Source organism: Pseudomonas sp. B1(2018), from assembly GCF_003097365.1.
GTDB classification, from domain to species: domain Bacteria; phylum Pseudomonadota; class Gammaproteobacteria; order Pseudomonadales; family Pseudomonadaceae; genus Aquipseudomonas; species Aquipseudomonas laurylsulfatiphila.
This window is the reverse complement of sequence record NZ_PYUK01000008.1, coordinates 1-57,671: the sequence shown is the minus strand read 5'-3', so window position 1 is coordinate 57,671 and position 57,671 is coordinate 1. Positions and strand designations below refer to the sequence as shown.

Sequence of the window (57,671 nt, the reverse complement as noted above, 5' to 3'; positions counted from 1 at the left end):
AACAGCGCCCCGGTCAGGCCGGTCAGGAAGCCGATCGGCGCGTACACCGCCGCCAGGGTGATGGTCATCGAGATCACTGGCATGGCGATTTCCCGGGCGCCTTCAATGGCGGCGTCCAGCGGTGTCTTGCCTTCCTCGATGTGGCGATGAATGTTTTCCACCACCACGATGGCGTCATCCACCACCAGGCCGATGGCCAATACCATCGCCAGCAGGGTGAGCAGATTGATCGAGTACCCCATCATCTGCATGAAGAACATGACGCCGATCATCGACAGCGGGATGGTCACCACCGGGATCACCACCGAGCGCAGGGCACCAAGGAACAGGAACACCACCACGATCACGATCAGCACCGCTTCGAACAGCGTTTTCACCACTTCGTCGATCGAGGCCTGGATGAACAGCGTGGCGTCGTAGGCGATTTCACCCTTGAGGTTCGGCGGTAGCTGGGCCTCAAGTTCCGGCATGATCTTGCGCACTTCCTTGATCACATCCAGCGGGTTGGCGGCAGGTGTCGCCTTGATGCCGATGTACACCGAAGGGGTGCCACCGAAGGAGCTGATGGAGTCGTAGTTTTCCGCACCCATTTCCACGCGCGCCACATCCCGCAGCAGCACACGGCTGTCGCCATCGACCTTGAGCGGAATCGCCCCGAAGGCCTCGGCGGACTTGAGTTCGGTATTGGCGTTGATGCTGGTGACCACGTATTCGCCTTTCACCTCGCCGGCGGCCGAGAGGAAGTTGTACTGGCGCACCGCGTTGGTCACATCGCTGGCACTGAGGCCGAAACCCGCGAGCTTCACCGGATCCAGCCACAGGCGCATGGCAAATACCTGGTTGCCGAGGATTTCGGCCTCGGCCATGCCGGGCAAGGTCGCCAGTTTGGGCTGGATCACCCGCGACAGGTAATCGGTAATCTGCGGGTTGCTCAATTCCTTGCTGAAGAAACTCATGTACATCAGCACTGACGCATTGGCAGATTCTTTGCTCAGCACCGGGTCTTCTGCGTCCTGGGGCAGCTGGTTCTTGACCTCGTTGGCCTTGGCCAGCAGTTCGGTAAACAGACGGTCGCTGTTGGAGCCGACGCGCGCGTAGATCGATATCACCGAAAAGTTCTGGCGACTCACCGAGGTCATGTAGTCGATACCCTCGGCGCTGGCGAGGCTTTGCTGCATCGGTTGGGTGATGTAGCCCTGGATGGTCTCGGCGTTGGCTCCGGGGTAGGCGGTGGTCACCGTGATCAGGGCGTTTTCCATTTGCGGGTACTGGCGCAGCGGCAGCTTGCTCCAGGCCTGAAAGCCCAGCAGCACAATCAGCAGGCTGACCACGGTAGCGAGAACCGGACGGCGGATGAACGGGTCGGTAAAAGCCATGGAAATTCCTTGATCAGTCCGCGCGTGGCGGGCTGTTCTGCCCGGCCTGGGTCTTGTCGTCGCTGATGGCAATGTGTGAGCCGTTATCCAGTTTGAGCTGGCCGGCGGTCACCACGTTCTCGCCGCTCTGCACGCCTTTGATGATCATCACTTGCCCATCACGGCGTTCGCCGGTCTCGACAAAACGCCGTTCGGCGATCAGCACCGGTTGGCCCTTGTCATCCTTTACCGGGCTGCCGTCTTCGGCCTTCTTTTGCGCGGCCACATACACCGAGTTGCCGTAGAGCGTGTAGGTAATCGCGCTTTCCGGCACCACGATGCGCGGTTGCGGGTCGGGCAGGAGCACCTGGAGGTTGGCGAACATGCCTGGCATCAACTTGCCATCGGGGTTGGCCAGGGTGGCGCGGACCTGCACGTTACGGGTGCTGTTCTCGACTTTCGGGTTGATTGCACTGATGGTGCCCGGGTACTCCTGGTTCGGATACGCCGCGACTATGACCTGCACTGGCTGGCCGAGTGCAATCTTCGGCACCGACTGCTCGGGCACAAAAAAGTCGACATACAGGCTGCTGAGGTCTTGCAGGGTGGCGATCATGGTGCCGCTGGCAAGATAGTCGCCAACGTCTACGTGACGAATGCCGATGGTCCCGCTGAAGGGCGCGACGATGCTTTTTTTGCCGAGCGCAGCCTTGAGTTGATTGACCGTGGCCCGGCTCTTTTTCAGCACCGCCGAAAGCCGGTCGAACTCGCCTTTGGAAATGGCCTGGCTGCCGACCAGTTGGCTACCGCGACCGTAATCGAGCTGGGCCAGCCCGAGGTCGGCCAGAGCCGTTTCCAGCAGGGCGCTTTCAACGGCGCTGTCGAGGCGCAGGAGTGGTTGACCGGCCTTGACCTTTTGCCCTGACTCGAACTGCAAATCGATGACGGTGCCATCGGTCTCCAGGCTCAGGTCCACGCCCTGCAATGCCTTGAGCGTGCCAACGGTAGGCAGGCGGGCTTGCCACGGACGCTCGGTGGCGGTTGCCACGGCAACGCTGATGGCCGGTCTGGGCGCAGAGAAGCCTTGAACCATCGTGTAGATCGAGAAGGCTTTGTAGGCGGCCAGGACCAGCACAATCAGTAGTACCACACCCAACATGATCAGCATGCGGCGACGCAGCATATTCCAGTTCCTTGGAGAAAATCAGGTGAGACAGCAGGGCACATTACCGGGAGTGTAGAGGTAATCCAACTGCCGTTTTTACAGGTTGTGAGGTATTAGAGGGGGGAAAGCCTGAAAAGATTCGCCGTCTCGGGTCGCGCCTGCGGGGTGTACGAAAGGCGGCGATCTTTTCAATGATTCAGGCCATCAGATGCAGATGGTTGTCCCAGAGCCCTGCGGGTAGCTCCAGCGGTTTGGCGACCAGGTTTGTCTGGCGGCAGTCGTAGTAACGGCAGCGCCCCTGGCCCGAGGTCACGACAAAACCATCGGCCACGGCGCCGACCCCGGCGCAGTCGGGCAGGGGGGCATCCAGGCGTACTTCACCGCTGTCCAGGTCCCAGATGAAGAAACGATTGCCCCGCGGCGCAGTCAACGCCACCAGGCGCAAGTCGTTGTGCACCGCGACGCTGGCGGTGTAGTGCCCCATGGCCTGCAACTGGTGCTCGGGCACCGGGAACGCCACGAAAGGCTGGCCGGGACGCTTGATCGCCAACAGCTCCGACGACTCGTGGGCCGCGCCCATGAACTGTTGGCTGGCGACGATGGTGCCATCGCTGGCGATGGCCAGATGGCGCACGCTGTTCATCTGCTGGGCGAGGGTTTCCTTGCTCAGCAGGGTGCCGTCACGTTGCATCAGGACCAGGCTCGGTTCCATGGCGTTGAGGTTCATCTCCACCCGGCTTTCGGCCTCGGTGCGAATCCCGCCGTTGGCCACCACCAGGGTTTCGCCATCGGGCATCCACGACACCTGGTGCGGACCCAGGCCGTGGGTGGAAATCTCGCCGCTGTGCACCAGCCTTTCGCCTTCGAACTTATACACGCCGAGCAGGCCGCGGCCCGGGTCGGTGGTGTCATTTTCGGTGGCGTACAGCCAGTCGCCGCTGTGGTGAATGACCGCGTGTCCGTAGAAGTGCCGGTTGGGCTGCGACACCACGGTTTGCAGGAGCGCGCCTTCGCGCAGGTCGATCAGGTAACTCTCGGTACCCGGACGGCGGGCGACGAACAGCGCAATGGGCAGTGTCGGGTGGTTGATGATGTCGTGGCAACGCTGGTCGACCCGGGTGGCGAACGCTTGGGTGCCATCGAGCCGATAACCGACGGCGTAATGCTGGCCATCGGTATCGTCCCGTGCCGAAAGCAACAACGGACTCTTGTCCTTTTGCTTGAACAGCGTCCAGCCGCCCAGCGTCACCGCACCCAGCAGCAAACTCCCTAATGTCAGAACCTGGCGTCGCAACATGGAACTGGCCCTCATCAGTCACCGTCGTTGGCATTGAAGCCCAGCTGGATGCCCAATGCCTTGGCCAGATCGGCCTCGTGCAGGCGATGGACGACGTTGAGGCTGTCATACAGCTCGTTGAGTTGCTGGCGGCCGGCCTCGTCATTGAGCATGTCGGTCAGCGTGCGCTGGTTGCCGGCAAACAGTTTCAGCGAGGCGGCATAGGCGGCATCGATCTTGTCGGCCAACGGCTTCTGCTCGCTCGGCAACAGACCGCGCAGGCCTTTGTTATCCACACCTTCCCAGACCGTTTTGGCAGCCGCGAGGCTGGCTTCGAGGCTGGTCAGGGACGACTGGCTGCGCCAGGCATCGGCCTGGAACGGTTGCGGCACGCCCTTGCTCTGGCGACCCATCGGCGTGCCGAGTTTTTTCTTCAGGGTGTCGATGGCGGTGACTTGAACCCGCAGCAGATCGGCGATCGCTTCGTGGGAGTCGGCGTAACGCTGGTTCGGGAATTTGCTCATCTGCGCGAGCATGCCGTCAGTGTTGTTCCAGGTTTGCAGAATCTCTTCGGCCAACTGTTTCTGGCGTTCGCCGATGGCAATCAGCAGTGGGCAGTATTTGCTCTTCTGCTCAGCGTTGGCCACGTCAGGCTTGCTGTCGAACAGAATGTATTCGTAGGCCGAGAGGCCTTGCACCACGACACTGGACTTGGCCAGGGCGGCGGCATCGATCTGCGGCTGGGCGCTGACCAGTTGCTCGACCTGACGGCCGACCAGGTTTTTCTTGTCCGGCCAGAACTGCACTTGCCACGAACGGTTGCCTTCGGCCAACGGCCCGATCAGCAGCGGTTGCAGCTCGGCCCAGGCTTTTTGCGCATGCAGGAAGTCGGCACGGGCGGTTTCCAGGGTTTCCTTGCCTTCGCAGTAGGCGAGGGCGCTGACTGCCAATTGACGGTCGGCTTCAACCCAGCGGGTGTAGGTCGGCAGGATCACCGACTTGGCGATGGCCGCCGACGTGACCGCCTGCGGATCCTGAGGCGAGCAGGCGCCCAGGGCGAGGGCGGCAAGGCTGGTGAACAACAGTTTGGGACGGAACATGTCGGGCTCCCGCGAGTGGAATGCGTGTTAAAGGGAATTCAGGAACGCCAGCAGCGCGGCGCGCTGCTCGGCATTGAAAGACAAAACCTGTTGCTGCGCCGCTGTCGCCTCGCCGCCATGCCAGAGCACGGCTTCGAGCAGGTTGCGGGCGCGGCCGTCGTGCAGGAACTGGGTGTGGCCGCTGACCGCCTGTGTCAGGCCGATGCCCCACAACGGCGGGGTGCGCCATTCGCGGCCACTGGCCTGGAATTCGCTACGGTTGTCGGCCAGGCCGTCGCCCATGTCATGCAGCAGCAGGTCGCTGTAGGGGCGAATCACTTGATTGGCCAGCTCAGGTTCGGCGGCGTTGGCGGCGGTGGTGTACTTCGGTGTGTGACAGGACTGGCAACCGGCCTGATAGAACAAGGTTTTGCCGGCCAGCACTTCAGGTGCGTTGACGTCACGACGGGCCGGTACGGCGAGGTTACGGCTGTAGAACAGCACCAGGCGCAGGATGTTATCGCTGACTTCCGGCTCGCCATCGGGGCCGTTGCCACTGGGTGCCTGTTTGCAGGCCGTTTGCGCGTCCGTGCAGTCATCAAAGGGCCGCAGGCTGGTCGTGAGGCCCATATCGCCCGAAAACGCGTGAACATTCTGTTGATTGAGGTTCGGTTGTCCGGCTTTCCAGCCAAACCTTCCCAAAACCGTCTTTTGCCCGGCGTCATCCCAGACCCGGTTCGGTCGTCCGCTGATGCCGTTGTTCGCCTTGGCCTGTGCCTCGGCGTTGGCCAGGATCGCCTCGTCAGGGATCGCCTCGAGCAAGCCCAGGCCAATCATCGGCGGGGCAACCCGTGCCGAGAAGCGGGTGTCGGGGTGCATCGGGCCGTAGCCCAGCTGGGTGATGTTCAGGCTCGGTTTGCGCAACTCGACTTCGGTGCCGTCCTTGAAGCGAACCGGCACGGCGGTGTAATCGACCCGCACTTTGCCTTCGGGGGCCACGCCGGGTACGGCCATGTCCTGGAACTGACCGCCGTAGACGGGCTCCGGCACTACGCCGATCTGTTCGATGACCTTGGCATACGCCGGGGTGTCGGGAATCGACAGGCGTACCAGCATCGACACGGCGTTCACATCGTCCGCAGTCGGTGGATGGCCGCGGCCGTCCTTGATGTGACAGCCCTGGCAGGCATTGGTGTTGAACAACGGGCCGAGACCATCGCGCGCGGTCGTCGTCGAAGGAGCGATCACCCAAGGGCTGCGGAAGAAACTGTTGCCGACGCTGAAATCCACACGCCGGGACGGCGGCAGGTTCGCCGAGGGCATGGAAAACGCGTTCTGATCGGTCTTGCGCACCGTGGCACTGCCGCCGGAGCGGGCTTCACCGGGTTCTGCCTGGGTGAATTTCGGGGCGTCATCGCAGGCACTCAGGCCCAGGGCCAGAAACAGTGCGGACAAGCGAAGAGGCAGCGAGGGCATCAGGGATCCTGCAAGACGAGCAAAACAAGGGCGCAAAGTCTAACAGGGGATAGGAATTTGAATAAGAGGAATTATCGTTTGCTTTGATTTGCCGCAGTTTTGCGGGGCAAACCATGCAATCGCGTTTTCCTGTAGGAGCTGTCGAGTACAACGAGGCTGCGATCTTTTGATCTTGCTTTTAAAAATCAAAAGATCGCAGCCTCGTTGTACTCGGCAGCTCCTACAAGATGAATTGTGTTGCGGCAAAAAAAAGGCGACCCGAAGGTCGCCTTTTTCATTCAGTCAGCGTTGATCAGAATTCGTGATCAGCGTTGTCCGGGTTCAGGTCGTTGATGCCCAGTTTGCCAGCGGCGGCTTCGATCGAACCGGTCTGCTTGACCAGGGCGGCGATGGCGTCACGGACGATCTGGTTGCCTGCGGTGTTGCCGGCAGCGATCAGTTGGTCGTAGTGCTCACCCTTGTTGGCGTGATCAACCATGATCTGGATCTTGGCTTCGGTAGCGGCCAGGTCGTCTTTGAGCGCTGTGTCGGCAGCCGGGTCGGCCTTGGCCACCAGGGACGACAGGCTGGCGCCGGTCATTTTGGTGCCGTCGACACGGGTGTATTCACCCAGGTACACGTTACGAATGCCCTTGGCATCGTAGAAGTGCGAGTTGTGGGTGTTGTCGCTGAAGCAATCCTGCTCGTCTTCAGGGGAGTTGGCTTCCAGGGAAACCTTCATGCGCTCGCCCGCCAGTTCGCCCAGGGACAGGCTGCCCATGCCGAACAGCATTTTGCGCAGGCCGGTTTCAGCCGGTTCCGCTTCCAGGGTGGCGCGGTAGTTGTCGGCCACGTTCGGCTTCCAGTTGCCGACCATTTCTTCCAGGTCGCTGACCAGCAACTGAGTCACGGACTTCAGGTAGGCACGACGACGATCGTTGTGACCGCCGGTAGCCCCTTTGCCCTCCAGGTAGTCGGAAGCCGGACGGTTGCCGGCGCCAGGGCCGGTGCCGTTCAGGTCCTGGCCCCAGAGCAGGAATTCGATGGCGTGGTAACCGGTGGCGACGTTGGCCTCGGAACCGCCCAGCTCGTTCAGGCTGGCGAGTTTTTCCGGGGTGATGTCTTTGACGTCGACCTTGTCTTCGCCGATCTGCACTTCAGTGTTGGCGATGATGTTGGCGGTGGCACCCGGGTTGCCCAGGGCGTGCTCGTAGGACTTGTCGACGTAGTCGATCAGGCCTTCGTCCAGGGGCCAGGAGTTCAACTGACCTTCCCAGTCGTCAACGATGGTGTTGCCGAAGCGGAACACTTCGCTCTGCAGGTAAGGCACGCGAGCGGCAACCCAGGCAGCCTTGGCGGCTTTCAGGGTGTCGTCGTTCGGCTTGGCGAGGAAGGCGTCTACGGCGGTTTGCAGGGTCTTCGCGGTGGATTCGGCATCGCTGTAAACGGCGAAAACGATGTCGGCGTAGTGAGCGACAACGGCTTTGGCGGCGGCTTCGTCGACTTTACCGGCAGCGGCAGGTGCAGCAGCCGGGGCGGCCGCGGTGCTGGCGGCTGGCGCAGGCGCGGCAGCTTTTTCTTTGTCACCTTCGCCACAACCGGCGAGGGAAATAGCGATGGCCAACAGACTGGCGGTAGCCAGAGGCATACGAATCATGGCGAACATCCTGCTTGGATAGGGGTGGAGTGGCGCTATGCGCACGCAAAACTGCGACATAATGCAAATCTTTCGCATTATGTGTAAAGGGTTGTAGGTGGAAATATTTCTTATTCAGGTGGGGTTGTGTCTTGGATCAAAAGATCGCAGCCTCGTTTCACTCGACAGCTCCTACACAAGCGTGCGGTTCATGTAGGAGCTGTCGAGTGAAACGAGGCTGCGATCTTTTTATGTTCTACAAAATAGCCGCGTTACTGCGTTGGGCCTGCTTGAGGTAAACGCCCAGTTCCCGCGCCGGCAATGGCTTGCTGTAGTGATAACCCTGACCTTCGTGGCAGCCTTCGGAAATGATGTAGGCCTCCTGTTCGGCGGTTTCCACACCTTCGGCAATCACCTGCATGCCCAGGCTCTTGCCCAGCTGGATGATGGCGCGAACGATGGTCGCATCGTCGTCGTCATCGAGCAGGTCCTGAACGAAGCTCTTGTCGATCTTGATCTTGTCCAGCGGCAGGCTCTTGAGATAGCTCAAGGATGAATAGCCGGTTCCAAAGTCATCGATGGCGATCAGCGCACCGGAGCGGCGCAGGCTGAGCAGATGCTGGGCTGCGGTGCTGATGTCTTCCATCAGGCCGGTCTCGGTGACTTCCAGTTCCAGGCTGCGTGGCGGCAGGCGGTACATTTGCAGCAGGTTGTTGACCACCCGTGGCAGTTCGGCGTGGTGCAATTGCACCGTGGACAGGTTGACCGCCATGCGCAGGTCACTGAAGCCCTGGTCATGCCACTCGCGTAATTGTTTGCAGGCCTGGTCCAGCACCCATTCGCCGATGGCAATGATGGTGCCGTTCTGTTCGGCCAGCGGGATGAACAAGTCTGGCGGTACCAGGCCGTGCTCGGGGTGCTGCCAGCGAATCAGGGCTTCGACGCCCACTACGCGGTTGTCTCGGTAACTGATCTGCGGCTGGTAGACGAGGTAGAACTGATTGCGGACCAGCGCATCGCGCAGGTCTTTTTCCAGCTCGCGGCGGCGGCGCATTTCGGTGTCGACGCTGGCGATATAGAACTGATAGCGGTTGCGCGAGCGGGTCTTGGCCAGCGTCATGGTCTGCTCGGCCTTTTGCAGCAACTTCTCGGTGCTGTCGCCATCCTCGGGGAACAGGGTGATGCCGATGGTGGCGCGCAGGCGGATTTCCTGATGGTCGAGGGCAAACGCCGCTTCCAGATCATCGAGAATGCTTTGTGCCAGCTCGGCGGCTTCGTAGGGTTGTTCGATATCGGCCTGGACCAGGGCGAACTGGTCGCCACCGAGGCGGGCGAGGGCACCCAGGCGACCGCTATGGCCGCGCAGGCGATCGGCCAGGGCCAGCAGCAACTGGTCGCCGGTCTGGTAGCTGAACTGCTCGTTGATGCCCTTGAAATCGTCGAGGCCGACACACAACACCGCGACCCGGCGCTGCAACCTGCCGGCGTCGATGAGGATCTTGTCCAGTTGCTGCTGCAATTGCTGCCGGTTCGGCAGTCCCGTCAGGAAATCGTATTGGGACATGCGCAACAGGCTGTTTTCCGCCTCGTGGCGCAGGTGGGTATTGCGTTCGATGGACTCGAGCAACTGGTTGGCAGTGTTGATCCAGATGCCCAGTTCGTTTTTCTCGTGGCCCTTGAGCAGCGGAATCTTGTGTTCGCTGGGACGATCCGGATTGATTTCCGTGAGGTGCTCGATGATTCGCGACAGTGGCTTGGTCAGCAGCCAGTGATAGACCAGATACAACACCAGCCCCATGGCGAGCGCGCGCAGTACGCCGGAAATGAAGATGATCACCGAGCTGACAATGAACCCTTGGCCGTAGGTGGCGGTATCGAGGGTGATGCTCAGGTCGCCGTAATACTCGCTGTAAGGCCCGCGACCGACCAGTTGGGTGGTGAAGGTGCGTTCCTGGCCGAGAATCAGGTCGGTCAGCCAGCGGCTGTGGGAGTGCTGCAATTCGCGGGTTTTTTGCGCGAGCATGGCTTCGTTGGGATGGCCGATGGAGGCCTTGCGCACGGCGGCGTCCTGAAACAGGCCTTCGATCACCTGCATGCCCATTTCCCGGTCCAGGCTATAGACGGCCTGGGTCGAGGGGTCGCGAAACATGTCGAGGATGCGTTCGGCATCGCTGGCGACGGCCTGGCGTGTTTTATAGGCATCGAACACAATCTGCGCGCAGCTCAAGACCACGCCGACGATCAATGCCGACAGGAGCACGACCCGGAGCAACTTCACCGACAAGCTGTTCTTGAGTTCCAGCTTCAAAGGGATATTCCTTGTTCCGTGCGGGTAGTATCAAGTTGCCATGAGTATTGGCAATCCCGTGATGGCAGTCAAAGGGACAATCATCCTTGGGGGATTTTGCCTGCAGCTTGGCTGATTTGCAGTTGTCTTGATGAGTTAGCCTATTAGCACTGTGTCGGTTGTCGAGTCCTTCAACTTTAGGGGTGAGGGTGGGGATATTTTCCTTTTGTTTGATGTTAGCCGTCTGTGGCGGGGGGGCAAGGGGCTTGAGGCTTGTTTCGTTGTTGGGTTTTTAACCGGGTACATATCCATTTCTTTGGTAACGGCGGCTTACGGTTCCGCTCTTACAGCGGGTCACTTTTGGCAAACGCCCCAAAAGTAACCAAAAGGTCTCGCCCCTTACGTACGGCCCCTCGCTGAGGCTCGGGGTTCCTTCGCTCCGGCATTCATCCGGGGGCATTGCCCTCCGGTCGGCTTCGCTTCGACCTACATGCAATGAGTTCGACTGCGTCGAACGGCGCTGCGCGCCCATCCCCGGATGAACACCTCCACTCAGCCTGCCGAGGGGGCGGGTGGATCAAGATCAAAAGCGGCAGGCGAGCTAACGCTCGGCCTGTTGAGTGGTGAAGAGCCTCTGTGTACGCCGCTCTGCCTTTGCTCTTCTGTGGGAGCGAGCCTGCTCGCGAAGGCGGCCTGACAGCCGACCTGGTTTTTGCAGATGTCCCCAATCCCTGTGGGAGCTGGCTTGCCAGCGAAGGCGGCCTGCCAGCCGACCTGAATCTGGCGGATGTACTTTGACCCTGTGGGAGCTGGCTTGCCTGCGATGGCGGCCTGACAGCCGACCTGAATCTGGCGGATGTACTTTGACCCTGTGGGAGCTGGCTTGCCAGCGATGGCGGCCTGCCAGCCGACCTGAATCTGGCGGATGTACTTTGACCCTGTGGGAGCTGGCTTGCCAGCGATGGCGGCCTGCCAGCCGACCTGAATCTGGCGGATGTACTTTGACCCTGTGGGAGCTGGCTTGCCTGCGATGACGGCCTGTCAGCCGACCAATCTCCCACGCCTACAAGCTGATCAATCCCACACGCCCGCGTGGGAGTACTGCCAGGGACGCTCCGCGTTACGTTTCTGCGAGATGGCGCGGTGTAGGAAAGCGCCAGAAGTTTCCCACGCAGTTTTCAGGTTGTCCGTCGGAAGCGGGCTGAATAACCTTTGGTGATCGCTGAAATGCTTCAGCGATCGGGTGTGAGAACCCGCAAGAGAGTGTTAATCCAGCGCCAGTACCACCATAATTGCCGCCAGCTTATCCGCTGCCAGCAATGCTTTATGGCGGCTGTGTGCGGGCAGACCTCGGTCTGGCCGGATTGCTCTCTTGCCGGTTTCTCACTCCGCACATAGCTGCCACCTCTTCGCTCGCGTGAGAAACGGCGAGAGATGGCTCCAATCGATAAGGAGCATATTTTGGATAAGTTAATCCCCGATCCCCCCAGCAGCACCACCAAACCCTACAGCCCCCACACCATGTTCATGATCGTTCCCGACATGGACACTGAAACCCTTCTTGCCCACGCCTGTGAATCACTGGCTTCAGCCAATGTCCTGGCGAGTGATTTCGCCACCTACCTGAGTGGCCCGCAGCGCAACACAGCGTTGGCCATTTCGCAGATTGTCATGTTGGCGGAGCTGGCGGTGAGTCGCGCGTTGGATAACCTCGATCCGCAGTAGTTGGCAGGCTAACCGCGTCATCGTTCTTCGCGAGCAAGCCCGCTCCCACACTGGATCGGGTCGTGTACAGATCAAATGTGGGAGCGAGCCTGCTCGCGAAGGGGCCCTGCCGAACGCTGAAAAATCCCGGGCAATAAAAAACCCGGCTAAAAAGCCGGGTTTTTTGACTGGCGTCGAGCTTAAGCGGTGAAGGTTTTGCCTTCGAACTGCTCAGCCACGAATTTCCAGTTGACCAGGTTCCAGAACGCTTCGACGTACTTCGGACGCAGGTTGCGGTAGTCGATGTAGTAAGCGTGTTCCCAGACGTCGCAGGTCAGCAGCGGGGTGTCGCCGTTGGTCAGCGGGTTGCCGGCGCCGATGGTGCTGGCCAGGGCCAGGGAACCGTCAGCCTTCTTCACCAGCCAGCCCCAGCCGGAACCGAAGGTGCCGATGGAAGTCTTGCTGAACTCTTCCTTGAACTTGTCGAACGAACCGAAAGCTGCGTTGATGGCTTCAGCCAGTGCGCCGGTTGGTTGACCGCCGGCGTTTGGCGCCAGGCAGTTCCAGTAGAAAGTGTGGTTCCAGACCTGTGCGGCGTTGTTGAAGATACCGCCCGAGGAAGTCTTGACGATTTCTTCCAGGGTCTTGCCTTCGAACTCGGTGCCTGGCACCAGGTTGTTCAGGTTCACGACGTAGGTGTTGTGGTGCTTGTCGTGGTGGAATTCCAGAGTTTCCTTGGAAATGTGCGGCTGCAGGGCATCGTGTGCGTACGGCAGTGGCGGCAATTCGAAAGCCATGATGATTCTCCTAATCAGGTCAGTTGCGGTGAGCGCAAGGCCGATCACGGGCGGCCAGACAAGCGCCGGGGAGTTTGTACTCTTTGCGGCGCAGGGAGTCGGATCATAGCACCGGGGGGGCGGCATAACCACGCAACAACTGTGTGGAATAGAGGTTCCGCGAATCAGATGGCCGCGATCAACTGCAGCGCTACGGCAAACATCATCACCGCCACCAACAGATCGAGAATTCGCCAGGTAGCGGGGCGGGCGAGCCAGGGTGCCAGCCATGCCGCACCCAGCGCCAGGGTGAAGAACCACAGCAGCGAGGCACTGGCCGCGCCGACCACATAAGCGCCGGGCTCGGTTTGTTGTGCGCCCAGGGAGCCGATCAGCAAGACGGTGTCCAGGTAGACGTGCGGGTTGAGCAAGGTCACCGCCAGTGCGCTGAGCATGACTGCCCGCAGCGAGCGTACGGTCTGACCCTCGCCCTGCTCAAGGCTCTGTTTCGAAAAGGCCCGGCGCAGTGCCTGGGTGCCGTACCACAACAGAAACGCTGCACCGCCCCAGCGGGCGATGGCCAGCAAGGTCGGGTTCTGTGCCAATACCGTCGCCAGACCGAACACCCCGGCCGCCACCAACAGGGCGTCGCAGGCCACGCAGAGTGCCGCGACCGGCAGGTGATGTTCACGCCGCAGGCTTTGCGCCAGGACAAACGCATTCTGGGTGCCGATCGCCATGATCAAGCCAAAGGCCACCAACAGGCCGTTCATATAACTTTGCCACATGATTTTTTACTCCGCGTTGGCTGCCAGATCCCGCAGCACCTGCAGGGCACGGTCGGCGTCGGCCTGGCCGACAAACAAATGGTCGTGGTAGTAGCCGGCAATCACGTTGCAACTGATGCCGGCCTTGCCCAATGCCGTGGCGAAGGCGGCGGTCAGGCCAACCGCTTCGAGTGCCGAATGCACGTTCAGGGTGATCCAGGCGGCGACGTAGTCGAAGCTGAACCCGGCTTTTTCGGCGTGGGAGCGTTCGAGGATCACGGTCAGGCCTTCCTGCTCGCGGAAGCTGCCGACAATCTCCAGGCCCGCAGGCAACTGGCCGTCGCGCAGGGTGCAGAACACGTATTCGCCAGCATTGAGTTGCGGACTCATGCTGCGCAGCAGTGTTGCCAATGAAGTTTCGCCAGCCATGGGGTGATCCTTGTTCAAGAGTTCTTGCTGGTCATTGTCCCTGTGAAGGCTGTATAAGAAAAACCAATCTTGCTGATCGCTCATTAGGAAAACTGATGTTCGACTATAAATTGCTTTCTGCCCTGGCCGCCGTGGTCGAACAGGCCGGCTTTGAACGGGCAGCTCAGGTGCTGGGCTTATCGCAGTCGGCGATATCCCAGCGCATCAAGCTGCTGGAAGCGCGCGTTGGCCAGCCGGTGCTGGTGCGGGCCACACCGCCGACGCCGACGGAAATCGGTCGGCGGTTGCTCAACCACGTGCAGCAGGTGCGCTTGCTTGAGCGGGATTTACAAAGCCTGGTGCCGGCACTGGATGAAGAGGGCCTGCCGGAACGCCTGCGGATCGCCCTGAACGCTGACAGCCTGGCCACCTGGTGGGCGCAGGCGGTGGGGGAGTTTTGCGCGCAACAGCATCTGTTGATGGATCTGGTGGTTGAAGACCAGACCGTCGGCCTCAAGCGCATGCGCGCCGGCGAGGTGGCAGCGTGTGTCTGCGCCAGCGAGCGCCCGGTGGCGGGCGCGCGCAGCGTGTTGTTGGGGGCGATGCGTTACCGTGCGCTGGCCAGCCCGGCCTTTATTGCCCGGCATTTTCCGCAAGGCGTACGCGCCGATCAGTTGGCCCGCACCCCGGCGCTGGTGTTTGGCCCGGACGATTTCCTGCAGCATCGGTACCTTGCGTCCCTCGGCGTCGAGGGTGGTTTCGAGCACCATTTATGCCCGTCCTCGGAAGGCTTCATTCGATTGACCGAAGCCGGTCTGGGCTGGGGCCTGGTTCCGGAACTGCAGGTACGCGAGCAGCTTGAAAGGGGCGTATTGCGGGAGTTATTGCCAGATAAGCCGATCGATGTGCCGCTGTACTGGCATCATTGGCGTAATGGCGGTCAGTTGCTGGGGCTACTCACCGATCAATTGGTCAGCGCATCGAAGCAATGGCTGGTGCCTTGGAAGCAGCCTTAAGCGTCAAGCTGCAAGCTGCAAGTGAAGCGCTTGCGGACCGTTTTTAACTTGCAGCTTGCCGCTTGAAGCTCGTGGCTGCATTTGTTGGAGCAATTCATGAAAATTCTGGTTACCGGCGCAAGCGGCTTCATCGGCGGACGCTTTGCGCGTTTTGCCCTGGAGCAGGGCCTGGACGTGCGGGTCAACGGTCGCCGGGCCGAAAGTGTGGAGCATCTGGTTCGCCGCGGAGCCGAGTTCATCCAGGGGGATTTGAGCGACCCGGAGCTGGCGCGCGAACTGTGTTCGGACGTCGAGGCCGTGGTGCATTGCGCCGGTGCCGTCGGTTTGTGGGGACGTTATCAGGACTTCCATCAAGGCAACGTCCAGGTCACCGAGAACGTGGTCGAGGCCTGCCTGAAGCAACGGGTACGGCGACTGGTGCATTTGTCGTCGCCGTCGATCTATTTCGATGGTCGAGATCACCTGGGCCTGACCGAAGAGCAGGTGCCCAAGCGCTTTAAACACCCTTACGCCGCCACCAAGTACCTGGCCGAGCAAAAAGTCTTTGGCGCCCAGGAGTTCGGTCTCGAAACCCTGGCCCTGCGCCCGCGTTTCGTGACCGGGGCCGGCGACATGAGCATCTTCCCGCGCCTTTTGAACATGCAGCGCAAGGGGCGCCTGGCAATCATCGGCAACGGTCTGAACAAAGTTGACTTCACCAGCGTGCAAAACCTCAACGAGGCGTTGCTCAGCAGTTTGCTGGCCAGCGGTTCCGCGCTGGGCAAGGCTTACAACATCAGTAACGGCACGCCGATTCCGTTGTGGGACGTGGTCAATTACGTCATGCGCAAAATGGACGTCCCACAGGTCACCCGCTACCGCTCCTACGGCCTGGGCTACAGCGTGGCAGCGCTCAACGAGGGCGTGTGCAAGTTGTGGCCGGGGCGTCCCGAACCGACGCTGTCGCGCCTGGGCATGCAAGTTATGAACAAAAATTTCACCCTGGACATCAGCCGCGCCCGGCATTATCTGGATTACGATCCCAAAGTCAGCCTCTGGGCGGCGCTCGATGAATTCTGTGGCTGGTGGAAGGCGCAGGATATTCGCTGAGGCTCGAACAACGCGCCATTTCTGAACCGGATACGGGCTTGGGGGTCAATGGTTGCGGCTGTGGGGTTTATACTGCGCGGCATAAAGCCATTATGTGATTCACTAAGGTTGATTCAATGTCCATGCGAAACGATGCCAACGACGACTTCGACGATGTACCGAGCCTGCGTGCAGACGTTCTCGATGACGATTATCCGCCGACTGTTCGTACGGTCGTGCATTCGCGCACGGCACCGGTGGTGAAGGTCAAGGCGGCGAGTACCGGTCCTCTGTGGGCGTTGGTCGGGGCGTTGTTCTTTGCGTTCGCGGGCCTGGCCTGGTGGAGCTTTCAGCAGATCTCCCTGATGGAACAGCAACTGGTGGCGACCCAGGAAAGTTTCGCCCGGATCAGCGAGGAAGCGGCGGGGCGCCTGCAGGATATTTCCGGAAAGGTTGTGGCCAGCCAGACCAGTGTCACCAGCGACAGCGAGGCCTTGAAGCTGCAGATCCGCCAGCTGGAAGGCAAGCTCCAGGACCAGAGCACCCAGCAGCAGGGTGTGGCCGGCCAGGCCTCGGAACTGGACAAGCGACTGGCGCAAATGACCGCGCAAACCACCGAAGTGGACAAGCGCCTTGCACTGCTGACTGCCCAGGACACTGAGCATCAGGCGGTCAATGCGCAGTTGCAGGCCGAGGTCAAAGCCTTGAGTGCTGAAGTGGCCGCCCTGAAAAGTGCTCCGTCCGAATCGGAAAAATTCGATGCACAGTTGAAAAGCCTGGGTGCCGACATCGTCGCCCTGAAGAAGCAAGGCAATCCGAGCGCTGCCATCGAACGTCTCGAGCAAGACATCGTCGTGCTCAAGAGCGTGCAGGACAACCGTCCGGCCGCCGCACCGGGCGCGACCAATACCGCCGAGTTCGATGCCTTCCGCAGCCAGGTCACCCGCAACATCAATACCCTTCAGGCGCAGATCCAGAACCTGCAACAGCAACTGCGCGCCCGGCAGTAATACGAACACTTGTGGCGAGGGGGCTTGCCCCCGCTGGGTGGCGAAGCCGCCCCAAATCCATTCGCCGCGGTTTGCCAGATAAATCCCGGCACCTGATTTACGACTGCTGCGCAGCCGAACGGGGGCAAGCCCCCTCGCCACAAAAGCCCATCGCACCACAGCACTCAGTGTTTTCCCGAATCTCCATGCCTCCCCCATTGCCGTCTACGCTCTTGAAACACCATCAGGAACGAGGGATGCGCAATGGGGTTTCTGCATAAGTCCGCCTTGCTATGCGGCATGTTTTTACTGTGCCTGGGCCAGGCACAAGCCGCCGGGACGGAAAAGGACGACAGCAAGGCGGCCATCGCCCTGCTGGAAAAAGCCTTGGCCTACTACCACCAGAACGGCGACAAGGCCTTTGCGGCGTTCAGTCGCCAGGGCGAGTTTGTCGACAAGGACCGTTACGTCTTTGTGCTCGACACCAAGGGCGTGATGCTTGCCAGCGGCGGACCGTCGTCGGCGTTGATTGGCCGGGACGTATCGGAAGTGCTTGGGCCGGACTTGCAGAAAACCTTCAAGGACGCCCTGAAAGTACCGGAGGGTAATGGCATTCAGCAGGCGGAGTATCGCTGGCAGAACTGGAGCGACGGGAAGGTCGAGCGCAAGCATGTCTACTACCAGCGCATCGGCCAGCGGATTCTGGCTGTCGGTTATTACCTGCCCCGGGCATCCGCTGAACAGGCCATGGCCTTGCTGAACAAAGCGGCAACCGATCTGGCCAAGGACGAAAAGGGCACCCTGACGGCGATCAATTCCCTCAAGGGCGGCTACCTGCAGGATGACCTGTATGTGTTTGTCGTCGACCTGGACACCCGGCGTTATGTGGCCCACGGCACCAACCTGCGGCTGATCAATACCGACTTCAGCAGGATCGAAGACCCGGAAGGCAAGCCGGTGGGCGAGCCGATCCTGGCGTTGATGGCCAAACAGGATTACGGCGAATACGAATACCGCTGGAAAAACCCGGTGACCGGCAAGGTCGAGAACAAGCATGCCTACCTGAAGAAGGTCGGGCATTTTCTGGTGGCTGTGGGGTATTACAGCCCTTGATTTTAGGGTTTCAATGAGGACGCCATCGCGGGCAAGCCCGCTCCCACAGGTTTGAGTGTTGACCACAGATTTTGTGAACGACATCAATACTTGTGGGAGCGGGCTTGCCCGCGATGAAGGCAACACGGTCTACCTATCGAACCTTGTCCTCACGCCCGCGCAACAACATGTTCGGCATGGCAATCGCCGCCGCCAGCCCCAGCAACGACACCACCGCACTGACCGTCAACAAGTGCCGGAACGTCAGCAACAATTCAGCACGCAAGGCGTTCTGCGCCTCACCCGGTGCGGCGTTCAACCCGTCGAGCAGCACATTCCCCGAACTGCCTTCGGCAATCAGCGACGAGCCGGCCAGGTGCGCGAAACTCGAATCCTGCAACAAGGCCAGCAGCAGCGCCGACATCAACGCCACACCCACGGCACCCCCCAGCGAACGGAACAGGTTGGTGGTGCTGGTAGCGACACCTATGTCCCGCTGGTCCACCGAGTTCTGCGTGCCGACCAATGACGTAGGGAACTGCATGCCGGAGGAAATCCCGCAGAGCAGCATGAACAAGCTGCTCACGACGAACGCCTGCGGCGGGCTGAACGCCATGCCGATAATCGCGATGGGCATCAGCGCGGCGCCGGTGAGGATCATAGGTTTGTAGCGTCCGGTCACCGAGGTGCGGCGGCCGGCGAAATACGCGCCAATCGGCAAGCCCATGGCCAGCGGCAGCAGATGCAGGGCGGCGCTGTCGGCCCCGGCGCCGGTGACGCTCTGGAAGCGCAATGGCATCAATACGATCAACGAGATGGCCTGGAAACTGGTGAAGAAAATCGTGCACCAGCACAGGATCGCGTTGCGGTTGGCGAACAGATGCATGGGCAGCAACGGCTCCCGTGCCCGCCGTTCGTGAACGACGAACAGCCCCAGCACCAGTACCGCACAAGCGAGCAGCGCCAGCACTTCGGCACTGCGCCAGGAATGACCCTGACCGACCTGCGTGATGCCCAGCAACAATGCCGTCAGCCCGATGATCATCAACACGGTGCCCAGGTAATCGATGACCGGTTTGCGTTGCGGAACCGGCAGGCCCACCAGCGTGCGATGGGCCACCAGCCAGGCACCCAGGCCCAGCGGCAGGTTGATCAGGAATACCCAGCGCCAGGACAGGTATTCGGTCATGTAGCCGCCGAGCACCGGGCCGGCCACGCTGGCCACGGCATACATGCTGCTGAAATAACCCTGATAACGACCGCGTTCCCGTGGCGGCACGATGTCACCGATGATCGCCTGGCTCACCGAAATCATCCCGCCGGCCCCGATGCCCTGGATGATCCGCGCCAGAACCAGTTGCTCCATGCTCTGGGCCATGCCGCAGAACACCGACGCCAGGGTGAACAGGCCCATGCCGAACAGCATCAACTTGCGCCGCCCGTACAGGTCGCCCAGTTTGCCGTAGATCGGCACCGCCACGGTCATGGCCACCATGTAGCCGGAAATCACCCAGGCCAGCAGGCTGACGTCCTTGAACTGTGCGGAGATGGCCGGCATCGAAACGGCGACGATGGTCTGGTCCAGCGCCCCGAGAAAGATCGCCAGCATCAGCGCGATCAGCACGCTGCGGATGGCGGGTTTGGGCGTTTCAGGCTGATGGAGATTGGTCACGGGAAAACCTGCGGGCATTGATTGACCCGCACGAGGCAAGGCGAGCGGGGATGCTCGCCAGTGTAAGTCGATAGCAGGCTATTCGATAGCCTCATAAGGAAGCCCGACGTAGTTTTCCGCAATGGTTTTTCGACCCGCCTCGGAGCCGATGAAATACTCCAGTTCCGACTCGGCAATGCGCTGGCTGAAGGCATCGTGGTCCTCGAAACGGTGCAGCATCGAGGTCATCCACCAGGAAAACCGCTCGGCCTTCCATACCCGGCGCAGGCAGATTTGCGAGTATTTCTCCAGCAGATCAAGGCGGTTTTCACGGTAAACCTTGAGCAGGATATTGAACAGCGTACTCACATCGCTGGCTGCCAGGTTCAGGCCCTTGGCGCCGGTGGGCGGAACGATGTGCGCGGCATCGCCGACCAGGAACATGCGCCCGTATTGCATCGGTTCGACCACGAAGCTGCGCAGCGGTGCGATGCTTTTTTCGATGGACGGGCCGGTCACCAGTTTGTCTGCCAACGCTTGTGGCAACCGCGTCTTGAGTTCATCCCAGAAGCGTTGATCCGACCAGTTATCGACATGATCGCTGGTGGGCACTTGAAGGTAGTAACGGGTGCGTGTTGGCGAACGCATGCTGCACAGGGCAAAACCGCGCTCATGGCGGGCGTAGACCAGTTCGTCGTGGACCGGCGGGGTATCGGCCAGGATCCCGAGCCAGCCGAAGGGGTAGATCCGTTCGAAGACTTTCAGGCTGTCGGCGGGAATCGATTGCCGCGCCACGCCATGGAAGCCGTCACAACCGGCGATGTAGTCGCAATCGAGTCGCCAGGTCTCGCCATCCTTCTCAAAAGTGACAAAGGCTTCGTCGGTTTTCATTCCGTGGGGAACGACGTTGGCTGCCTGGTAAATCGTCTGCGCGCCGGCCTCCCGACGGGCGGCCATCAGGTCGCGGGTGACCTCGGTCTGGCCGTAGATCATCACGGTTTTGCCACCGGTGAGGGCGTGCAGATCGATGTGCACCTGGCGCCCGTCGAGGGCCAGTTCGAAGCCGCCATGCACCAGTCCCTCGGCGTCCATGCGCTGACTCACACCGGCCTGGCGCAACAGCTCTACCATGCCTTGTTCAAGCACGCCGGCGCGGATTCGGCCGAGTACATAGTCCGGGGTCTGACGTTCGAGAATGAGGGTGTCGATACCGGCGTTGTGCAGCAATTGGCCGAGCAGCAAGCCAGAGGGGCCGGCGCCAATGATGGCGACCTGGGTTTTCAGCGTTTTCATTGTTTTTATGACTCGCAAGCTTCACGCGACCAGGGGCGGTGAATGATTTTTATGGATCGAGTGCTTGCATTTTTCCCTTGCGAGTCTGTCAATTGAAGGTGAAAACTGAGCCGAAAGCTGTACATTCTGCCAATCGGTGCGATTATCGCCCGCCATCAAACTCCGAGGCCTGGATTGAAGTGATGAACAAGCCTGACCTGCCTTCGATTCCGGTGTTCAAGCTCTACGGTGAAAGCCTGGATTGGCCGACCCCGGACTTGCTGCACTGTGAGACCATTTCCAAACGCAGCCGCGAACATCATTGGGAAATCAAACCCCACCGCCACGCTGATTTATGCCAACTGCTCTTCGTATTCAAAGGTCAGGCAGAGCTTGAAATCGAAGGCAAACGTACGCAACTGGTGGAACCGGGAATCCAGATCCTGCCACCGCTGTCGGTGCATGGCTTTCGCTTTTCCGAAGACGTGGAAGGCTTTGTCGTGACCCTGGCCGCGCCGCTGATCGCCCATCTGCAGATGCAGTTGGGCCACTCGGTCAATGCCCTGGCCCAGGCCGAAAGTTACCCGGCAGGCACGGACGCCGAGTACCTCAACAGCCTTTTCAGTGCCTTGCAGAGTGAATACAACAGCCATCAACCGGCGCGGGAAATGCTCATGCATTCGCTGGTCAGCGTGATCGTGGTGTGGGTCAGCCGCCAGGTGATCCAGCGTCGCACCGCCATGGCGCGACCGCAGCGGGCCCGGGAATACCTCAACGGCTTTATTCAACTGGTGGAAGAGACTTATCGCCAGCACGTCAAGGTCGAGGATCTGGCGCACCGGTTGGGGATTTCCGTGTCGCACCTCAACGGCACCTGCCGTGAGCTGGCGGGGCAACCGGCGTTGCAGATCATGCACGAGCGGCAATTGCTGGAGGCCAAGCGCTTGCTGACCTACACCAGCATGACCATTTATGAAATGTCCGACGTGTTGGGGTTTTCCGATCCGACCAACTTCACGCGCCTGTTCCGGCGTCGTGTGGGGATTTCGCCCAAGGCCTTCCGCGACCGCTTGAAGGCCGATCAGGACAACGAAGCCTGACCCCCTTCGTTACCGGAGGGCGTTGAGGGTAGCGTTGTGGGGAATGCAGCGCTCGAAATTGCAGCTCGCGTATTCACGGGGCAGGTTGCGCAGTTGCTCGACGCGCCAGGCGGCAGCGCCATACAGCCCGAGTGTGACCGCGCAGGTGATGAAGATCGCGAGGTATCTTCTTGTTCTGATGTTCATGGCGTTGACCTCTGAACGAATACCTTTCGGTATTACATTGAGCATAGGTCAGTGTGTAGGAGCTGCCAAAGGCTGCGATCTTTTGATCTTGCTTTTAAAAGATCAAGATCAAAAGATCGCAGCCTTTGGCAGCTCCTACACGGGCGGGGTTACAGGCCGATGTCCCATTCCGGCTCCTGTGGAAATCTGAGCACCAGAAAATCCAGCAAGCTGCGCAGCGCCGCCGGCATGTGCTTGCGCGAGGCATACACCGCATACACGTTCATTTGCCGGGGTTCGGCCGCCGGCAGCAGACGAATCAATTCGCCGCTGTGAATGTGCACGCCGGCCTGGTAGGTGGGCAGCATCGCCACCCCGGCGCCGGCGATCGTGGCGCGCAACAGCGTGCTGGCCTCGTTGGCGCTGATGTTGCCCTGCACCGGTACTGAAACCTGCTCGCCGTCCTGCTCGAAATGCCAGAGGCTTTTGCCGAAGTAGGAGTGGGTCAGGCAGTTGTGCAGGCTCAGGTCCTCGACCCGTTGCGGCGCCGGATGTTCGCGCAAGTAGGCCGGGGAAGCGCAGATCACCGAACGGCAAACCGTCAGGCGGCGGGCGATGAGGTTCGGGTCCAGGTCGTTGCTGGTGCGGATCGCCAGGTCGATGCGCTCGTCCACCAGGTTCACGGTGCGATCGAGCATCTGCATGTCGACGCTGACGCCGGGGTAGCGCTTGACGTACGCGGCCATGGCATCGGCCAGTTGCGCCTGGCCGAACGAGGTGCTGACGCTGATCCGCAGCAGGCCGCGCGGTGCATCATCCGGTTCGCTGACGGCGGCTTGCATGTCGCTGGACAAGTCGAGCATCTGCCGGCAGCGGGGCAGGATTTCGTTGCCGGCGGCGGTCAGGCTCAACTTGCGTGTGGTGCGGTGCATCAGACGCGCGCCGACCCAATCTTCCAGTTCCGCCAGATACCGCGACACCACCGGCCGTGACAGCTCCAGGTGATCGGCGGCGGCCGACTGGCTGCCGAGGTCGACCACCGTGACGAACACACGCATTGCTTGAAGACGATCCATGATTTGCCCGCTTTCAGAAACAAACTATGTTCAAGCATCGCATTTTTTGTACCGAGTCAGGCAACTAAGCTCTGTTCCATCACCAAACAAGGCACGGAGCAACAAATGATCGGTTTCACCACCCTCAAGCGCGTTTTACTGGCCAGTGCCGCCTTCGGTTTCGCCGCCCATGCAGCCGCCTCGACCCTGACGCTGGATGTCTACAACCCTGGCGAAAAAGCCATCTTCCCGGTGACTTCGGTGCTGGTCAGCGGCGAAAAGGAAGCGATTCTGGTGGATGCCCAATTCGGCAAATCCCAGGCCGAGCAGGTGGTGGAAAAAATCCGCGCCAGCGGCAAGCAACTGACCACCATCTACATCAGTCACGGCGACCCGGACTACTACTTCGGCCTCGACACCCTGACGGCCGCGTTCCCCAAGGCCAAGGTCCTGGCCTCGCAGCCGACCGTCGACCACATCAAGCAAACCGTCGACGGCAAACTGGCCTTCTGGGGGCCGAAAATGGGCGCCGATGTGCCGGCCAAAACCATCGTGCCGGACGTGCTCAAGGGCGACAGCCTGATCCTCGAAGGGCAGAAGTTGCAGGTGCTTGGACTTGAGGGGCCGCAACCGGATCGCAGCTTTGTGTGGATTCCGTCGATCAAGGCGGTCGTCGGTGGTGTCGTGGTGGCGCAAAACATCCATGTGTGGATGGCTGACACGCAAACGCCGCAGTCCCATGCCGATTGGTTGGCTACGCTGCATTCCATTGAAACCCTGAAACCGCAGGTCGTGGTGCCGGGTCATTACCTTGGCGAGAGCGGTCGCTCCCTGGCTGCCGTGCAGTTCACCGCCGCTTACATCAAGGCCTTCGACGAAGAAACCGTCAAGGCCAGGGACGCTGCTGAACTGATTGCGGCAATGAAGAAACGCTTCCCGGCACTGGGCGATGAAAGCTCCCTGGAACTGAGCGCCAAAGTCGCCAAGGGCGAGATGAAGTGGGGTGAATAAATTTAAGGGTTAATGGGAGTTACTGTGGCGAGGGAGCTTGCTCCCGCTGGAGTGCGAAGCACTCCCCCGCATCCCTTCAGGCTCTCCATAGACACAGGTTTTACGACTGCTGCGCAGCCGAGCGGGAGCAAGCTCCCTCGCCACAAAAGCTCCTATGCAACATACCGATACTTTCAAGCCAACTGGAGTACCTCATGAGCAACATCGCAATCATCGGTGCCACCGGTCGTGCCGGTAGCCAACTGCTGGAAGAAGCCCTGCGTCGCGGTCACAGCGTTACCGCGATCGCCCGCAACACGGCGAAAATCGGCCAGCGTGCCGGAGTGGTCACGCGCGACATCGACGCTTTGGATGCCAATGCTTTGCAAGCAGCCATCGAAGGGCATGACGCAGTCATCAGCGCCGCACATTTCGCAACGCTACCTGCCAGCGCCGTCATCGGGCCGGTGAAGCAGGCCGGGGTCAAACGCTTGCTGGTAGTGGGTGGCGCCGGGTCGCTCTTGTTGCCCGATGGCACTCGGGTGATCGATAGCGAGGGTTTCCCTGAGGCTTACAAGGCAGAGGCCAGCGCCGGTGCCGAGTTCCTCGCAAACTTGCGTGAAGAGTGGGATCTGGACTGGACCTTCCTGTCGCCTTCGGCCGAATTTGTCGAAGGCGAGCGCACCGGGACATTCCGCCTCGGCCAGGATAATTTGTTGGTGAGCAGCGAAGGGCGTAGCTGGATAACCTTTGCCGATTATGCGATTGCGATGCTCGACGAAGTCGAAGCGCCAAAGCATTCACGACAGCGCTTTACAGTCGGCTACTGACACCGCAACCCCTGTAGGAGCTGCCGAAGGCTGCGATCTTTTGATTTTGCTTTTTTAAAAACAAGATCAAAAGATCGCAGCCTGCGGCAGCTCCTACAGGTGGCGGTTCAGCGAGACTGCGCCTGCTCCACCAGCCACCCCATCAATTCACGCAACTTCGGCGAAGGTCCGGGTTTTTCGGGGAATACCAGGTAATACGCCAGTCCTGTTGTGACCTTCAATTCGAATGGCATGACCAGTCGTCCGGCATTCAGGTCATCGCCGATCAGCGACCAGTCGCCAATCGCCACCCCCGTTCCCTGGGACGCCATCGACATCGCCAGGTCCAGTGTTTCGAAATGCTGGCCCTTGCCGACATTGGTCAAATTCACATCCGCGGCCTTCAACCAGGCCTTCCAGTCCCGTTCATCGCGGGTCGGGTGCAGCAGCAGGTGTTGTTGCAGATCGGCAGGTGTCTGCAGGGGCATGGGGCCTTCGAGCATCGGTCTGGAACACACCGGCGTGAGTTGCTCGTCGAAGAGTTTTTGCGACATCAATGAATTGTCCGGCGGTGCGCCGTACATCACCGCCGCATCGAACTGCTCGAGATGAAAATCCACGCCGTGCTTGACTGTGGTGGTCAGTTCCACCGGCACGTCCGGGCGTTCCCTTTGCCATTGCAGCAGGCGCGGCAGCAACCAGCGCATGACGCAGGTCGGTGCCTTGAGTTGCAGGGTTTCGCGCTTCTCGCCGATCTGCTCCACGGCCTCGTCGATCAGGCCGAAAATCTGCTGCACCCGTGGCAGCCACTCCCGTCCTTCGGCGGTCAGGTCCAGGCCTCGGGCCTGGCGGATGAACAGCTCATAACCCAGGTGATCTTCCAGCCCGGCGATCTGCCGGCTGACCGCGCCCTGGGTGATGTGCAGTTGTTCGGCAGCCCGGGTGAAATTGCAGCACTGCGCGGTAATCAGAAAAGTGTGCAGCGCCGGCAGGGGAGGCAGTCGTTTCATTGGGATCCAAGGTATGACGTGAGGACATGGCTAGTATGACTTTTTATCCATTGTTGCGGCTACGTGTCGCCCGTTCCAATGAGGCCATTCCCGGGCCTGCCAATCCATCATAAACACAGCGCATGCCCGGCGTCTCAAACGAACAAAAAGGGCAAAGACATGGCGACGTGCGGCGAAGTATTGGTCAAGTTACTCGAAAACTACGGAGTCGAGCAGGTGTTCGGCATTCCGGGGGTTCATACCGTGGAGCTGTATCGCGGGCTGGCCCGTTCGAGCATCAACCACGTGACGCCTCGCCATGAGCAGGGCGCCGGCTTCATGGCCGACGGCTACGCCCGCACCAGCGGCAAACCGGGCGTGTGCTTCATCATCACAGGCCCTGGCATGACCAATATCACCACCGCCATGGGCCAGGCCTACGCCGATTCGATCCCGATGCTGGTGATCTCCAGCGTGCAATCGCGCAGCCAGTTGGGCGGCGGTCGCGGCAAGCTGCATGAACTGCCGAACCAGGGCGCACTGTGCGCCGGTGTCGCGGCGTTCTCCCACACCCTGATGTCGGCTTCGGAATTACCGGTTGTGCTGGCTCGCGCCTTTGCGCTGTTCCAGGCAGGCCGTCCGCGTCCGGTGCACATTGAAATTCCATTGGACGTGTTGGTCGAAGACGCTGACGAGCTGCTCAGCAGCCTGCCGGTCAACATCGACCGCGCCGGTGCTTCGCCGAGTGCCGTGTCGCGCATGACCGAATTGCTGGCCAACGCCAAGCGTCCGCTGATTCTCGCTGGTGGCGGTGCCATCGACGCGGCGCCCGAGCTGACCGAACTGGCCGAACTGCTGGACGCACCGGTCGCACTGACCATCAATGCCAAGGGCATGCTCGCCTCCGGCCACCCGTTGCTGATCGGCTCGACCCAGAGCCTGGTCGCCACCCGTGCGCTGGTCGCCGAGGCCGACGTGGTCCTGGCCATCGGCACCGAACTGGCCGAGACCGACTACGACGTGACCTTCGCCGGTGGCTTCGAAATTCCTGGCAAGTTGCTGCGCGTGGACATCGACCCGGACCAGACCGTGCGCAACTATCCGCCGCACGTGGCGCTGGTGGCCGACTCGCGCAACGCTGCCCAGGCTTTGCTCAGCGCCTTGTCGCACAAATCCCTGGCCGAGCGCCGCAACGATTGGGGCCAGGTACGGGCCGCCCGTCTGCGTGAAGACCTGTCCGCGACCTGGGACGCACCGACCCTGGCCCAGACCCGTTTCCTCGAAACTGTCCTGCACGAACTGCCGGACGCGGTGTTCGTCGGTGATTCGACCCAACCGGTCTACACCGGCAACCTGACGTTCAACCCGGAGCGCCCGCGTCGCTGGTTCAACTCGTCCACCGGTTACGGCACCCTCGGTTACGCCTTGCCGGCGGCGATTGGCGCCTGGCTTGGCGGCAGCACTGAAAGCGGCAGCCGCCCACCCGTGGTATGCCTGATCGGTGACGGCGGCCTGCAGTTCACCCTGCCGGAACTGGCCAGCGCCGTTGAAGCGCGCACTCCGGTCATCGTGCTGCTGTGGAATAACCAGGGCTACGAAGAGATCAAGAAATACATGGTCAACCGTGCCATCGAGCCGGTCGGCGTGGACATCTACACCCCGGACTTCATCGGTGTGGCCAAGGCCTTGGGTTGCGCGGCCGAAGCCGTCAGCAGTGTCGAGCAATTGCGCGGCGCATTGCGTGTGGCCCACGATCGCCAGGGCCCGACCCTGATTGAAATCGACCAGACCGAGTGGATGAAGGCGGTGTCGAAATGACTTTCCCGACTACCCTGGATGGCCTGTACATCAATGGCCAATGGTCGGCCGGCAATGAACACCTGCGCGTCATCAACCCGGCGACCGAGGCCCTGTTGACCACGGTCAATGGCGGCGATGAGCGTGCGGTTGATCAAGCGGTGAGCGCGGCGACCCAGGCGTTCGCCGGCTGGTCGAAAACCACCGGCGCCGAACGCGCTGCCATCCTGCGCAAAATCGCCGCGGGCGTGCAGACCAACCGTGAAAAACTGATGCACTTGCAGTCGAGCAACAACGGCAAGCCGCAATTCGAAGCCGCGATCGACGTCGATGACGTGATCGCCACGTTCGAGTATTACGCCGGTCTGGCCGAAGGGCTGGACGCCAAGCAGGACAACGCCATCGAACTGCCGAGCGACGACTTCAGTGCGCGCCTGCGCCGTGAGCCGTGCGGCGTAGTCGGCCTGATCGTGCCGTGGAACTTCCCGATGGTCACCACCGCCTGGAAACTCGCCCCAGCCCTGGCCGCCGGTTGCTGTGTGGTGCTCAAGCCTTCGGAAGTGACGCCGCTGCCAGAACTGGAGCTGGCAACGATCATCGCTGAGGCCGGCTTGCCGGCAGGCGTGTTCAACCTGGTGTGTGGCACCGGCCTGGCTGTTGGCGCGCCATTGTCGGCGGATCCGCGTATCGCGAAAATTTCCTTCACAGGCAGTAATGCCGTTGGTGTGCAGGTCATGCAGCGGGCGGCGGAAACCGTCAAAGGCGTGAGCCTGGAACTGGGCGGCAAATCATCGCTGCTGGTGCTGGCCGATGCCGATCTCGACCTGGCGGTGGAAGTGGCTTGCGGCGGTGGTTTCTTCAACGCCGGGCAGATGTGCTCCGCCACCAGCCGCGTGCTGGTCGCCGATGAACTGGCCGATGAATTCCTCAGCCGCGTGAAGGCCCGTGCCGAAGCGATTCGCGTGGCCGACCCGTTCGACCCGAACGTGGAAATGGGCGCGCTGGTCAATCAGGCGCAATACCAGCGTGTCCTGGGTCACATCGATCGTGGTTTGAGCGCTGGCGCCAAACTGGTTTGCGGTGGCAATCGCCCGGCGGACCTGCCGCGCGGATATTTTTTGCAGCCGACGGTTTTCACCGAAGTGCCCCTCGACAGTGCGCTGTGGTGTGAAGAGATTTTCGGCCCGGTGATCTGCGTGCGCAGTTTCGCCTCTGAAGCCGAGGCGATTGCCCTGGCCAACGACAGCCAGTTCGGCCTGGTCGCCAGTGTGGTCACGCGCAATGCCGAGGCAGCCGACCGCGTCGCCAACGCTTTGCAGGCGGGGCTTGTGTGGATCAACGCACCGCAGGTGATCTTCCCGCAGACCGCCTGGGGCGGCTACAAGCAGAGCAGCATCGGCCGCGAATTGGGGCCCTGGGGCTTGCAGGCTTTCCAGGAAATCAAACACGTGATCCGGGCCGTCTGACACCGATCACTGTGTAGGAGCGAGCCTGCTCGCGATGGACGTCAACGATGACGTGGGGCGCCTGAATGTACGCGGCGCCAGTGCACCCATCGCGAGCAAGCTCGCTCCTACATGAGGCATGCACTGGCGTCATGGCTTCAATGAATTTTTATCGATAGTCAGGTGTTTTACACAACCTCAGGATGAACTCACTGGTTCAGCCAACCCCCCGAAAATAGAGGGGCCAACGCTAATCCAGTCGCGCGGATGCAACAGTTTCGACCTGCCTTATACCTACAAAAACAAAGGGAGTCCGTAATGGGCGAGCATGATCTGAACAGACGTCAATTTATCAAGACTGTGGGCGTAGCCTCGGTTGCAGCAGCGGCCATGAGCATGCCGTTCATCAAGGCCAATGCCAGCGACACACGTTTTGCCGGCAAGACCCTGCGTTTGCTGACCTGGTCCGATGACACCGGCCTGGCTGCACTGCGCAACATCGCCGCGACTTTCGAAGACAAGTACGGCTGCAAGGTCATCGCTGACCGCACCGGCAGTACCTCGGAAATGGTCGCCAAACTCAAGGCCGGCGGTGATCGTCCTCAGTACGACATCATCACCCTGGCAGGCGTTGGCGCCGAAGGTCTGGCCGCCGCCAACCTGCTGGAAAAACCCGACCTCAACCGCATTCCCAACCTGGTCGATGTACCGGAGAAGTACCGCACCGGCGCCAATGGCCACGGTATCGGTTACCTGCTGTGGTGCAACAGCCTGGTCTACAGCACCCGCACCCAGAAAGAAGCTCCGACCAGCTATGCGGCCCTGTGGGACCCGGAACTGGCCCCGAACATCTTCCTGCCGCCGCCGAACTGGACCGAGGCCATGGACCTGATCATCATCGCCGCCAAACTGGCCGGTGGTGACGAGCACAACATTGAACCGGGCTTCAAGAAACTCGCCGAGCTGAAAGATCGTGTGGTGACCCTGGGTGAAAACCCGAACCAGATCGCCGAACTGTTCCGCACCGGCTCCCTGGACATGGGTGGCCTGTACGCACCGGCGTTCTTCCCGAAACAGATCCGCGATCCGAACTACGGTCTGGGCGCGACCTTTGGCATGAAGGAAGGTTTCTACACCGACCTGATGCTGTCGGTGATGCCGAAGAACCGTCCGGGCGATACCGACATGGCCTATGCCTTCATCAACCACTCCCTGGACCCATTGGTGCAGGGCAAGATGGCTGAAGACATTTACAACGGCCCGGTCAACGCCAAGGCGATCATCTCCGCCGAAGCGCGCAAGAGCCCATACATCCTCACGCCGGAGCAGATTGCCGAGAAGGCGATCATGCACGACAACGCCTTCCTGGCGACTGTGCATGACCAATGGATTCGTCGTTACACGGAAATCTTTTCTTCCTGATCTGAATAGCGGGGAGGTTCTTCGAACCTCATCGCGGCACAGGTCTGAAGGTTGACCGGATACCCCTGTAGGAGCTGCCGAAGGCTGCGATCTTTTGATCTTGATCTTTGAAAATCAAAAGATCGCAGCCTTCGGCAGCTCCTACAGGGACCGGCTACCACACCCGCATTCCTGCGCTTGATCTTCCATTGACGAGACCCTTTGCTATGGAACACCAACCTCTGACCCATCCGGTGAGTGCCGCCCCCGTGCGCGCTGCTCGGGGTGTTTCGCCAACGACGCGCGCCTGGTTTTTCCTCACGCCGTCGATGCTGTTTCTTGGCGTACTGATTGCCGCGAGCCTCTTGGTACTGCGCATGAGCGTGGGCACCAAAGGCGCGGAATGGTCCGGGTTCAGCCTGGCCAGCTACGCCCAGTTGCTGGAACCCTATTATCTCAAGTCGCTGATGCTGACCCTGCGCCTGGCGCTGATCAGCGCGGTGATCGCAGTGATTCTGGCGATCCCGGTGGCCTACACCATGTCGCGCCTGACCTCGCCATTCGTGCGACGGATCTTCCTGGCGGCGGTGTTGCTGCCGTTGCTGGTCAACCTGCTGCTGCAAAGCTACGGCTGGCTGGTGATCCTCGGCCCAGGCGGCATGCTCAACCAGACCCTGATGGGCCTGGGCCTGATCAAGCGCCCGATCATGCTGTTGTACAACCAGAACGGCGTGTTGATGGGCCTGGTGCAAACCGCCTTCCCGCTGGCTGTGTTGCCGATCGCCAGCGCCATGCGCGGCGTCGCCCGCAGCTACGAAGAAGCCGCTGCCACCCTCGGCGCCAGCCGCTTCCAGGTGTTCCGCCAGGTGGTCTTGCCGATGAGTCTGCCGGGGATCATTACCGGTGCGACCCTGGTGTTCGCCTACAACGCCAGCAGTTTCGTGGTGCCCTTGTTGCTCGGTGGCCGGCGCGTGCCGATGCTGGCGGTGATGGTGCATGACCAGATCGCCCCCTTGATGAACTGGCCCGCCGCGTCCGCTGCCGGTGTGGTGCTGATCGTCACCACCCTCGCGATCATGACCTTGTCCGAATACATCACTGGCCGTCGTCGGCGCATGCTGGAGGCTTCCCAATGAGCACCCTGACCAAGAAACGTTATGGGCTGTTGCCCGGCGAGACCGGCAAGTTCGCCGGCATCCTTTCCGGCTTCATCCTGCTGCTGGCGGTGCTGCCGATCCTGACCATGATCGTCATGTCGTTCAGCGGCGCGTCGAACCTCGACTTCCCGCCGAGCAGCTACAGCCTGCAATGGTACAAGGCCGCCTGGCATACCTTCGTGTCGCCGGACGCCAGCGATGTGCTGAGCCTGGGCAAAGCCATGACCACCAGCCTGATGGTGTCCTGCCTGACCATGGTGTTCGCGACCATCATCGCCGTACCGGCGGCGTATGCCCTGACCCGTTGCGAGTTCCGTGGCAAGGCCGTGGCCCTGCAACTGATGTCGTTGCCACTGGTGTTCCCGATGGTGGTATTGGGGCTGGCGTTGCTGCTGGTGTTCGACAGCCTGCCATTCCAGATGACCACCTCACGCCTGGTGATTGCCCACGTGATCCTGGCGCTGCCATTCGTGGTGAAGAACTGCACGGCCGCGATGCTCTCCATCGGCAGCGAAGTCGAGGAGGCCGCGCAGATGCTCGGCGCCTCACCGTTGCGGGCGATTGTCGATGTGGTGGTGCCGTTGATGAAGTCGGGGATCCTGGCGGGCATGCTGCTGGCGTTCATCGTCTCGTTCAACGAATTCACCGTGACCTATTTCCTCTACACCATCGATGTGATGACCGTGCCGATCTGGATGTACAGCCGCACCGTGTCCTCGCTCGACCCAACCGTATTTTCGTTCGCCGTGCTGATCGTGCTGATCGACTTCGTCCTGATCTGGGCGCTGGAGAAGCTGGTTGGTGAAGGTGGCGTTTCGTTCTGATTTCTTGAGGTACTTCAAATGTCTGGTCTGATTCTGGAAAACGTCGAGAAACATTACGGCTCGGCCTGCGCGGTAACCGATGTGAACCTGCACTTGCCCGAGGGCAAACTGGTGTGTTTCCTCGGCCCTTCGGGCTGTGGCAAAACCACGCTGCTGCGCATGATTGCCGGCCTTGAAACCCTGACCGGCGGCGAGATCCGCCTGGACGGTGAAGACATCGGCCACACCCCGGCGCACCTGCGCAACTTCGGCATGGTGTTCCAGTCCCTGGCGCTGTTCCCGCACATGACCGTGGGCGAGAACATCGCCTATCCGCTGAAACTGCGCGGAGTCAGCAAGGCTGACCAGCAGGCGCGGGTGGTGGAGTTGCTGGAACTGATCCAGTTGCAAGCGATGATCGATCGTCCGGTGGCCAAGCTCTCCGGCGGACAACGCCAGCGTGTGGCGATTGCCCGGGCGATTGCCAACCACCCGAAAATCCTCCTGCTCGACGAACCGTTGTCGGCGCTGGACGCCAAGCTGCGCGAGTCGATGCAGGTGGAAATCCGTCAACTGCAACAGCGCCTGAACATCACCACCATCATGGTGACCCACGACCAGCGTGAAGCCATGACCATGGCCGATATCGTGGTCGTGCTGGGTGAGCATCGGGTGCAGCAGGTCGGCACGCCGATTGAAATCTACCGGCACCCGGCCAACGAGTTCGTCGCGGACTTCATCGGTTCGGGCAACATCTTCCCGGCCACGGCGCTGGGCAACGGCAAGGTCAGCCTGCCGGGTGGCGATGCGCTGCAAGTGCCGATCTGCACGAGCGTTGCGGCAGGGGAAAAGGTGAAGATGCTGATTCGTCCGGAAGACCTGCAACTGTCGGCGCCGCAGGCGACGGCGGGCAACCGCTTGCTGGGCAAGGTGACCTTCGTGCGCGATATCGGCGCGACCATCGAGACCACGGTCGAGTGTTCCGGGGTGTCGTTTACCGCGCTGAGCACGCCGTGCCAGGGCTTTGGCCTGAGCGTCGGTCACCCGGTGTCGGTGACCTTGCCGGCGGAGGCTTGCCGGGTACTTGGGGCCTGATCCCGGTTTGATGCTGTTTGTACTGGCCTCATCGCGAGCAAGCTCGCTCCCACATTGGACGGTGTACGCTGGACCCTGTGGGAGCGAGCTTGCTCGCGATGAGGCCAGTACTGCTTGCAAAGAAACAAGTTCAGACTGACAACCGCAACCGCGCCAGATCCCGCAACGGCGGCGCCCCGAACAACCGGCTGTATTCCCGGCTGAACTGCGACGGACTTTCATACCCTACGCGATACCCCGCCGCCGAAGCTTCCAGCCCTTCGGCCAGCATCAACCGTCGTGCTTCCTGCAGGCGCAACTGCTTCTGATACTGTAACGGACTCATCGCCGTCATCGCCTTGAAGCGGTGATGCAGGGTCGACACGCTCAGGTTCACTTCCTTCGCCAGATCATCGATGCGCAACGGCTGTTCGAAATTGCCATTGAGCCATTTGATCGCCTGACTGACGCGATGGCTCTGACTGTTGGCGATGGCGATTTCGTACAGTCGATGCCCCTGTTTGCTGCGCAACAGTCGATAGAGGATCTCCCGGCGAATCAGCGGCGCGAGCATGGCGATGTCTTTCGGCGTGTCCAGTAGCCGTGCCAGGCGCAGCACGGCATCCAGCATGGCCGTGTCGAGCCGCTCGACATACAGCCCGCGCCCGGTCGGCCGGGAGGGCACGCCGAGGGGGCCGGCGTCGGCGATCAGCGCGGTGATTTCCGCCGGATCGATGTCCAGGCGCAGGGCCAGGATCGGTTCTTCGGCCGAGACATCCACCACCCGTCCACTGAGCGGCATCGAGACCGAGACCACCAGGTAGTTCAACGGGTCGTAGTTAAAGTACTCGTTGGCCAACTGAACTTCCTTGCGCCCCTGGGCCATGATGCACAGTGCCGGTTGCGCCAGCACCGGGGCAAACTCGTGGGACTGGCTGTGGCGGGACATGAACAGCGAGCCGATGGCCGTGGCATAACTGCCATCTTCGGCGGTGTTGCGGCGGATGATCGCCGCCAGTTCCGCGCGCTGCTTTTCCATGTCGGTGTCCAGCGGGGCTTGAAAGTGATCGAGCGACGTCATGCGCGGCATCCTCGGCAGGCATGGAGGGAATGGAGCAGAGCATAAGTTTGTGCAAGTGGCAGCGGTAGACACATCCTGCCGGATGCTTGCCTGATTCTGCCTGGGGTGACTTCCAGCCAGCGCATCACAGGCAGTGCCTGCCCCCCACCACCCCCTGTAGGAGCTGCCGAAGGCTGCGATCTTTTGATTTTGTTTTCAAGATCAAAAGATCGCAGCCTTCGGCAGCTCCTACAGGAAGTTTCGCAGGATCGTGCAATGCACCGGCAGGAATCGACTAACGGCACCCGGGCCGTGGCCCTTAACCTTTGATCCTGTCGCAGCCCGTCCCACGGCTGCCACGCGACTCCCCGGGAGGGTTGAACATGTCCAAGCAGATCCCCGTCAGTCATATGGCCTTCGTTCGGGCGCGCGCCGGGCGCTCGGCGGAACTCGGTGTGCGCCTCAGCGCCCTGATCGAACCGTCCCGCACAGCGCCAGGCTGCCTGAGCTTCGCCTTGCAGCATTCGCAGTGCGATCCGGAACTGTGGCTGGTGTCCGGTTTCTGGAGCGATCAGCAGGCCATGACCGCCTACTTCAGCACGCCGGCGATGGAGATTTTTGCCGAGCTGGTGCAGGAACTGGTGGTCAACAGTCTGGATTTCCACACCTTCAAGGAGGTGTCGGCGGCGCAGGCCCTCGGTCAGTCCGGACTGACGGTACACAAACTGGCCGGTTGAGGGTTTAATGACGGCATTCTCAACCAGCCAGGATTCGCGACATGGCACGTAAAGCCTTTGATCACTTCGAAGCTGTTTCCGCTGTAGTACCGGGCGAGGGCGGCTACCACGCCGCTATCGCCGTCAAAGCGCTGGGTGGTGCCGGCGCCCCGCGGTTTCACAAAGTGCTGGAAGGCCAGACCTTCAAGACGGCCCACGAGGCCGATGATGCGGCCGCCAGGGAGCTGACCCGCCTCAAGGACGTCAAGGAAAACACCGACCTGCTCTGGTGATCACTTCACCGCCCCCGGGCGGTACATCTTGAACAGCGCCTCAGGCCCCAGCTGGAAATAATCCGCCGGCCCGCCGCCGCGCAGAATCGGTTCTGCCGCGGCGGTGTCGTATACCCCGTCCTTCAACAGCCATTTGGCGATATGCACGGCGACCACTTCGCCGAGGATCAGCCAGCTCGGCACCACATTGCCGTCCGCCCGCTGCAACTGGATGATCTGCGTTACCTTGCACTCGAAGGACACCGGGCTTTCGGCCACCCGTGGCACCTGAATGACCTTCGAGGCAACGGTCGTCAGGCCGGCCAGTTCGAACTCGTTGACCTCAGGCCTGACCATGGCGCTGCACTGGTTCATCTGCTCGGCCAGTGGACGGGTGGCCAGGTTCCAGGCGAATTCGCCGGTCTGTTCGATGTTGTTCAGGCTGTCTTTGCGTCCGACGCTGGAAAAACCAATGATCGGCGGGATGTAGTTGAAAGCGTTGAAGAAGCTGTAGGGCGCCAGGTTCAAGCGGCCCTCGGCATCCTGTGAAGAGATCCAGCCGATGGGGCGCGGGCCGACGATGGCGTTGAACGGATCGTGGGGCAGGCCGTGGCCGTTGGCGGGTTCGTAGAAGTGGATGTCGTCGGGCATTGGGTGGGATTTCCAGAGCTTTCGGGGAGACGTGCATGGTGCAAGCACGCGCCGCAGATTTCCAGTCGGTTTCAGTACCTGAAATGATGAGGTCCAATGTGGGAGCGAGCTTGCTCGCGATTGCGGACCGACATTCAGCATAAATGTTGACTGAATAGTCATCGCGAGCAAGCTCGCTCCCACAGGTTTTATGTGAATGCCAGACTTTGTGTTCCCCCCAAAAAAGACTAAGCCCGGCCGAAGCCGGGCTGTGAGTTTCCCTCCACATTCAGCCGATAGCTTCTGCGCTGCCGGTTTTGTCGAAGCCGTCGGCGGCGATAGCGTCCGCGCTGCCGGTTTTATCGAAACCATCGGCGGCATAGGTGCCCGAATGGGCGTGTTCGATGGCCGCGCTGGTGCCGGAGCCGTAGGAGGCCGAACCGGTCTTGTCGTAGCCGTCGGCTGCAAAGGCATTGGCAGCCAGCACGGAAAGGGTCAGGGCAAGGATCAATCGGGTTTTCATGGCAGGTACTCCAGGTACGTTCGCTATGGGTACGTTCAGGCACTCCTTCGAGGCCTGTAACGGATATACGTGCGTCCTGTCGATCTGGATGCACTCAGCTGCAGGCTGCTGCCGGTGCATTAACCGATGATTATCCTGGTGGAGGGGGAGACGAATGGTGCCCTTCGCGAACCCGTTCGCGAAGGGCCTGGTGCTCACCGTTGCAGTGAGCGCCGGTCAGCGATCAGTCGGTGACGATCCGCGAATGTTTGCGGGTGTCTTTCATGGTGATGTACACCAGCAACGACACGGCAATACAGGCGGTTACGTACCAGTAGTAACCCGTCTCCATGCCGATGCTCTTGAACCACAGTGCGATGTATTCAGCGGTGCCGCCGAAGATCGAGACGGTCAGTGCATACGGCAGGCCCACGCCCAGGGCGCGGATTTCGGTCGGGAACAGTTCGGCTTTCACCACGGCGTTGATCGAGGTGTAGCCGCTGACGATGATCAGCGCCGCCATGATCAGGAAGAACGCACCCCACCAGGTCGTGATGGTGTGCAGGGTAGTCAGGATCGGTACGGTGAACAGGGTGCCCAGGATGCCGAAGGCAATCAGGATCGGCCGGCGACCGATTTTATCCGACAGCCCGCCGACGATCGGTTGCAGGCACATGAACAGGAACAGCGTGGCGGCGGAAATGGTGGTGGAGTCGGAAATGCTCATGCCGACGGTGTTCACCAGGTATTTCTGCATGTACGTGGTGTAGGTGTAGAACGCCAGGGTACCGCCCATGGTCAGGCCGACCACGGTCATCAGTTCCTTGGGGTGACGCATCAAGGTGCGCATCGCGCTTTCCTTGGCCTTTTCCTTCTTGGTGAAGGACTCGGTCTCTTCCATGCCGCGACGCAGGTACAACGCCACCACGGCACACAGCGCGCCGATGGCGAACGGGATGCGCCAGCCCCAGGCGTACAGCTCTTCGGTGGTCAGCAATTGTTGCAGCACGATCAGTACCGCCAGGGCGATGAGCTGGCCGGAGATCAGGGTCACGTACTGGAAGCTGGAGTAGAAGCCGCGACGTTCCTTGGTCGCCATTTCGCTGAGGTAGGTGGCGGAGGTGCCGTATTCGCCGCCCACCGACAGGCCTTGCAGCAAGCGTGCGAACACCAGCAGGATCGGCGCACCGATGCCGATGACTTCATAACTCGGGCTCAGGGCGATCAGCAGCGAACCGAAGCACATCAGGTACACCGAGGCCATCAGCGCCTTTTTGCGCCCGACCTTGTCGGCATACAGCCCCATCAGCCAGCCACCGATCGGACGCATCAGGAAGCCCACGGCGAAGATCGCGGCGGTGTTGAGCAGTTGGGCGGTGGTGTCGCCCTTGGGGAAGAACGTCTTGGCGAAGTACAGGGAGAAGGCGGCGTAGACGTACCAGTCGTACCACTCGACCATGTTGCCGACGGAGCCGCTGAAGATCGATTTGATGCGGCTGGACGTGGTTCTTTCTTTGGCCGGCGCGGCAGCCGACCCAAGCGGCAGGGAGTTGGAGTTATCCATTGAAGGATCCTTCATTTAATTGTTTTTGTGGAGCGCGGTTAAACGCAGCCTGCAGGGGCTATAGCAGGAGCTGTGCCAAGGGGGAGAGGGCCGGTTTAGAGGGGTGGTGGTGTTTTGGTGAGCGGAAATCCGCTTATCTGCGGGTGGTGGTGAGCGGAAAGTTGCTCATCTGGCGGTGTGTTTGTACTGACTTTGCCGGCCTCATCGCGAGCAAGCTCGCTCCCACAATGTTCGGCGTACACAGATCCACTGTGGGAGCGAGCTTGCTCGCGATGGGGCCAGGACAGTCACTGCAAACTCAGGTCTCTTGCAGGAACATCTCCCGGCTCAACCCATGCCGCTGCATCTCCCACAATGTTCGGCGTATACAGATCCACTGTGGGAGCGAGCTTGCTCGCGATGGGGCCAGGACAGTCACTGCAAACTCAGGTCTCTTGCAGGAACATCTCCCGGCTCAACCCATGCCGCTGCATCTTTTCATTGAAGGTCCGGCGTGGCAGTTGCAGCTCTTCAAGCACCGCCTTGACGTCACCCTTATGCCGGGTCAACGCCGCGCGCAGGCACTGTGCTTCAAAGGCTTCCTGCTGCGCCGCCAGTGACTGACCGGGCTCGATCCCTGCCGGTACAGGCTCACCAAGCCCCAACACCTGACGCTCGGCGACGTTCGCCAGTTCGCGCACATTGCCCGGCCAGTCGTGGCTCAGCAGGTGACTCAACTGCGCACCGCTCAGCGGTGGAAATTTACGTCCCAGCCGTTCAGCCGCGTTTTGCGCGAAGGATTCGAACAGCAACGGGATGTCTTCACGGCGTTCGCGCAAGGGCGGCAGGCGTAGTTCAGCGACGTTCAAGCGATAGGCCAGGTCTTCGCGAAAACGTCCGGCCCGCGCTTCGTCGAGCAGGTCCGGTTTGGTCGCGGCAATGATGCGCAAATCCACGCGAATGCTCTGGTTCGAACCCAAACGCTCAAGCTTCTGCTCTTGCAACACCCGCAGCAATTTCACCTGCTGGGCCAGCGGCATGCTTTCGATTTCATCGAGAAACAGCGTGCCACCGTCGGCGTATTCGAGTTTGCCGATGCGCTTGCCGGACGCCCCGGTGAACGCACCGCTCTCGTGACCGAACAGTTCGGCCTCGAACAGTTGCTCCGGGATGGCCGCGCAATTGAGTGCGACAAAGGGCTTGTCGGCTCGCGGCCCGAAGTCATGCAGGCAGCGTGCGACCAGCTCCTTGCCGCTACCGGTTTCCCCGCGAATCAGCACGTTCACCGGCAGGGCTGCCAGGTCCAGCACCTGCCGGCGCAGGGTCTGCAGGCCACGGGACACTCCGAGCAGCGTGGCATCGAGTTTGGCGCGGTTGTCTGCCTGCTCGTGCAGTGCGCGGTTTTCCAGCACCAGCCGGCGCTTGTCGAGGGCGCGGCGCAGGCTGCCGAGCAGGGTTTCCGGGCTGAAGGGCTTTTCGAGGAAATCGTAGGCGCCGTCGCGCATGGCCTCGACGGCCATCGGTACGTCGCCGTGGCCGGTCAGCAGGATCACCGGCAAATCGGCGTCCCGGCGTTGCACCTCGGCCAGCAGTTCCAGGCCGGTCATGCCGGGCATGCGCACATCGCTGAGAATCACCCCGGCAAAGTGCCTGGGCAATTGCGCCAGGCATTCATCGGCGCGGCTGAACAACTGCACCTCGAATCCCGACAGGCTCAACCATTGCTCGACGGCACTGCGGATGCTGCTTTCGTCGTCGACCACCATCACTAAGTTCAGCATGGTTCATGCACCTCCTGATCGATGGGCAAGGTCACGGTAAACACGGCACCTTTGTCATGATTGTCGGCACTCAAGCGCCCGCCGGATTCGTGAACGATGGCGAACGATACGGCCAAACCGATGCCCAGGCCATCGCCCACCGGTTTGGTGGTGAAGAACGGATCGAAGACCTTGGGCAGGTTCTCTTCGGCGATACCGCCACCGTTGTCGATCACGCTCAAGCGCCACAATTGTTCGTCGGCTTCGAGACGGATTTCCAGGCGTTTGCAGGGTTTGTCCTGCATCGCATCGAGGGCGTTGCGCAGCAGGTTGATCAGCACCTGTTCCAGGCGAATCGCATCGCCGCGCACCCAGGCCGGGCGGGTCAGGTGCAACACGGTGCTGACCTGTTCGTCGCGCAGGCGGGTGTCGAGCAGTTGCAGCGACTGGTCCACCACCGCCGCCAGGTCCAGGCGTTCGCGCAAGCCGCTGGGGCTTTTGCGGGCGAAGGTTTTCAGGTGGCCGGTGAGGGCGGCCATGCGTGTAAGCATTTCATCCACCGGTTTGAGCGCCTTGTAGGCGTCGTCGACCCGGCCGTGGTCGAGCAGCAGGCGCAAGGTCGCCAGCTGCATGCGCTGGGCGGTGAGCGGCTGGTTGATCTCATGGGCCAGGGCGGCGGACATCTGCCCCAGCGCCGCGAGTTTGGCCGACTGCACCAGGCCCTCCTGGGCGGTGCGCAGGTCGCGGGTACGCTCTTCCACCAGTCGTTCGAGTTCTTCACGACTGCGCTGGCGCAACTTGGCCAGGCGCCAGCGCTGATTGAGAAACAGCAGCAGGAACACCAGGGTCAGCCACAACCCGGCCGCAGCGAGGGCGGCATTGCGGCTGTCTTCGAAGGCGACTTGCGGGCGCCGCAGCAGATGCAGGGTCCAGCCCTCGGCAGTCAGCGGCAGGGATTCCCACAGGTAGTCCGCCTTGCCGTCCGGGCCATCGACCCGAGCCAGGTCACTGTTGTCGTCGAAACGCCGCAACGATTGAAACTCCAGCGGCGTCAGCGGCTGCTTGTCGTACTGGCGGGTGGCCTTGAGTTCGGCGTGATCGCTGTCGCTCAGCGGCTTGAGCAGGCGATAGCGCCAGCCCGGCTGGTTGGCGATGAAGATGATCCCGCGCGCGTCGCTGACCAGCAGCGTGTCGCTGCCCTGGCGCCACTCGCGTTCCAGCCCGGGAAATTCCAGTTTCACCACCATGGCGCCGAGGAACTGCCCGTCGTCATCGCTGACCGCGCTGGAGAGGAAGTAGCCGGGAATCCCGCTGGTCACGCCGACCGCGTAAAAACGCCCGGTACCCTGGGTGCGGGTCTGGTTGAAATAGGGACGGAAACCGTAGTTGTGGCCGACATAACTGCTGGGCAAACGCCAGTTGCTCGCCGCCACCGCGAGGCCGGTGCGATCGAGCAATTCCAGGGTCGAGGATTCGGCGGCGCCGTTGATCTTTTCCAGTTTGCGGTTCAACGCATCCTGCTGCCCGGGACTCACCGCCCCCTTGAGCGCCGAGCGCAACTCCGGGTCCAGCGCCAGCACGGCGGGCAGGGCGCGGTAACGTTCGATCAGGGTATGCAGCGACGTGGCATAAAGCGCCAGTTGCTGATTGGCTCGGGCGGCGTCTTCGACCATTGACTGGCGCACGGCGTGGCGCATGGCCAGGGTCGCGGCGATGGCGGCGCCGGCGATGATGAGCAAGGTGTAGAGCGTCAGGCGCAGGGATCTGGAGGTCGGGAGCATCGAACGTAAATCGGACAAAAGATAGGAGGCGCAAGATAGCATGCGGACTATCTTGCGCCAGATCTCATCTCACTGCTCCCGAGTGGATACCTTGAGCTTTCAACGATTTACGTTTCGTCTCATCTGTTCCAGTTCATCTGTCAGTTTCCCCAACGAAACTACCGAGCTCCCGGAGTTACTCAGATCATCATAGTTCAGGTGTGCTTCATGCATTCTGTTGGCTAGCCCGGTCTGGTCAGACGGTTGGTCACCAGTATCCTGATTGGCTCCACGGGTTCGCTAGAGGGTGAACCGGTGAAAACGCATGAGAGTTTCACGGAGAAACATTTCACATGCTCAGGGGAAGTTCGGCGGGTAAGTGGCTGCTTATGAGTCGCCTTTTACAGCGTTATCCCGAGAACATTCCCAAGCAGTTTCACTGCGAAACGCTTCGACTGACCAGCACTCACACATGTACCGCCCTCGAGAATGGCGCGTATCAAAATAACCCCGCTTGGATTTTCTGCTGCAGCAGCGCAGCGAGTTCACGGCAGGGGTATTGGGCTTGCAGCTCCCAGGCTTTACAGCCGAGTGCATGTTGAAAGGCTCCGGCGTCCATGAGGTCCTGAACGCTCCCGCACAACCGACAGCGCACCAGCGGGCCGTCGAGCGTCCAATGCTTATTCCAGGCTTCCAGCGGCAGGTAGGTAACGGACATTCAAAACTAGGCCTTTGGCGAGGCACGATAGGGGCTTCGTGCGCTTAAAACCACTCACTGAAAGTGATGGTAGGCCAGTCCCCGGGGGTTGGTGATTAGAAGGTAAAAAAAAACCGCGTTGTCATACAAACAGCGCGGTTTTTTTTAATCAGCGGTTAAGTGCTTACTGCACTTCCACCGCCAGGCTGTCACTGATCTTTTTCTGCCAGATGGCAGGACCTGTGATGTGTACGGACTCGCCCTTGCTGTCGACCGCTACGGTCACCGGCATGTCCTTGACCTCGAACTCGTAGATCGCTTCCATGCCCAGTTCGGCAAACGCCAGAACCTTGGACTTCTTGATCGCCTGGGCGACCAGGTAAGCGGCGCCGCCGACGGCCATCAGGTACACGGCCTTGCTGTCCTTGATCGCGTCGATCGCGGTCGGGCCGCGTTCGGACTTGCCGATCATGCCCAGCAAACCGGTCTGCTCAAGGATCTGACGGGTGAACTTGTCCATCCGCGTGGCGGTGGTAGGGCCTGCCGGGCCAACCACTTCGTCACCGACCGGATCGACCGGGCCGACGTAGTAGATGAAGCGACCCTTGAGGTCCACCGGCAGGGTTTCGCCCTTGTTCAGCATCTCGACCATGCGCTTGTGCGCAGCGTCGCGACCGGTGAGCATCTTGCCGTTGAGCAGGACGGTTTCGCCCGGCTTCCAGCTCTGCACGTCTTCCGGGGTCAGGGTGTCGAGGTTGACGCGACGGGCCGACGGCCCGGCTTCCCAGACGATTTCCGGGTAGGCGTCCAGCGGTGGCGCTTCCAGCGAGGCCGGGCCGGAACCGTCGAGCACGAAGTGCGCGTGACGGGTGGCGGCGCAGTTCGGGATCATGCACACCGGCAGCGAAGCGGCGTGGGTCGGGTAGTCCATGATCTTTACGTCGAGCACGGTGGTCAGGCCACCGAGGCCCTGGGCACCGATGCCCAACTGGTTGACCTTCTCGAACAGCTCCAGGCGCATTTCTTCGATGCGGTTCTGCGGGCCGCGAGCTTTCAGCTCGTGAATGTCGATGGATTCCATCAACACTTCCTTGGCCATGACGGCGGCTTTCTCGGCGGTGCCGCCGATACCGATGCCGAGCATGCCCGGTGGGCACCAGCCGGCGCCCATGGTCGGAACGGTCTTGAGCACCCAGTCGACGATCGAGTCGGACGGGTTGAGCATGGCCATCTTCGACTTGTTCTCGGAACCGCCGCCCTTGGCCGCCACGTCCACTTCCACGGTGTTACCCGGAACGATGGAGTAGTGGATGACGGCCGGGGTGTTGTCCTTGGTGTTCTTGCGAGCACCCGCCGGGTCGGCGAGGATCGAAGCACGCAGGACGTTTTCCGGCAGGTTGTAGGCGCGACGCACGCCTTCGTTGATCATGTCGTCCAGGCCCATGGTGGCGCCATCCCAGCGCACGTCCATGCCGACACGGACAAACACGGTGACGATGCCGGTGTCCTGGCAGATCGGGCGGTGGCCGGTGGCGCACATGCGCGAGTTGATCAGGATCTGCGCCATGGAGTCACGGGCCGCTGGCGATTCTTCGCGCAGGTAGGCTTCGTGCATCGCCTGGATGAAATCCACGGGGTGGTAGTAGGAAATGAACTGCAGGGCGTCGGCAACGCTCTGAATCAGGTCGTCTTGCTTGATCACGGTCATGAGTCGCGCTCCTCTAAAAGACGGGAACATTCTGTGGGGCAGCTGCCAGCCATAAGCGACAAGCGGCAAGCTGAAGCAATACGTGTACTGCTTTGAACTTGTCGCTTGAAGCTTGAGGCTTGAAGCTGACCCTCAAGGTCACAAGGCACGCCGGGCATGCTGGCGCGACGCTAAAAAGGCGCGGCAGTATACCGCGCCTCGGTTCCGTAAACACCCGCCGGTGGTCAAACCTTGGTCTCATTGTCGCACCCGGTCCCTGTAGGAGCTGCCGCAGGCTGCGATCTTTTAAAAGCAAGATCAAAATATCGCAGCCGGCGGCAGCTCCTACAGGGGAATCGGGTCATCCCGAAAATTGAATGGTCATTTATCGGTCACGCCACTAAAGTGACATACGGTCTGTAGAGTAGGACGCTCTGTCAGTCTCCTTTCATTTGGTGAGTCAACGATTGACCCATAACGCCATCCAGCGCCTGTTGCTCAAACGTTTCGCCCTCGCGGCCGGCACCTATGCCCTGGCATTGCTGTTGCTGTGGCTGGCGTTTTTTACCGGTCACTACGACGCGCCGCTGGCCAGTGTCGCCATCGGCAGCGCACTGGTCGTGACCAGCCAGGCCGTCCTGTTCGCGGTGTTCTACAGCGGCTGCAACCTGCGTTTCGCCGACCCCAGCCTGACCGAGGCGCAAGTATTGCTGGGGCTGGGCTGGCAAACCTGGCTGATCGCCCATCTGGACGAAGCCCGGGGTGCGTTCCTGGTGTTTTACGTCCTTATCCTGTTGTTCGGCCTGTTCCATCTGTCGCGCCGGTCCTTTGTGCGATGCGCCTTGCTGGTGTTCTTCAGCTTTAGTGCGATCACCCTGTGGGAGGGCTACCACTTCCAGTTGCCCGACCCGGCCATGGCAGTGTTGCAGGTCTGCGTGCTGTTCATCGTGCTGGTGTGGCTGGTGTTGTATGCCCGCTACGTCCAGGCTTCGCGACAACGCATGCGTCAGCGGCGTTTTGCCTTGCAGGCGCACCAGGACACCTTGCGCGGGATGATGCGCCAGCTCGAAGACCTGGTGGCCACCGACGAGCTCACAGGCCTGTTCAATCGCCGGCATTTCCTGCGCCTGGCTTCCCGCGAGCTAAACGCCATGGAAGCCGGTGTCGTGCATGGCCTGGCGCTGATCGACCTCGACCATTTCAAACGCATCAACGATCTGCACGGGCATGCCGCCGGTGATCAGGTGCTGCAGGCCTTTGCCGGCGTTGCCACCGCATGCCTGCGTGACAGCGATGTTCTGGCTCGCTACGGCGGCGAAGAATTCGTGGTACTGCTGCCCGATTGCGATGCCGACAGTCTGACTTCGTGCTGCGAACGGCTGCGCATCGCCTTCACCGATGTCGAGTTGATCGGTCTGAATGTGCGCAACCTCAGCCTGTCCGCCGGCATGACCCTGTTGGAGTTGGGCGACGACCTCGATGACGCGCTGCAACGGGCCGATCAGGCGCTCTATCGGGCCAAGCGTGACGGCCGTAACCGATGCGCGGCGGCGTGGGAGAACGTCGATGCCTGAGCTGCGGGTTGGCGAGCGCCACTGGTCGGTAGCGGCGGGCAGCAATCTGCTCGACGCGCTGAATCAGAACGGCGTACCGGTGCCTTACAGTTGCCGCGCCGGCAGTTGCCATGCGTGCCTGGTGCAGTGTGTACGGGGCCTGCCGAGCGACAGCCGCCCCGATGCCCTGAGTGCGCAGCAGCGAGAACAGGGTTGGCGCCTGGCGTGCCAGTGCCAGGTGGTCGAGGACTTGCAGGTGCATGCTTTCGACCCGCAAGTCGATGGTCAACCGGCCGAGGTCGCTGCCGTCGATTGGCTGAGCACCACGGTGCTGCGCTTGCGGGTGATCGCGCAGCGACCGTTGCGCTACAGCGCCGGCCAGCACCTGGTGTTGTGGGCGGGTAATGTGGCACGGCCGTATTCCCTCGCCAGCCTGCCGCAGGAAGACCGTTTTCTCGAGTTTCATCTCGATTGCCGCCAGCCCGGGGAATTCAGCGATGCCGCCCGGCTAATGCGCATCGGCGATCCGATTCGTCTCGGTGAATTGCGCAGCGGTGCCTTGCATTATGATCCGGACTGGCACACCCGGCCGTTGTGGTTGATGGCGGCCGGCACCGGATTGGGGCCACTTTTTGGTGTGTTGCGCGAAGCGCTGCGCCAGGATCACCAGGGCGCCATTCGTGTCATCCACCTGGCCCATGATGCCCATGAGCACTACCTGGCCAAGCCTCTGCAGGCCATGGTCGCCAGCCGTCCGAACCTGAGTGTCGAACTCTGGACCCCGGCCGAGTTGCCAGCGGCTTTGGCGCAACTGCGGCTTGTTTCCCGGCAAACCCTGGCCTTACTCTGCGGAGCCCCCGACAGTGTCGATGCCTTTGCCCGGCGCCTGTACCTGGCGGGACTGCCGCGCAATCAACTGCTGGCCGATGTCTTCCTGCCCCGTGGTTGAGCGCTGAATCCGCTGTTGTGGCGAGCGAGCTTGCTCGCGTTTGAGTGCGCAGCGCTCACAGGTTTTTGGGGCTGCTGCGCAGCCCGGCGCGAGCAAGCTCGCTCGCCACAATGAAATCTTCTGACTTCGCACCGCTGAGACCTGCCATGACCGATGCCATCCAAGTTGAACGCGAACGCGGCCTGTCGACCCTGCGCCTGAATCGCCCAGACAAGAAAAACGCCCTGACCCGCGCCATGTACAGCCAACTGGCCGAGGCGTTGAAACGGGCCGACAGCGACCCCGAGATCAATGCCGTACTGATCAGTGGTTCTGCCGAATGCTTCACCGCCGGCAATGACATCGCCGATTTCATCCAGCAACCGCCGACCAGCCTCGACAGCCCGGTGTTCCAGTTCATGCTCAACCTGCTCGAGTGCCGCAAACCAGTGGTCGCCGCCGTGGCCGGGGCGGCGGTGGGCATTGGTACGACGATGCTGCTGCACTGCGATCTGGTCTACGTCAGCCGCGATGCGCGCCTGCGCATGCCGTTCGTCAATCTCGGGTTATGCCCTGAGTTCGGTTCCAGCCTGATCCTGCCGCGCTTGCTCGGGCAGGCCAAAGCGGCGGAGTTGTTGCTGCTGGGTGAAGGTTTCAGCGGTGAACAGGCGGCTGCCTGGGGTATTGCCAATGAGGCCTTGGGCAGTGGCGAAGAGGCCTTGGCCAAGGCACGGGAGATGGCGTTGCGCTTTGAGTCGTTGCCGCCGGAAGCGGTGCGGATCAGCAAGCAACTGATGAAAGCGCCGGATCGGGAGCTGTTGCGCAAGGTGATCGAAGAGGAGGGTGCATTGTTCACCCAGCGGTTGCGTTCGCCGGAAGCCTTGGCGGCGTTGACCGGGTTCATCAAGCGGCATTGAATTCGAAAAGATCGCAGCCTGCGGCAGCTCCTACAGGGGTACGCATTCCATGTAGGAGCTGCCGCAGGCTGCGATCTTTTGATTTTCAAAACATAAAAAAAGCCCCGCCATTCACATGGCGGGGCTTTTGTTTTTCAGCAACCGGTCACTCAGACCATTGGATCGCCAACGTGCAGGATCTTCATGCCGTTGGTGCCGCCGGTGGTGTGGTAGCTGTCACCCTTGGTCAGGATGACCCAGTCGCCTTTCTGTACTACGCCGCGCTTGACCAGCTCGTCGATCGCCTTCTGGCTGACTTCGTTCGGCGCCAGCGAAGCCGGGTCGAACGGGATGGTGTACACGCCACGGAACATCGCCGCGCGAGCCTGGGCTTCGCGGTGCGGGGTGAACGCGTAGATCGGCACCGAGGAACGGATACGCGACATGATCAGCGGGGTGTAGCCACTTTCGGTCAGGGCGATGATCGCCTTCACGCCCGGGAAGTGGTTGGCGGTGTACATGGTCGCCAGCGCAATGCTCTCGTCACAGCGCTGGAACTCCTTGCCGATGCGGTGGCTGGAGGTCTTGCTGGTCGGGTGCTTTTCGGCACCGACACAGATACGCGCCATGGCCTGAACGGCTTCCAGCGGGTACAGGCCTGCGGCACTTTCGGCCGAGAGCATCACGGCGTCGGTGTAGTCGAGCACGGCGTTGGCCACGTCGGACACTTCGGCGCGGGTCGGCATCGGGTTCTGGATCATCGACTCCATCATCTGGGTCGCGACGATCACTGCCTTGTTGTGGCGGCGTGCGTGCAGAATGATCTTCTTCTGGATGCCCACCAGTTCGGCGTCGCCGATTTCCACACCCAGGTCACCACGGGCAACCATCACCGCGTCGGATGCCTTGATCAGGCCGTCGAGGGTTTCGTCATCGGCCACGGCTTCGGCGCGTTCGATCTTTGCCACCAGCCAGGCCGTGCCGCCGGCTTCGTCGCGCAGTTGACGGGCGTATTCCATGTCGGCGGCGTCACGAGGGAAGGACACCGCGAGGTAGTCGACTTCCATTTCCGCAGCGAGCTTGATGTCGGCCTTGTCTTTTTCAGTCAGGGCCGGAGCGGTCAGGCCGCCACCGCGACGGTTGATGCCTTTGTGGTCGGACAGCGGGCCGCCGATGGTCACGGTGCAGTTCAGTTCGGTGGCGGTGGCGGTATCGACGCGCATCACCACGCGACCGTCGTCGAGCAGCAGCTCGTCACCTACGCCGCAGTCCTTGACCAGGTCCGGGTAGTCGATGCCGACCACTTGCTGGTTGCCTTCGGTCAGGGGATGGCTGGTGGAGAAGGTGAATTGATCACCGATCTTCAGCTCGATCTTCTTGTTGGCGAATTTGGCGATACGGATTTTCGGGCCTTGCAGGTCACCCAGCAGGGCAACGAAGCGGCCGTGCTTGGCGGCCAGGTCACGCACCAGCTTCGCGCGAGCCTTGTGCTCGTCGGGGGTGCCGTGGGAGAAGTTCAGGCGGGCGACGTCCAGGCCAGCCAGAATCAGCTGTTCGAGAACTTCCGGCGAGTTACTGGCCGGGCCAAGGGTGGCGACGATTTTGGTACGACGGACGGACATGCAAAGACTCCTGAGTTCAAGCGCTGAGTGAGGCTACTATGCTCCGAAGGTGTAGTCATTGTTCGTATGCACTACTTTTTTCTTTCTTTATTGAACCTGACAACTTTGCGCCAGGCAGCCTGAAGATTTCCGCCCACGGGTCGATACAGCGTTCAAGACAGGAGATCCCCATGCGATTCGTACTCATTGCTGCCCTTGCCGTCGGCGCCCTCAGTGCCACGGGCTGCACCCGTTGGGCAATGAACCATCACTTGAACAATGCCTACAGCGCCTATGACCGGGGCAATTGCGAGCAGGTGATGCTCGAACTGTCCAAGGTCGAACGCGACAGCCGCGCGCGGCCTTACGTGTGGCCGGAAGTGTCGATGATGCGCGGCCAGTGCCTGGAGCGGCAGAAGATGTTTATCGACGCGGCCCAGACCTACCAGTTCATTATCGCCGCCTATCCGCAAAGCGAATACGCCTACCGCGCCCGCGCCCGCCTGGAAACCTTGCAGAGCTTGGGCCACTACCCGCTGCGCAGTGCCACAGCGGTAAAACCGACGCAGTTCTGATGGCCGGCGAGCAGTCCATCGCTGGCTCCCCGGCGGCGGTGAGCTATAGTCCAATGAACCGGTTTTAGAGCCTTGTCTCTGAACCGGGGCAACACCTGTGACCGGCATAAGCAGGACTCAGCGCCGCAAGGACTGGCGCACCGGGAACGGGGAGAGCGGGCCACTACTCAATGCGCGCCCGTTCCGAAGCAGTAGTGCGGCTCTGCTTAAGAGCCTTGCATAGCGAAAACGCACATGTTCACCGACCGCCGAATCGAGCGGCATCAACTGCCGTATTTCCTGAAAGTGTTCAACGGCATCACCGGCAAACCCATCGGCTACCTGGGCAATGTCTCCGAAGACGGGCTGATGCTGATCAGCCAGTTGCCGATGATGATCGGCGCGGACTTCAACCTGCGCCTGAAAATTCCAGCCACCGAAGGCGGCCAGCGGATCATCGACCTGCAGGCCTGTTGCCTGTGGTGCCACGAAGACGCGACCCCCCAACATTACGACGCCGGTTTCAGCCTGCAACGGGCACCGCCGGAGTATGGGCAATTGGTGAAGGCGTTGAAGCAGTACTTCAGTTTTCAGTCGTTGCCGGCTTCGGCTTGAGATGACTCGGGCTCAAACTCAAGCTCTTTTCCAGCCCAGATACCGCGTCACCAACGCCGCCCCCAAATTGCCGGGTAGCGCATCCATCACCAGAACTCCATGAGCGTTCAAGCGCTCATGGAGTTCGGCGCGTGCATTGAGGTAGTCCACGGTCCCGCAATAGGCCAGCGCCTCGGGCAAGGTCTGTACCGGTGACTGACGCAGGGTGTCGAGCACGTCCTCGCGCAGGCTCGCGACCAGCACCTGGTGCTGCTGGCTCAGGCGCTTGACCGCCGGGAGCAACTCATCGTCGTCCTCTTCGCGCAGGTTGGTCACCAGCACCACCAGCGCCCGGCGTTTTTGTCGTGCCAGCAGTTGCGTAGCAGCGGCTTGGTAGTCGGCGCTGCGTTGGCTGCTGTTCAAGTCATAGACGCTATTGAGCAGTGTGTTCAGGTGGCTGGTGCCTTTTACCGGCGCAAGGTAGCGCGGCTGCTCGCTGGCAAAGGTACTCAGGCCCACCGCGTCGCCCTGGCGTAGCGCGACGTAGCTGAGCAGCAAGCAGGCATTGAGTGCATGGTCGAAGTGCGACAGCTCGCCGTCCTGGCTGCGCATGTGCCGGCCGCAGTCGAGCATGAAGATGATCTGCTGGTCGCGTTCGTCCTGATACTCCCGGGCAATGGGCGAGCGCTGGCGGGCGGTGGCTTTCCAGTCGATCTGGCGCAGGCTGTCGCCTTCGCGAAATTCCCGTAGCTGATGAAACTCCAGACCCAGGCCACGACGCTGGCGTTGACGTACGCCGAGCTGGCTGAGCCAGTTATCCACAGCCAGTAACTGGCCGCCATAGAGGCGGGCGAAGTCGGGATAGACGCGGGTGTGGTCCGCGACATCGAGAATGCGTTTGTCGGACCACAAACCCAATGGGCTCGGCAGGTTGATGTCGCAGTGCTCAAAACTGAAGTACCCGCGTTTGAGCGGACGTAGCCGGTAGTCGATTCGGCTGTGCTGGCCCGGTTGCAGTTGGACAGTCAACGGCAGGTGTTCGAAGTCCAGGCCCGAGGGGACATGGTCGAAGATCTGTACGCTCAGAGGTTGTGAAAAGTCGTGCTCAAGGATCAGTTGTACATCGCTCCAGCGACCGAGGGCCAGACTACCGGGTATCTCACGGCTCAGCCGGGGCGAGGGTAGTCGCTTCAGCCGAAAGGCATCGAGCAGGGCCAGGAGCAGCAATGCCAACAGCAGTCCCCAATTGATCTGCGTGACACTCGTTGGCATCGCCAGCTCCAGTGCCTGCAGACTGCCGAGCACGATGCCGATGGCCAGTAGCGAGGTTAACCAGATCAATAGCAGGCGCGAGGGTTTCATGATTGGGCACCTGAAAGATCGCAGCCTGCGGCAGCTCCTACATCGATCGTGTTCACCTGTAGGAGCTGCCGAAGGCTGCGATCTTTTCGTTTGACGGGGCTCATGATTGAGCACCGTGTCGTGTGCATAAAAGATCGCAGCCTGCGGCAGCGCCTACATCGATCGTGTGCACCTGTAGGCGCTGCCGAAGGCTGCGATCTTTTCGTTTGACGGGGCTCATGATTGAGCACCGTGTCGTGTGCATAAAAGATCGCAGCCTGCGGCAGCTCCTACATCGATCGTGCGCACCTGTAGGAGCTGCCGAAGGCTGCGATCTTTTCGTTTCAGCACGGTTTCACTGCCGCGGCGCCGGTACTTGGTCAAGCATCTGCCGGAGCACCTGATCGACATCCAGCCCTTCGATGTCCAGCTCCGGTGCGATGCGCACACGATGACGCAACACGGCCAGGGCGCAACCCTTGATGTCGTCCGGAATCACGAACTCCCCGCCGCGCAGCAGCGCACGGGCACGGGCACACCGCACCAGCGCGATGGACGCGCGCGGGCCGGCGCCGAGGGTCAGGCCTGGCCAGCTGCGGGTGGAGCGGGCCAGGCGCACGGCGTAATCGAGCACCTGATCGTCCAGCGCCAGGTCGCTGGAAATGCGTTGCAGGGCCAGCACATCCCTGGCCTGCAACAAGGTGCGCATGGGTTGGACATCGAGCATGTCGGCCCGGGTCGAGCGGCTGACCTGACGGACCATGTTCAGTTCTTGCTCGGCGTCCGGATAATCCATGCGCACTTTGAGCATGAAGCGATCCAGTTCGGCTTCCGGCAGCGGGTAAGTGCCTTCCTGTTCGATCGGGTTTTGCGTGGCAAGCACCATGAAGGGTTGCGCGATCGGCAATGGCTGGCCTTCGAGGGTGACTTGCCGTTCCTGCATGGCTTCGAGCAGCGCCGCCTGGGTTTTCGCCGGGGCGCGGTTGATCTCGTCCGCCAGTAGCAGGTTGGTGAACAGCGGCCCCTTGCGCAGCTTGAATTGCTCGGTCTGCAAGTCATACACCGCGTGCCCGGTGACGTCGCTGGGCATCAGGTCCGGAGTGAACTGGATGCGCGCGAACTCACCGCCGAAGCAGCGGGCGAGGGCGCGTACCAACAGGGTCTTGCCCAGCCCCGGCACGCCTTCGAGCAATACGTGGCCGCCAGCGATCAGCGCGGTCAGCACGTCGTCGATCACGCTGTCCTGGCCAATCACGGCTTTTTGCAATTCTTTGCGTACGGCCTGGGCCAGATGGCCAGCACGCTGGCGTTGTTGAGCGACATGCCTTGCTGCGTCGGGCTCGATCAGTTCACTCATTTTTTCCGGAACCCTGTTTACAGTTACATGCGGTTTCTTTTTTGGGGGGATGCCACCAAGGGCGATGTTTATCCGCTTGTGATTGTAGATACAGATCCATCACGCGGCTCGGGAATGAAGTCGAATACGTACAACCTGGGTGGCAGGCAGCAACACCTGATTGCCGACAAAGTCAGCATGGCCGCTGATGGGGGGGGAGGGGCGCAGGCTGCCGGAGCTCTGAGACGAGGCGGGCCCGGCATGCCAGGCCCGTGGTTCAGCAGGGGTCAGGCAGGGAAATGCTGGTTGGCGATCGCCACTACTTCTTGCTCGGAGATCGGCGCAAGTGCCGCCACCGCCCACAGGTCATAGGCCGGATGGGCACGCTGGATCGGCAGGACCATGTCGAAGCCGGCCGCTTGCAGGGAGCCGGTCAGGACTTTCTTGGTGAAACCGCAACGGTGCGCCATGAACACGTTGCCGTTGGCCATGGCCGGGCGATGGCCGTAGAGGATGTCGATGGGCGCGATCGGGCCCGCCGGCGAAAGGTAGGCCTCATCGGTCAGTTTGTCTTCGGCCACCAGGGCGCACACCGATTGCAGGTCCGGGCAGGTGATGATCACGAAGCCGCCAGGCTTGAGGACGCGCTTGAACTCCGCCAGGGCTACCGGCACTTCATGGGGATAGAGATGCTCGATGTTGTGGCTGGAGAACAGCGCATCCACCGAAGCGTCCTTGACCTGGGACATGTCGGTCATGGTGCCGACGATGTCCGGGTTGACACTCTCATCGATATCGAAGCGCAGCTCCTGCCACTGCTCTGAGGCGAAGCCCTTGGTCGTGCTGTTCTTGCTCTTTGGACCGCAACCTACATGGAGGAAGGTTTTCACAATCAGTTACTCGATCAAGGCCCTTGCCGGATGGCAAAAGGGGAAATGGGGGCATGTTCCGCTGACCAATGCCTGCCAACGGACGCCCGCGCACACTAGGGGAAGTGTTGGGCAAGGGTCAAGGTCATGGCAGCACAATGGCGTGCCGCTTGGTCGCTCGCAAGGAGTGGCGTAATCCACGAGTAGTGGCTATATGATATTGGCGCTTTACTATCTAAGCCTATAAAGCCAAGTTTTTTTATAACTAAAATTTTATAAAAGGCAAAAAGCCATCAAAAAAGATTCTTAATGTTTTTACCGAATGTGTCGCTAATGACACGAGGGCTACCAAATTTTCGCCCAAGGCTACGGCGACAACGCTGGCAGCGCCGTAAATGACCCCTATATAGGATGCGTCCATGAGCTTCATTTCTTCGTTGACCCCAGCGCAAGTCGCTGCCTTGAGTACAACCACCATTGCCGGGCTTGCGACCCAGGACATTGTTGCCTTGAGCACCGCTCAGATCGCCCAGATGACCGTTGCGCAGATCGCAGTCATCACCGCGCCCAACATTGCCGCGTTTACGACCGTGCAGGTACCGGCACTGACGACAGCGCAAGTGGTAGCCCTGACCACCGCTCAGGTCACCGCACTGAAAACCACGCAGATCGCTGCGCTGACAACAACGCAAGTCGCTGCCTTCGAAACAGCGGATATTGCTGTGCTGCCTGTCGCCTCGCTCGTCAGCCTGACCACGGCCCAGACCGCCGCACTGACTACCGCACAGGTCGTGGCCTTGACCTCCGCTCAGATGGCCGGGCTGAAAACCACGCAAGTCGCTGCGCTGACCACCACACAAGTGGCGGCCATCGAAACCGCTGACATCACCGCGCTGTCCACCGCCAGCGTTGCGGCCCTGACCACCGCCCAGGTCGCTGCACTGACCACGGCGCAGGTCGCGGCACTGAAGTCGACCCAGGTCGCTGCCCTGGAAACCGCCGACGTGGCCGCCTTGACCACGGCTCAAGTGGTGGCCCTGAGCACCGCTCAGGTGGCTGCGCTGACCACCGCGCAAGTGGCGGCATTGACCACCACGCAGGTGGCGGCCATCGAAACCGCTGACATCGCCGCCTTGCCAGCGACCAGCATTGCAGCCCTGACCACCGCGCAGACCGCTGCCCTGACCACCGCCCAGGTAGTGGCCCTGACCACGGCCCAGGTGGCTGCGCTGAAACCGGCGCAAGTGGCTGCCCTGACCACCACGCAAGTGGCAGCCATGCAGACCGCCGATGTCGCCGCACTGACCACCGCCGGCATCGTGGCCCTGACCACCGCCCAGGTGGCTGCGCTGACCACGGCACAAGTCGCCGCGCTGACCCCGGCCCAGGTCGCGGCCATGGAAACCGCTGACGTGGCGGCACTCACTACCGCCCAGGTAGTGGCACTGACCACGGCACAAGTGGCTGCGCTGACCACCGCCCAGGTGGCTGCGCTGACCACCACGCAAGTGGCGGCCATTGAAACCGCTGATATCGCCGCATTGACCACCGCCAGCGTCGTGGCCTTGACCACCGCCCAGGTCGCTGCACTGACCACGGCCCAGGTGGCAGCCCTGAAGGCGCCCCAGATCAGCGCTCTGCAGACTGTCGATGTTGCCGCGCTGACCACCGCCCAAGTGGTGGCCTTGACCACGGCACAAGTCGCCGCGCTGACTACCGCCCAAGTGGCTGCATTGACCACCACGCAAGTGGCGGCCATCGAAACCGCTGACATCGCCGCATTGACCACCGCCAGCATCGCGGCCCTGACTACCGCGCAGGCCGCTGCCCTGACCACCGCCCAGGTGGTGGCGCTGACCACGGCCCAAGTCGCCGCGCTGAAACCGGCCCAAGTGGCTGCGCTGACCACCACGCAAGTGGCGGCCATCGAAACTGCCGATATCGGCGCGCTGACCACTGCCAGCGTCGTGGCCCTGACCACCGCCCAGGTGGCGGCGTTGACCACGGCGCAGGTGGCGGCCCTGAAGGCGACCCAGATCAGCGCCCTGGAAACCGCTGACGTGGCGGCCCTGACCACCGCCCAAGTGGTGGCACTGACCACGGCACAAGTCGCTGCGCTGACCACGACGCAAGTGGCGGCATTGACCACCACGCAGGTGGCGGCCATCGAAACCGCTGACATCGCTGCCTTGCCAGCGACCAGCGTCGCGGCCCTGACCACCGCGCAGACCGCTGCCCTGACCACCGCCCAGGTAGTGGCCCTGACCACGGCCCAGGTGGCCGCGCTGAAACCGGCGCAAGTGGCTGCCCTGACCACCACGCAAGTGGCGGCCATGCAAGCCGCCGATGTCGCCGCGCTGACCACCGCCAGCATCGTGGCCCTGACCACTGCCCAGGTGGCGGCGCTGACCACGGCACAAGTCGCCGCGCTGACCCCGGCCCAAGTCGCGGCCATGGAAACCGCTGACGTGGCGGCGCTCACTACCGCTCAGGTAGTGGCACTGACCACGGCACAAGTCGCAGCGTTGACCACCGCCCAGGTGGCGGCCCTGACTACCACGCAAGTGGCGGCCATTGAAACCGCTGACATCGCGGCGCTGACCACCGCCGGCGTCGTGGCCCTGACCACCGCCCAGGTCGCTGCACTGACCACGGCGCAGGTCGCGGCACTCAAGTCGACCCAGGTCGCGGCCCTGGAAACCGCCGACGTGGCCGCCTTGACCACGGCTCAAGTGGTGGCCCTGAGCACCGCCCAAGTGGCTGCGCTGACCACCGCGCAAGTGGCTGCATTGACCACCACGCAAGTGGCGGCCATCGAAACCGCTGACATTGCTGCCTTGCCAGCGGCCAGCGTCGCGGCCCTGACCACCGCGCAGACTGCTGCCCTGACCACCGCCCAGGTAGTGGCCCTGACCACGGCCCAGGTGGCCGCGCTGAAACCGGCCCAAGTGGCTGCCCTGACCACCACGCAAGTGGCGGCCATGCAGACCGTCGATGTCGCCGCGCTGACCACCGCCAGCGTCGTGGCCCTGACCACCGCCCAGGTGGCGGCGCTGACCACGGCCCAAGTCGCCGCGCTGACCACGGCCCAGATCGCGGCCATGGAAACCGCTGACGTGGCGGCCCTCACTACCGCCCAGGTGGTGGCACTGACCACGGCCCAAGTCGCCGCGCTGAAACCGGCCCAAGTGGCAGCATTGACCACCACGCAAGTGGCGGCCATCGAAACTGCCGATATCGGTGCGTTGACCACCGCCAGCGTCGTGGCCCTGACCACCGCACAGGTGGCTGCGTTGACCACCGCCCAGGTGGCTGCCCTGAAGGCGACCCAGATCAGCGCCCTGGAAACCGCTGACGTGGCGGCCCTCACCACCGCTCAGGTGGTGGCGTTGACCACTGCCCAGGTGGCGGCCCTGACCACCGCGCAAGTGGCTGCGCTGACCACCACGCAAGTGGCGGCCATCGAAACCGCTGACATCGCCGCATTGACCACCGCCGGCGTCGCGGCCCTGACTACCGCGCAGGCCGCTGCCCTGACCACTGCCCAGGTAGTGGCCTTGACCACCGCCCAGGTGGCCGCGCTGAAGCCGG

General features: G+C 61.5%; 49 protein-coding genes (1 of these 49 running past the window's edge). 22 read left to right on the top strand and 27 right to left on the bottom strand.

Translation table 11 applies throughout. The features are described 5' to 3' along the window. From C9422_RS14365 to C9422_RS14335, 7 genes are all read right to left on the bottom strand, one after another. Positions 1-1,376: the 5' portion of a multidrug efflux RND transporter permease subunit gene (locus C9422_RS14365; RefSeq protein WP_116581109.1), read on the bottom strand. It extends 1,651 nt beyond the left edge of the window; the window shows 1,376 of its 3,027 coding nt (coding positions 1-1,376); it begins with the start codon at positions 1,374-1,376; its stop codon lies beyond the left edge, outside the window. A 13-nt stretch (positions 1,377-1,389) separates the two neighbouring features. Continuing rightward, complete coding sequence (locus tag C9422_RS14360; RefSeq protein WP_116581108.1) at positions 1,390-2,538, bottom strand: efflux RND transporter periplasmic adaptor subunit; 1,149 nt, start codon at positions 2,536-2,538, stop codon at positions 1,390-1,392. A 178-nt stretch (positions 2,539-2,716) separates the two neighbouring features. Further along, positions 2,717-3,817, bottom strand: coding sequence for a DUF1513 domain-containing protein (locus tag C9422_RS14355; RefSeq protein ID WP_116581107.1), 1,101 nt, complete (start codon positions 3,815-3,817; stop codon positions 2,717-2,719). Between the two features lie 14 nt (positions 3,818-3,831). Next, the gene (locus tag C9422_RS14350) at positions 3,832-4,896 is read right to left on the bottom strand and encodes an imelysin family protein (protein WP_116581106.1); all 1,065 of its coding nucleotides are present in this window, start codon (positions 4,894-4,896) and stop codon (positions 3,832-3,834) included. A 27-nt stretch (positions 4,897-4,923) separates the two neighbouring features. Then, positions 4,924-6,351: a di-heme oxidoredictase family protein gene (locus tag C9422_RS14345; protein ID WP_116581105.1), complete on the bottom strand. Its 1,428-nt coding sequence runs from the start codon at positions 6,349-6,351 to the stop codon at positions 4,924-4,926. A 292-nt stretch (positions 6,352-6,643) separates the two neighbouring features. Further along, entirely contained in the window at positions 6,644-7,987 is a 1,344-nt protein-coding gene (locus tag C9422_RS14340) for an imelysin family protein (protein ID WP_007978592.1), read from the bottom strand. 235 nt (positions 7,988-8,222) lie between these two features. Beyond that, positions 8,223-10,274, bottom strand: coding sequence for a bifunctional diguanylate cyclase/phosphodiesterase (locus C9422_RS14335; protein WP_116581104.1), 2,052 nt, complete (start codon positions 10,272-10,274; stop codon positions 8,223-8,225). A 1,440-nt stretch (positions 10,275-11,714) separates the two neighbouring features. Here C9422_RS14335 and C9422_RS14320 point away from each other — a divergent pair. Further along, a complete protein-coding gene (locus C9422_RS14320; RefSeq protein WP_116581102.1) occupies positions 11,715-11,978 on the top strand; it encodes a DUF6124 family protein in 264 nt (87 codons plus the stop codon). A 179-nt stretch (positions 11,979-12,157) separates the two neighbouring features. On the opposite strand, the gene C9422_RS14315 is transcribed toward C9422_RS14320, so the two are convergent. The 3 genes from C9422_RS14315 to C9422_RS14305 all read right to left on the bottom strand — a co-directional run bounded on the left by C9422_RS14315 (position 12,158) and on the right by C9422_RS14305 (position 13,929). Beyond that, complete coding sequence (locus tag C9422_RS14315; RefSeq protein ID WP_008022038.1) at positions 12,158-12,754, bottom strand: superoxide dismutase; 597 nt, start codon at positions 12,752-12,754, stop codon at positions 12,158-12,160. A 164-nt stretch (positions 12,755-12,918) separates the two neighbouring features. Continuing rightward, on the bottom strand, positions 12,919-13,521 hold the full coding sequence (locus C9422_RS14310; protein WP_116581101.1) for a LysE/ArgO family amino acid transporter: 603 nt from the start codon (positions 13,519-13,521) through the stop codon (positions 12,919-12,921). Positions 13,522-13,527: 6 nt separating this feature from the next. Further along, positions 13,528-13,929, bottom strand: a complete 402-nt coding sequence (locus C9422_RS14305) for an ACT domain-containing protein (protein ID WP_116581100.1) — start codon at positions 13,927-13,929, stop codon at positions 13,528-13,530. Positions 13,930-14,024: 95 nt separating this feature from the next. Between C9422_RS14305 and C9422_RS14300 the strand changes: the two genes are divergently transcribed. The 4 genes from C9422_RS14300 (at position 14,025) to C9422_RS14285 (ending at position 18,094) form a co-directional block, all read left to right on the top strand. Beyond that, positions 14,025-14,924: a LysR family transcriptional regulator ArgP gene (locus C9422_RS14300; RefSeq protein WP_116581099.1), complete on the top strand. Its 900-nt coding sequence runs from the start codon at positions 14,025-14,027 to the stop codon at positions 14,922-14,924. Between the two features lie 96 nt (positions 14,925-15,020). After that, positions 15,021-16,013 (top strand): NAD(P)-dependent oxidoreductase, encoded by a 993-nt coding sequence (locus tag C9422_RS14295; RefSeq protein ID WP_116581098.1) that lies wholly within the window; start codon positions 15,021-15,023, stop codon positions 16,011-16,013. A gap of 116 nt (positions 16,014-16,129) precedes the next feature. Next, the gene (locus C9422_RS14290; protein ID WP_116581097.1) at positions 16,130-17,002 is read left to right on the top strand and encodes an ATPase; all 873 of its coding nucleotides are present in this window, start codon (positions 16,130-16,132) and stop codon (positions 17,000-17,002) included. A 243-nt stretch (positions 17,003-17,245) separates the two neighbouring features. After that, positions 17,246-18,094, top strand: coding sequence for a cache domain-containing protein (locus C9422_RS14285; RefSeq protein WP_116581096.1), 849 nt, complete (start codon positions 17,246-17,248; stop codon positions 18,092-18,094). A gap of 133 nt (positions 18,095-18,227) precedes the next feature. Here C9422_RS14285 and C9422_RS14280 read toward each other — a convergent pair whose 3' ends face one another. Both C9422_RS14280 and pobA read right to left on the bottom strand, forming a co-directional pair. Next, positions 18,228-19,745 (bottom strand): MDR family MFS transporter, encoded by a 1,518-nt coding sequence (locus C9422_RS14280; protein ID WP_116581095.1) that lies wholly within the window; start codon positions 19,743-19,745, stop codon positions 18,228-18,230. A 78-nt stretch (positions 19,746-19,823) separates the two neighbouring features. After that, on the bottom strand, positions 19,824-21,008 hold the full coding sequence (pobA, locus tag C9422_RS14275; RefSeq protein ID WP_178082423.1) for a 4-hydroxybenzoate 3-monooxygenase: 1,185 nt from the start codon (positions 21,006-21,008) through the stop codon (positions 19,824-19,826). 191 nt (positions 21,009-21,199) lie between these two features. Here pobA and C9422_RS14270 point away from each other — a divergent pair, with 191 nt between their 5' ends. Then, a complete protein-coding gene (locus tag C9422_RS14270) occupies positions 21,200-22,096 on the top strand; it encodes a helix-turn-helix domain-containing protein (protein WP_116581093.1) in 897 nt (298 codons plus the stop codon). 9 nt (positions 22,097-22,105) lie between these two features. Here C9422_RS14270 and C9422_RS32220 read toward each other — a convergent pair whose 3' ends face one another. Together C9422_RS32220 and C9422_RS14260 are read right to left on the bottom strand one after the other, a co-directional pair. After that, a complete protein-coding gene (locus C9422_RS32220; RefSeq protein ID WP_007986083.1) occupies positions 22,106-22,282 on the bottom strand; it encodes a hypothetical protein in 177 nt (58 codons plus the stop codon). A gap of 149 nt (positions 22,283-22,431) precedes the next feature. Further along, positions 22,432-23,337: a LysR family transcriptional regulator gene (locus C9422_RS14260; protein ID WP_218279149.1), complete on the bottom strand. Its 906-nt coding sequence runs from the start codon at positions 23,335-23,337 to the stop codon at positions 22,432-22,434. A 105-nt stretch (positions 23,338-23,442) separates the two neighbouring features. Between C9422_RS14260 and C9422_RS14255 the strand changes: the two genes are divergently transcribed. Next, entirely contained in the window at positions 23,443-24,327 is an 885-nt protein-coding gene (locus tag C9422_RS14255; protein ID WP_116581090.1) for an MBL fold metallo-hydrolase, read from the top strand. Between the two features lie 194 nt (positions 24,328-24,521). Further along, complete coding sequence (locus tag C9422_RS14245) at positions 24,522-25,136, top strand: NAD(P)-dependent oxidoreductase (protein ID WP_116581089.1); 615 nt, start codon at positions 24,522-24,524, stop codon at positions 25,134-25,136. A gap of 107 nt (positions 25,137-25,243) precedes the next feature. On the opposite strand, the gene C9422_RS14240 is transcribed toward C9422_RS14245, so the two are convergent. Next, positions 25,244-26,125, bottom strand: a complete 882-nt coding sequence (locus C9422_RS14240; protein WP_007978506.1) for a LysR substrate-binding domain-containing protein — start codon at positions 26,123-26,125, stop codon at positions 25,244-25,246. A gap of 159 nt (positions 26,126-26,284) precedes the next feature. Between C9422_RS14240 and C9422_RS14235 the strand changes: the two genes are divergently transcribed. The 6 genes from C9422_RS14235 (at position 26,285) to C9422_RS14210 (ending at position 33,802) form a co-directional block, all read left to right on the top strand. After that, a complete protein-coding gene (locus C9422_RS14235) occupies positions 26,285-27,922 on the top strand; it encodes a 5-guanidino-2-oxopentanoate decarboxylase (protein ID WP_116581088.1) in 1,638 nt (545 codons plus the stop codon). Then, positions 27,919-29,367: an aldehyde dehydrogenase family protein gene (locus C9422_RS14230; RefSeq protein ID WP_116581087.1), complete on the top strand. Its 1,449-nt coding sequence runs from the start codon at positions 27,919-27,921 to the stop codon at positions 29,365-29,367. Before C9422_RS14235 ends, C9422_RS14230 begins: the two co-directional genes overlap by 4 nt. Positions 29,368-29,664: 297 nt before the next feature. Beyond that, positions 29,665-30,768, top strand: coding sequence for an ABC transporter substrate-binding protein (locus C9422_RS14225; protein WP_104449254.1), 1,104 nt, complete (start codon positions 29,665-29,667; stop codon positions 30,766-30,768). 206 nt (positions 30,769-30,974) lie between these two features. Continuing rightward, positions 30,975-31,883 carry an ABC transporter permease gene (locus C9422_RS14220; protein WP_007978497.1) on the top strand — a complete coding sequence of 303 codons (909 nt, stop codon included), beginning with the start codon at positions 30,975-30,977 and terminating at the stop codon, positions 31,881-31,883. Beyond that, entirely contained in the window at positions 31,880-32,728 is an 849-nt protein-coding gene (locus C9422_RS14215) for an ABC transporter permease (RefSeq protein ID WP_007986104.1), read from the top strand. The genes C9422_RS14220 and C9422_RS14215 overlap by 4 nt, the downstream gene beginning before the upstream one ends. 18 nt (positions 32,729-32,746) lie before the next feature. Next, a complete protein-coding gene (locus C9422_RS14210) occupies positions 32,747-33,802 on the top strand; it encodes an ABC transporter ATP-binding protein (protein WP_095965427.1) in 1,056 nt (351 codons plus the stop codon). Positions 33,803-33,932: 130 nt separating this feature from the next. Here C9422_RS14210 and C9422_RS14205 read toward each other — a convergent pair whose 3' ends face one another. Next, positions 33,933-34,862: an AraC family transcriptional regulator gene (locus C9422_RS14205; protein WP_007978490.1), complete on the bottom strand. Its 930-nt coding sequence runs from the start codon at positions 34,860-34,862 to the stop codon at positions 33,933-33,935. Positions 34,863-35,224: 362 nt separating this feature from the next. Between C9422_RS14205 and C9422_RS14200 the strand changes: the two genes are divergently transcribed. Beyond that, positions 35,225-35,578, top strand: a complete 354-nt coding sequence (locus tag C9422_RS14200; protein WP_116581086.1) for a putative quinol monooxygenase — start codon at positions 35,225-35,227, stop codon at positions 35,576-35,578. A gap of 41 nt (positions 35,579-35,619) precedes the next feature. Beyond that, the gene (locus C9422_RS14195) at positions 35,620-35,850 is read left to right on the top strand and encodes a hypothetical protein (RefSeq protein WP_102698409.1); all 231 of its coding nucleotides are present in this window, start codon (positions 35,620-35,622) and stop codon (positions 35,848-35,850) included. Here C9422_RS14195 and C9422_RS14190 read toward each other — a convergent pair whose 3' ends face one another. The 7 genes from C9422_RS14190 to C9422_RS14160 all read right to left on the bottom strand — a co-directional run bounded on the left by C9422_RS14190 (position 35,851) and on the right by C9422_RS14160 (position 44,429). Then, on the bottom strand, positions 35,851-36,480 hold the full coding sequence (locus C9422_RS14190) for a flavin reductase family protein (protein WP_116581085.1): 630 nt from the start codon (positions 36,478-36,480) through the stop codon (positions 35,851-35,853). A gap of 268 nt (positions 36,481-36,748) precedes the next feature. Then, positions 36,749-36,982: a hypothetical protein gene (locus C9422_RS14185; protein WP_116581084.1), complete on the bottom strand. Its 234-nt coding sequence runs from the start codon at positions 36,980-36,982 to the stop codon at positions 36,749-36,751. 223 nt (positions 36,983-37,205) lie between these two features. Continuing rightward, entirely contained in the window at positions 37,206-38,525 is a 1,320-nt protein-coding gene (locus C9422_RS14180; protein WP_116581083.1) for an MFS transporter, read from the bottom strand. A gap of 425 nt (positions 38,526-38,950) precedes the next feature. Then, positions 38,951-40,285: a sigma-54 dependent transcriptional regulator gene (locus C9422_RS14175; RefSeq protein ID WP_116581082.1), complete on the bottom strand. Its 1,335-nt coding sequence runs from the start codon at positions 40,283-40,285 to the stop codon at positions 38,951-38,953. Next, positions 40,279-42,045 carry an ATP-binding protein gene (locus tag C9422_RS14170; protein WP_116581081.1) on the bottom strand — a complete coding sequence of 589 codons (1,767 nt, stop codon included), beginning with the start codon at positions 42,043-42,045 and terminating at the stop codon, positions 40,279-40,281. Before C9422_RS14170 ends, C9422_RS14175 begins: the two co-directional genes overlap by 7 nt. Positions 42,046-42,523: 478 nt before the next feature. Beyond that, positions 42,524-42,742 (bottom strand): hypothetical protein, encoded by a 219-nt coding sequence (locus C9422_RS14165; protein WP_007978473.1) that lies wholly within the window; start codon positions 42,740-42,742, stop codon positions 42,524-42,526. 163 nt (positions 42,743-42,905) lie between these two features. Next, complete coding sequence (locus C9422_RS14160) at positions 42,906-44,429, bottom strand: fumarate hydratase (RefSeq protein WP_116581080.1); 1,524 nt, start codon at positions 44,427-44,429, stop codon at positions 42,906-42,908. Between the two features lie 446 nt (positions 44,430-44,875). Here C9422_RS14160 and C9422_RS14150 point away from each other — a divergent pair, with 446 nt between their 5' ends. The 3 genes from C9422_RS14150 to C9422_RS14140 all read left to right on the top strand — a co-directional run bounded on the left by C9422_RS14150 (position 44,876) and on the right by C9422_RS14140 (position 47,806). After that, positions 44,876-45,982 (top strand): GGDEF domain-containing protein, encoded by a 1,107-nt coding sequence (locus tag C9422_RS14150; protein ID WP_116581078.1) that lies wholly within the window; start codon positions 44,876-44,878, stop codon positions 45,980-45,982. Then, positions 45,975-46,910: an iron-sulfur-binding ferredoxin reductase gene (locus tag C9422_RS14145; RefSeq protein WP_116581077.1), complete on the top strand. Its 936-nt coding sequence runs from the start codon at positions 45,975-45,977 to the stop codon at positions 46,908-46,910. Before C9422_RS14150 ends, C9422_RS14145 begins: the two co-directional genes overlap by 8 nt. Positions 46,911-47,056: 146 nt before the next feature. After that, positions 47,057-47,806 carry an enoyl-CoA hydratase-related protein gene (locus tag C9422_RS14140; RefSeq protein WP_116581076.1) on the top strand — a complete coding sequence of 250 codons (750 nt, stop codon included), beginning with the start codon at positions 47,057-47,059 and terminating at the stop codon, positions 47,804-47,806. 149 nt (positions 47,807-47,955) lie between these two features. On the opposite strand, the gene pyk is transcribed toward C9422_RS14140, so the two are convergent. Continuing rightward, a complete protein-coding gene (gene pyk, locus C9422_RS14135; protein WP_007978464.1) occupies positions 47,956-49,407 on the bottom strand; it encodes a pyruvate kinase in 1,452 nt (483 codons plus the stop codon). 170 nt (positions 49,408-49,577) lie between these two features. Here pyk and C9422_RS14130 point away from each other — a divergent pair, with 170 nt between their 5' ends. Together C9422_RS14130 and C9422_RS14125 are read left to right on the top strand one after the other, a co-directional pair. After that, positions 49,578-49,961, top strand: a complete 384-nt coding sequence (locus C9422_RS14130; RefSeq protein ID WP_116581075.1) for a tol-pal system YbgF family protein — start codon at positions 49,578-49,580, stop codon at positions 49,959-49,961. A gap of 234 nt (positions 49,962-50,195) precedes the next feature. Continuing rightward, positions 50,196-50,555: a PilZ domain-containing protein gene (locus tag C9422_RS14125; protein WP_007978460.1), complete on the top strand. Its 360-nt coding sequence runs from the start codon at positions 50,196-50,198 to the stop codon at positions 50,553-50,555. A gap of 18 nt (positions 50,556-50,573) precedes the next feature. On the opposite strand, the gene C9422_RS14120 is transcribed toward C9422_RS14125, so the two are convergent. The 3 genes from C9422_RS14120 to C9422_RS14110 all read right to left on the bottom strand — a co-directional run bounded on the left by C9422_RS14120 (position 50,574) and on the right by C9422_RS14110 (position 54,101). After that, positions 50,574-51,896: a DUF58 domain-containing protein gene (locus tag C9422_RS14120; RefSeq protein WP_116581074.1), complete on the bottom strand. Its 1,323-nt coding sequence runs from the start codon at positions 51,894-51,896 to the stop codon at positions 50,574-50,576. A gap of 334 nt (positions 51,897-52,230) precedes the next feature. Beyond that, a complete protein-coding gene (locus C9422_RS14115; protein WP_116581073.1) occupies positions 52,231-53,232 on the bottom strand; it encodes a MoxR family ATPase in 1,002 nt (333 codons plus the stop codon). Between the two features lie 266 nt (positions 53,233-53,498). Beyond that, complete coding sequence (locus C9422_RS14110; protein WP_007978448.1) at positions 53,499-54,101, bottom strand: methyltransferase domain-containing protein; 603 nt, start codon at positions 54,099-54,101, stop codon at positions 53,499-53,501. A gap of 398 nt (positions 54,102-54,499) precedes the next feature. Between C9422_RS14110 and C9422_RS14105 the strand changes: the two genes are divergently transcribed. Continuing rightward, the coding region (locus tag C9422_RS14105) for a hypothetical protein (RefSeq protein WP_371924752.1) at positions 54,500-57,671 on the top strand (3,172 nt) is incomplete at its 3' end.

Coding starts and splice junctions, on each gene's coding strand:
- C9422_RS14360 (WP_116581108.1), bottom strand. CDS start 2,538: ATGCTGCGTCGCCGCATGCTGATCATGTTGGGTGTGGTACTACTGATT.
- C9422_RS14355 (WP_116581107.1), bottom strand. CDS start 3,817: ATGTTGCGACGCCAGGTTCTGACATTAGGGAGTTTGCTGCTGGGTGCG.
- C9422_RS14350 (WP_116581106.1), bottom strand. CDS start 4,896: ATGTTCCGTCCCAAACTGTTGTTCACCAGCCTTGCCGCCCTCGCCCTG.
- C9422_RS14345 (WP_116581105.1), bottom strand. CDS start 6,351: ATGCCCTCGCTGCCTCTTCGCTTGTCCGCACTGTTTCTGGCCCTGGGC.
- C9422_RS14340 (WP_007978592.1), bottom strand. CDS start 7,987: ATGATTCGTATGCCTCTGGCTACCGCCAGTCTGTTGGCCATCGCTATT.
- C9422_RS14315 (WP_008022038.1), bottom strand. CDS start 12,754: ATGGCTTTCGAATTGCCGCCACTGCCGTACGCACACGATGCCCTGCAG.
- C9422_RS14310 (WP_116581101.1), bottom strand. CDS start 13,521: ATGTGGCAAAGTTATATGAACGGCCTGTTGGTGGCCTTTGGCTTGATC.
- C9422_RS14305 (WP_116581100.1), bottom strand. CDS start 13,929: ATGGCTGGCGAAACTTCATTGGCAACACTGCTGCGCAGCATGAGTCCG.
- C9422_RS14300 (WP_116581099.1), top strand. CDS start 14,025: ATGTTCGACTATAAATTGCTTTCTGCCCTGGCCGCCGTGGTCGAACAG.
- C9422_RS14295 (WP_116581098.1), top strand. CDS start 15,021: ATGAAAATTCTGGTTACCGGCGCAAGCGGCTTCATCGGCGGACGCTTT.
- C9422_RS14290 (WP_116581097.1), top strand. CDS start 16,130: ATGTCCATGCGAAACGATGCCAACGACGACTTCGACGATGTACCGAGC.
- C9422_RS14285 (WP_116581096.1), top strand. CDS start 17,246: ATGGGGTTTCTGCATAAGTCCGCCTTGCTATGCGGCATGTTTTTACTG.
- C9422_RS14270 (WP_116581093.1), top strand. CDS start 21,200: ATGAACAAGCCTGACCTGCCTTCGATTCCGGTGTTCAAGCTCTACGGT.
- C9422_RS32220 (WP_007986083.1), bottom strand. CDS start 22,282: ATGAACATCAGAACAAGAAGATACCTCGCGATCTTCATCACCTGCGCG.
- C9422_RS14260 (WP_218279149.1), bottom strand. CDS start 23,337: ATGGATCGTCTTCAAGCAATGCGTGTGTTCGTCACGGTGGTCGACCTC.
- C9422_RS14255 (WP_116581090.1), top strand. CDS start 23,443: ATGATCGGTTTCACCACCCTCAAGCGCGTTTTACTGGCCAGTGCCGCC.
- C9422_RS14245 (WP_116581089.1), top strand. CDS start 24,522: ATGAGCAACATCGCAATCATCGGTGCCACCGGTCGTGCCGGTAGCCAA.
- C9422_RS14240 (WP_007978506.1), bottom strand. CDS start 26,125: ATGAAACGACTGCCTCCCCTGCCGGCGCTGCACACTTTTCTGATTACC.
- C9422_RS14235 (WP_116581088.1), top strand. CDS start 26,285: ATGGCGACGTGCGGCGAAGTATTGGTCAAGTTACTCGAAAACTACGGA.
- C9422_RS14230 (WP_116581087.1), top strand. CDS start 27,919: ATGACTTTCCCGACTACCCTGGATGGCCTGTACATCAATGGCCAATGG.
- C9422_RS14225 (WP_104449254.1), top strand. CDS start 29,665: ATGGGCGAGCATGATCTGAACAGACGTCAATTTATCAAGACTGTGGGC.
- C9422_RS14220 (WP_007978497.1), top strand. CDS start 30,975: ATGGAACACCAACCTCTGACCCATCCGGTGAGTGCCGCCCCCGTGCGC.
- C9422_RS14215 (WP_007986104.1), top strand. CDS start 31,880: ATGAGCACCCTGACCAAGAAACGTTATGGGCTGTTGCCCGGCGAGACC.
- C9422_RS14210 (WP_095965427.1), top strand. CDS start 32,747: ATGTCTGGTCTGATTCTGGAAAACGTCGAGAAACATTACGGCTCGGCC.
- C9422_RS14205 (WP_007978490.1), bottom strand. CDS start 34,862: ATGACGTCGCTCGATCACTTTCAAGCCCCGCTGGACACCGACATGGAA.
- C9422_RS14200 (WP_116581086.1), top strand. CDS start 35,225: ATGTCCAAGCAGATCCCCGTCAGTCATATGGCCTTCGTTCGGGCGCGC.
- C9422_RS14195 (WP_102698409.1), top strand. CDS start 35,620: ATGGCACGTAAAGCCTTTGATCACTTCGAAGCTGTTTCCGCTGTAGTA.
- C9422_RS14190 (WP_116581085.1), bottom strand. CDS start 36,480: ATGCCCGACGACATCCACTTCTACGAACCCGCCAACGGCCACGGCCTG.
- C9422_RS14185 (WP_116581084.1), bottom strand. CDS start 36,982: ATGAAAACCCGATTGATCCTTGCCCTGACCCTTTCCGTGCTGGCTGCC.
- C9422_RS14180 (WP_116581083.1), bottom strand. CDS start 38,525: ATGGATAACTCCAACTCCCTGCCGCTTGGGTCGGCTGCCGCGCCGGCC.
- C9422_RS14175 (WP_116581082.1), bottom strand. CDS start 40,285: ATGCTGAACTTAGTGATGGTGGTCGACGACGAAAGCAGCATCCGCAGT.
- C9422_RS14170 (WP_116581081.1), bottom strand. CDS start 42,045: ATGCTCCCGACCTCCAGATCCCTGCGCCTGACGCTCTACACCTTGCTC.
- C9422_RS14165 (WP_007978473.1), bottom strand. CDS start 42,742: ATGTCCGTTACCTACCTGCCGCTGGAAGCCTGGAATAAGCATTGGACG.
- C9422_RS14160 (WP_116581080.1), bottom strand. CDS start 44,429: ATGACCGTGATCAAGCAAGACGACCTGATTCAGAGCGTTGCCGACGCC.
- C9422_RS14145 (WP_116581077.1), top strand. CDS start 45,975: ATGCCTGAGCTGCGGGTTGGCGAGCGCCACTGGTCGGTAGCGGCGGGC.
- C9422_RS14140 (WP_116581076.1), top strand. CDS start 47,057: ATGACCGATGCCATCCAAGTTGAACGCGAACGCGGCCTGTCGACCCTG.
- pyk (WP_007978464.1), bottom strand. CDS start 49,407: ATGTCCGTCCGTCGTACCAAAATCGTCGCCACCCTTGGCCCGGCCAGT.
- C9422_RS14130 (WP_116581075.1), top strand. CDS start 49,578: ATGCGATTCGTACTCATTGCTGCCCTTGCCGTCGGCGCCCTCAGTGCC.
- C9422_RS14125 (WP_007978460.1), top strand. CDS start 50,196: ATGTTCACCGACCGCCGAATCGAGCGGCATCAACTGCCGTATTTCCTG.
- C9422_RS14120 (WP_116581074.1), bottom strand. CDS start 51,896: ATGAAACCCTCGCGCCTGCTATTGATCTGGTTAACCTCGCTACTGGCC.
- C9422_RS14115 (WP_116581073.1), bottom strand. CDS start 53,232: ATGAGTGAACTGATCGAGCCCGACGCAGCAAGGCATGTCGCTCAACAA.